Raw genomic sequence first — 55,476 nt, forward strand, 5'->3', positions numbered from 1 at the left:
AGCGTAGGCGTGATGACCGGAAATTTCACTAGGCTGGCGATTGACTAGTTCATCTAGTAATCTTTTGGCGGAGGAAGGTGATCACATGTCGACAGCCACGCAGTACCCCACCCGTCGTGAGCTCCGGTCTCGGCGAATCCTGCCGAACGGTCCTGTCGACGTCGCCCCGCTGTCGGCACGTGCTGCTGTCGGCCGCTCCACCGGGCTCCGCAGCGGCCCGCTCCCCGCATCGCGCACGCCGTTCTGGAAGTCCGCCGGAGTCGTCGGCCTCATCGCGGTCATCGCCGCCGGCACTCTGCCGCTGGCGGCATCCGCCCTCGACATCCCCCTGTGACCCCACGGCGCGGGCGCTCGACCACAGACCACCGCTGATAAGAGAGAGGAGCCCCCATGGGACTCGATGACAAGATCAAGAACACCGCCCAGGACCTCGCCGGCAAGGCGAAGGAGGCCGTCGGCAAGGTGACCGACAACGAGAAGCTCGAGGCGGAGGGCCGCGCCGACCAGGCGAAGGCCGACGTCAAGAAGGCCGGAGAGAACGTGAAGGACGCGTTCAACAACTGACACCGGTGAGCAACGGCGGGGAGGTGGCGCGAGCCACCTCCCCGCCTTCTGTGCGGCCCGACCTGCGATGGTCGTGCGGCGAGAGAGAGTGAGACAGCATGTCCGACCGCCTGAACAATGACACGCCGAACCTGTGGCAGCGCCTGCTGCGACGGCTGCGTCCCGCCGCGGCAGAGCCTCGTCGGCTCACGGTCGAGGACGTCACCGTCGTCGACCGCCCGATGCTCCGCCGCGCGGTCGCCGGCACCGTGGTCGGCAATCTCATGGAGTGGTACGACATCGGCGTCTACGGTTATCTCGCGGTGATCATCGGGCGGGCGTTCCTGCCGGACGCATCCGCCGGGGCGCAGTCGCTCTTCTCGCTCGGCGTCTTCGCGGTGACCTTCGTCGCCCGTCCGCTCGGCGGCATCGTGCTCGGCCAGCTCGGCGATCGACTCGGCCGTCAGCGCGTGCTGGCCTTCACGCTGATCATGATGGCCGCGGCCACATTCCTCATCGGCGTGCTCCCCGACTTCTCGGTCATCGGCGTCTGGGCGCCGATCCTCCTGATCGTGCTCAAGCTCGCGCAGGGCTTCTCGACCGGCGGCGAGTACGCGGGCGCCACGACCTTCATCACCGAGTACGCGCCCGACCGGCGGCGCGGCTTCTATGCCTCCCTGCTCGACCTCGGCTCGTACATGGGCTTCGCGATCGGCGCCGCCTTCGTCTCGATCCTGCAGCTGACGCTGTCGGCCGAGGTCATGCAGGGCTTCGCCTGGCGCATCCCGTTCCTCGTCGCGCTTCCGCTCGGACTGATCGCGATCTACTTCCGGCTGAAGATCGAGGACACCCCGGCATTCCAGGAGGCACAGGACTCGGCGAAGCGCGCGGCCGACGACGCGCAGGCGTCGGCGGATGCGCCCAAGGGCGTGCTCGCACTGATCCGCGCATACTGGCGCGAGCTGCTGACGGCCTTCGTGCTCGTCGCCGCCGCCAACACCGTGGGCTATGCCCTCACCTCCTACATGCCCACGTACCTCACCGGAACCCTGGGCTACGACGAGGTGCACGGCACTCTGCTGACCCTTCCCGTGCTCGTGGCGATGGCGCTCTGCATCCCGCTGACCGGAAAGCTCTCCGACCGCATCGGACGCCGCAAGGTGCTGTTCATCGGGTCGATCTCGGCGATCGTGCTGGCCGTGCCGTCGTTCCTGTTCATGATGCACGGGGAGATCTGGTCGACGCTTCTCGGCCTGGTGCTGCTCGCCTTCCCCGTGACCTTCTATGTGGCCAACCTCGCCTCGTCTCTGCCCGCGCTCTTCCCGACGTCGTCGCGCTACGGCGGCATGGGCATCTCGTACAACCTCGCCGTCGCCCTGTTCGCGGGCACGGCTCCGGTCGTGATGGAGGCGCTCGTGCAGATGACCGGATCGTCGCTGGCCCCGGCGTTCTACGTGATCGGCACCTCGATCGCCGGCTTCATCGCCGTGGTGGTGCTCAAGGAGTCGGCGCGCAGGCCGCTGCCGGGTGCGATGCCGAGCGTGCAGACGATCGAGGAGGCCGTGGAACTGGTCGAGACGCAGGAGGAGAACCCCGACCTCGACCTCGACGAGCTGTTCCCCGAACGCCTCGAGAACGCCGCGGACGACGACGGAGAACCCGGCGCTCGGGTCGAGGATCAGGTCGAGAAGGCCTGACCCGCGGCGGAGGGATCACTCGCCGGAGGGCTCGGATTCCTCGTGCGAGCGGATGACGTCGCGCAGTTCCTGATCGAGATCCGACGCCTCTTCGATGGCCGAGGTCATGCCGGCGAGGAATCGCGTCACGATGCCACGCTCGCGGTCGCTCATCTCGTCGACGAGCGACAGCATCCGCCGGTGCATCGCGCCGAGGGTCTCGCGCACCTCGTCGTCGCTGCTGACGGTGGGCACGACGACCCCGGCGCGGCGATCGGTCGGGTGCGGCTCGCGCTTCGCGTGCCCGCCCTTCTCGAGGCGGTCGATGAGGGTCGTCGTCGACGCCGTGGAGATGTCGAGCATGCGGGCGATGTCGATCGGGCGCACGATGCGGCCGGCCCGCTGCTCGCGCAGCAGGAATCGCAGCGCGACCAGGTCGGTCTCGTTCATGCCCATCGACGCCCTGGTGCGGGCTCGCATGGCGGTCTCGGCCGAGCGGTAGCGGCGGAGCATGTTGAGCACGTCGACCGTGCTCGCGCTGTCGGAGTCGGGGTACCAGTACCCTGATCGGCCGAATTCTTCAGAGCGCTCCATCACGCCACCTCGCCGTCATCGCTCAGGGATCCCTCGTTCTCTCCATGCTCGCGCGCGAGCATCTCGATCGCGCCGGCTTCGACCTCGGCAGGGACGATCCGCAGCAGTCCGCCCGTGATGGCGTCGTGCTCGGCGGCCACGATCTGGTCGAGCCGCCAGGCGGGAACCGACGGGAACCGCGCTCGCAGGCGATCGAGCATGTCGGCGTACATGATGTACCCCGCATCCCCGAGTGTGAATCGCTCGACCATGACGTCCCTTTCCTGCCCGTGTTCTATCTTCGCACCCGATCAGAGTCCCTGGTGGCATTGGAATTCGCTAGGCCACCTCGTTACCTGTCTTTCGAGTAGCATGGAGCGGTCAGGGGGTGACACATGGCCAGCAGGACCGACATCAGAACGACGTCGACCGATCTCGTCGCTCGGGTCGACGAACTCCGTCGCGCCGAGGCGCAGCTGGGCCGTCGTCTCGCCGCGCTGCGCGCGCCCAATGACACCGATCGTGAGGCCATGAGGTACATCACGGAGGCGCCGGCGGATGCTCCCGCGACCCCGGGAGGACTCGCTGCGCACCTGAACGTGAGCACGGCCGCGATCACGAGCCTGCTGCGCCGTTTGCAGGAGCGCGGCCAGATCGTCGTCGCCCCGCATCCGGCCGACGCGCGATCGAAGGTTCTGCGACCCTCTCTGCGCGATCTCCACTCGCCCGGCGACGAGCTCACGCAGCGCATCGCCGCCCTCGCCGACGAGTTCACGCCCGAGCAGACCGATGCGATCTCACGGTTCCTGCACCGCTTGACGGAAGAGATCGGCGACCTTCCCTGACGTCCGACTGGGATTTAGCTAGGTAACCTAGTAATCTATTTCTCAAGCCAGTCTGAGCGTGAGGGAGAGAACATGGGTTACCTGACCTACGGAAGCACCGCCGCACCGATCGAGATCGACGACGAGCTGCTGACCCACCTGCGGCTGGTGATCGTGACCAAGCTGCGGCGCAACGAGTCCTTCCCCCTGACCCTCTCGATCGGCGACGGCGCCGTCGAGACGCTCTGGGTGCACGCCTCCATCCCCCTCCGGTTCGCCATGGACGAGGAGCCGAGCATCGACCGCTCGCTGGTGGTCTCGATGATGAACGCGGCGAACTCGGCCGGCGGGCTCGACCTCACCCGAGGTGACTTCGCTCCGGCGCTCACGGGGTCGCGTGTGCTGCACGCGATGACTGCGTGAGCCATGTCCGCACGCATCAGGAATGCCGCCAAGGCGGCGACGAGCGCGCGGGTGCGAGGCGCCTCGCGCACGCGAGGGCTGTGGGTCGAGGTCGATCCCGGCTTCCACGTCGGCAATGACCGGCGCCAGTTCCTCGGATCGATCACGGGGACGCCGCGTGAGGGCTTTCGGGCTTTCGGAGCGCAGTCCGACTTCATCGGCCAGTTCGACGACCTGGATGCCGCCAAGGCATCGGTCGCTGCGGCATCCGTGATCGCCGAAGAGATCGCACAGGGCGAACCGCAGCTCCACTGAGGTCGATCGCGATCGCCGCACGGGTGGCATACGCGATGCGGAAGGCGATTTTCGACGGCGTCCCTCGACGTGTACGGTCATTGCTATGACTTCGATCGAATCGATTCGACGGCCGGCTGTCGACCAGGCGTCGCGCCGAGCGCGCATCGCGGTCTCGGCGCTGTTCCTCACGAACGGCGCACTGTTCGCCAACATCCTGCCCCGCTACCCCGAGATCAAGGCTGCTCTGGGGCTCGACAACGCCGGGTACGGCCTCGCGATCGCGGCCTTCCCTGCCGGCGCGATCGCCGCGGGCCTTCTCGCCGCCGTGCTGATCCGTCGATTCGGCTCGGCGCGGATCGCCGTGTTCGGCACGATCGCCACGGGACTCGGCCTGCTCGCGGCCGCACTGGCGCCCTCCGGCATCCTCTTCGCCGTCGCCCTTCTGCTCGGCGGAGCATCCGACGCGATCACGGACGTCGCCCAGAACGCGCACGGTCTGCGCGTGCAGCGGCGATACGGCCGCTCGATCATCAACTCGTTCCACGCCATCTGGTCGATCGGCGCGGTTCTCGGCGGAGGCATGGCCGCGGCCGCGATCGCCTTGCAGCTGCCCCTCGGCGTGCATCTCGGCATCTCGACCGCGGTGTTCGCGGCCGTCGCCTTCACCGCGCTCTGGTTCTGCCTGCCCGGACGCGATGAGGAGGCGGATGCCGAGGCGACGGCCGAGCCGGTCGAGCTGGGCGGCACCGTGCGCCGCGGGGTCAGCCCTCGCACCGTGATGATCATCATCGCGCTCACGCTCATCGCGATGGCCGGTGCGGTGGCCGAAGACGCCGGCAACTCGTGGGCGACTCTCTATCTGAGTGAATCGCTCGGCGCCGCGGCCGCCATCGCGCCGCTCGGATTCATCGCGCTCGTCGGCGCACAGTTCATCGGTCGGATGCTGGGCGACGGCATGACCGACCGGTTCGGGCAGCGCGCGGTGGCCCGCGTCGGAGGACTGATCGCCGCAGCGGGCATGACACTCGCGCTCATCTTCCCGAGCGTGCCGGGAACCATCGCCGGATTCGCCGCCGTCGGCTTCGGCATCGCGACGCTCATCCCGGCCGCCATGCATGCGGCGGACGAACTGCCCGGCCTGCGACCGGGAGTGGGGCTCACGGTCGTGTCGTGGCTGCTGCGGCTCGGCTTCCTGCTGTCACCGCCGATCGTCGGGTTCATCGCCGACACCGAGAGCCTGCGGGCCGGGTTGATCGTGGCCCCGGCTGCGGCTCTGGTCGCGGTGCTTCTCGCCGGCGTGCTCGAGAAGCGCAGGGTTCGGGAGTAGCAGTTCGGGTCGGCCACGGAGGGCCGTGAGAGTGATGCGGAAGGGTGTTCGTCCTCCCGTATCGCGGGATTTCGCAGTATACGTATTCAATCCTGAAAGTTTCCGGGAACATAGGCTTCCCTAAGTCGATTGCATACGTATACCATCAGCGTCATGGGACACATCAAGCATCGAGCACTGCCGGTACTCGCCCTCGCAGCAGTGGGCATGATCGCCCTCTCCAGCTGCGGCGCCGGGACCCGAACCGACAATGAGAACGCGACAACGGTGTCGTGCGACTACACGGCTCCCGAGGGCAAGACCACGGTCAACGTCCTCGCCTACAATTCCTCCGCCATCGACCCCTTCACCGACACCATGGTCAAGAGCTGTTCGACCGATGACGTGACGCTGAAGCACGATCCGATCGACTTCGGCGGGCAGGTGACCAAGACCACGGCCACCCTGGCCGGCGACACGGGCACCTACGACATCATCGAGACCTACGGATTCGTCATCCCCGGCTTCGGCGAAGAGGAGAAGCTCGTTCCGCTGAACGACCTCTGGGACAAGTATGGCGAGGACTACGGGCTCGGCGAGATCAGCGAGTCGATGGTCGAGGGCATGTCCTACGACGGCGACATCTTCGCCATCCCGATGCAGGCGCAGATGTTCGTCATGGCCTACCGCACCGACATCTTCGAAGACCTCGGCCTCGACGTGCCGACCACCTTCGACGAGATGATCGCCGCGGCCGAGGCGATCAAGGCCGAGGGCCTCATGGACTACCCGATCGCGCTGCCCTGGCTCGCCACGGCCGACGTGACGACCGGCTTCGAAGGGGCGATGAACTCCCTCGGCGCCGACTTCGTCACCGCAGACGGCGAGGTCACCCTCGACGGACCCGAGGCGAAGCAGGCCGTCGAGGCGATGCTCGCACTCAAGCCCTACATGGACCCGCAGGTCACGACCTTCGACCAGCCCAAGGTGCAGCAGCAGATGTTCAACGGCACGGCGGCCATGTCGATCATGTTCTCCGGTCGCATGTTCGACCTGACCCTGCCCGCGAACTCCAAGCTGTCCGACTCCTTCGGATTCGCCGGTGCGCCCAAGGTCTCCGACGACGCCGAGTACTCCTACAACCGCCTCTCGATCGACGGCTGGTCGATCCCCTTCAACACCAAGCTCGACCACGACATGCTCTTCCAGATGATGGCGTCCGCCGTCAGCGAGGACGCGTCCACGGCATCCGTCCCCGCCGCCTACCCGGCCCGCGAGGGCATGGTGACGGAGGAGAACTCCCCGTACGGTGCCGCCGCCAACGACTCGATCGCGAGCGCCATGCCGCCGATCGTGTCGCCGGTCATCGCCGACATCACCAACGAGATCCGGCCGATCCTGGTCTCGATCCTCAACGGCCAGGTGTCCGTCGACGACGGGCTCGCCCAGATGCAGGCCGCCGGCGAGAAGATCGCCGGCTGACCCCGATCCGACCGTCCATGACTGTGGCCTGAGCGCGAGTTCAGGCCACAGTCCGTCCAAGGGAGGACGCACATGAAGGCACGCGAATTCTGGCTGCTCTTCGCTCCGAGCCTGCTGGTGATGGGTGCACTGCTCGTGCTGCCGCTGGTGCGCACGGTGCAGTGGAGCTTCGAGCAGGTCCGCTACGGCACACCAGGCACCTTCATCGGGTTGGAGAACTTCACCGACGCGCTGACGGATCCCCGTTTCCACAAGGCGGTGATGTTCACGGTCGCCGTCACGATCGTCACCACGGCGATCCTGCTCGTCTTCGGGTACATCATCGCCACCGGCATCAACCGCATCACCACGTCGCGTCCGCTCGTGCTCGGCATCATGCTCGTCTCGTACGTGCTGCCGAACCTCGTCGGCGCCGTCGCCTTCTCGTGGCTCTTCGACGACAACTTCGGCGGCGTGGTGAACCGCCTGATCGGCTTCTTCGGCGGGTCGCAGGTGCTCTGGTTCACCGACCAGGTGCCCAACGCGATCCTCGTGATCGCCAACACCGTCTGGCACATGCTCCCGTTCGCGATGCTGATCATCCTGGCCGGACTCCAGGGCGTGCCGAACGAGCTGAAGGAGGCGGCGAAGATCGATGGCGCCAACGGCTTCCAGACGCACCTCAACGTGATCATCCCGACCATCCGCGGAGTGCTCGGGTTCGTGACACTGATCACGATCATGGATGTGCTGCGCATGTTCGACAACCTGATCCCGCTGTCGCCGCAGGCGCAGAACATCGGCAACGAATCGATCATGCTCTACGTCTACTCCGTGGCATTCGCCGATGGCGCCGAGAACCTCGGTCTCGGCAGCGCGATCAACGTGCTCACCATCCTCCTGATCCTCATCATGCTGATCCCGTTCATCCGGGGCATCTTCAAGGAAGCGAAGGCCGAACGATGAGTCTCACCTCCGCAGAACTCTCGACGAGGGCCATCGTCACGAAGGGCGTGCCGAAGCGCCGTCGCCGCGGCCCCAACCGCCCGCCGGTGATCACGGGGCTGCTGCTCGGCATCCTCTGCATCGTGATGCTGAGCCCCTTCATCTGGATGACGCTGTCGGTGACCAAGCCCACCGACGTCGCCTTCGCCAACCCGCCGGTGCTCTGGGACTACCAGCCGACCCTGCAGGCGTTCGTCGATCTGTGGCAGACCACGTACTTCGCCGACTACCTCGTGAACACCGTGGTCGTGGCGGTCGTGTCCACCGTGATCGCGCTGGCGATCGGCATCCCGGCGGCCTATGCGCTGTCACGGTTCCCCAGCTACGTCTCGGCGCTGCTGCTCGTGCTCGCACTGATCTTCCGTGCGCTGCCCCGCTTCGCGGTGGTGCTGCCGATGTACGACATCAGCCGCGCGCTCGGCATCTACGACACCACGTTCGCGCTCGCGATCGCCCTCGTCGCGATCAACCAGCCGTTCACGATCTGGCTGCTGCGCAACTTCTTCGCCGAGATTCCGAAGGAGCTCGACGAGGCGGCCATGATCGACGGCTGCACCAGGATCGGGATGCTGCGCAGGGTCATGATCCCGCTGATGGGGCCGGGGATCCTGACCGCCGGCATCTTCGTGTTCCTGTTCGCCTTCCAGGAGTACCTCACCGCGCTCGTGCTCACCGACACCTCGTCGAAGACGGTGCCCGTGTTCATCGCCACGCAGCTCGGGCAGACCCTGCCGATGCTGCAGCAGGCGGGAGCGGCGTCGATGCTGTTGACGATCCCGGTGTTCGTGATCGCCTTCATCGCGCAGAAGTATCTCGTCGCGGGTCTCAGCGACGGTGCCGTGAAGGGCTGAGGTGGCTGCCGCGGTGCCGCCGCTCGTGCTCCTCGCGGGCATGAACTGCACAGCCGACCTGTGGACGGATGCGCGGTTCGAGGGGGCGGTCCGGCCGGTGCTGGCTCGTCCCTCGATCGGCGAGCAGGTGGCGGCACTGCTCCGGGATCTGCCCGAGACCTTCGTGCTCGTCGGCCACTCGCTCGGGGGCATCGTCGGCATGGCTCTCGCCCTCGCCGCGCCTCAGAGGGTGGCCGGCCTCTGCCTCGTGTCGACCAATGCCAAGGCGCCGACCGACGCGCAGCGTTCCGGATGGGGCGGGTGGCTCACGGCACTCGACGAGGGCGTCGAGCCGCGCGCGCTGCAGGACGGCATCCTCATTCCTCTGCTCGGGGAGGCGCTCGTGCGAGAGCGGCCCGAACTCGTGGAGCGGACTCTGCGCATGGGGGAGGAGACCGGTGCCGACCGGCTACGCGCTCAGCTGCGGATGCAGCTCACACGCACCGACCTGCTCTCGCGGATCACCGGATTGACGATGCCGACCCTCGTCGTCTCGGGGCTCGACGACGCCATCTGTCCGCCGCACTTCCACACCGAGATCGTGTCGGCGATGCCTGACGCCCGTCTCGTCACCCTGGATGCCGGCCACCTGCTGCCACTCGAGCGGCCGCGTGAGTTCGGGCGTCTCGTCCGGTCGTGGATGTCGCAGCAGCGACTGGCCGGCATCGTCGTCTGACCTCGGGTTCGCTGCGCCTCGGCTTGTGGTGCTGCGGCAGTTGGGAGGAGATCCGCGATTCGGAGGGTGGAGGCGGGGGAGGTGACCTCCGTATCGCAGATCTCCTCCGGATCGACGGTGGGTGGCGGGGCGCGGGGGGCGCGGGCGGCGCGGGATGCGGCGAGCGCTCAGCGCTCGGGCGCCGCGAGGCCGCGCAGATGCGCCATGAGAGAGGACGCGAGGTTGTAGACGACGAGGTCGGCTCCGTCGGCGAAGGCCGCGCTCGCCGCATCCCTCGTGCCGACGATGTCCATGCGCAGTGAACCGACCCTGGCCAGCGCCGAATGCACCACAGCGATCGCCTCGGGCACCGGTCGATCATCCGGTCCACTCGACGCCGCGAGGTCGGCGGGGCCGACCATGATGCCGTCGAGCCGTGGCACCGCGGCGATGCCCTCGACGTCTGCGACCCCGCCGGGCGATTCGATCATCCCGAGCACGAGAGTGTTCTCGAGCCACCAGTCGCGGTGCTCTGAGGGGTCGACGAGACCGAAGCGTCCGGCCCGGCTGTAGGTCGCGAATCCGCGCAACCCGACCGGCGGGTACATCGCCGCAGAGACCAGCGCCTCGGCATCCGCTGTCGTGTCGAGGTGAGGGGCGAGGATGCCCTGGGCTCCCTGGTCGAGCACCCGCAGGATCTGGCCGCGGTCGCCCTCGCCGACGCGCACGATCACCGGCACGCCGTGCACCTGGGCCAGCGCGATGTGCTGCCGCAGCGCGACGACGTCGGCTGGGCCGTGCTCGCAGTCGATCAGCACGAAGTCGAACTCGGCGACGGCGAGCATCTCGACCAGCTCTTCCGACGGCATCCGGAGCAGTGCCCCGATCAGCTTCTCGCCGGAGAGCGCTCGGGCTCGCAGCGACCGCATCATGCGACCATTCCTGCTGAGAGATCGATGTCGGCACCGCACATGCCCGGCATCCCGAGCATCGCGATGACCGCTGCGCCCACCTCTTCTTCGGTGACCATGCGTCCGAGCGCCGCGCGCGAGACGAACGCCTGCTCGGCGTCGTCGATGCTCGTGCCCGATCTCGCGGCCTCGAGGCGGAAGTTGCGCTCCATGCGCGGTCCCTGCACCGGGCCCGGCGACAGCGAGTTCACCCGCACACCTGCCGGTCCGACCTCGAACGCGAGCGTCGAGGTGAGCCCGATCACGGCCATCTTCGACGCGCAGTACGGCGTGCGGTGCGCGAGCGGACGCTTGCCCGAGACGGAGGCCACGTTGATGACGTCGCCGTCGCCGCGTTCGACCATGCCGGGCAGGAATGCCTTGCAGAGCAGGAACGTGCCGCGCACGTTCACGGCGAAGACCTCGTCCCAGTCGTCGACCTCGATGTCGGTGAGCGCTGCGACCGGACCCGGGATGCCGGCGTTGTTCACCAGGATCGACACCTCGGTGTCCGCCAGCTGCTCCCGCAGCCTGTCGACGGATGCCGGATCCGACACGTCGCAGGTCATTCCGCGTGTCCGTGAACCGAGGTCGGCGACGACGCGGTCGAGCTTCTCGGCGTCCCTCCCGACCACGACCACGTGCGCACCGGCGGCGTGCAGGGACCGGGCGATGGCCGCCCCGAGTCCGCTGCCGCCGCCGGTGACCACGGCCGTGCGACCGGCGAGGTCGGTCATCGCGACTCCGCGCCGACCGCCGCGTGACTCTCGTCGATCCAGGCGAACTCCGTGCCGGCGTGCCTCCAGGCGCGGGCATCGCCCGAGCGGGCATGACCTTCGAAGAGCTCGACTCGTGCAGCGCGGCCGCACACGGCTCCGAGCTCGGCCGACGACTCGCTGTTCTGGATCTCCTGATAGGTCACCGTGCGCAGGTACTTGCCCACCCAGAGTCCGCCGGTGTACCTCGCGGCGCCGAGCGTCGGCAGCACGTGGTTGGTGCCGATCACCTTGTCGCCGTAGGAGACGCAGGTGTTCTCGCCGAGGAACAGCGCGCCGTAGTCGTGCATCCGCGTCAGTGCCTCGCGCGGGTTCTGCGTGAAGATCTGCACGTGCTCGAAGGCGAAGTCGTCGGCGATCCGATAGGCCTCGTCGAGGTCGTCCGCGACGATCACCTGTCCCCAGTCGCGCCAGGCCGGGCCGGCGTAGTCGCGAGTGGGCATGCCGGGCAGGATCTTCTCGATCCAGTCCATGACCTCCTCCGCCAGCGCCTGCGAGGTCGTGACGAGCACGGCGGGGGAGTCGGGGCCGTGCTCTGCCTGGGAGAGCAGGTCGACGGCGGTGAAGAAGGGATCGGCGTGCTCGTCGGCGACGATGAGGATCTCGGTCGGGCCGGCGAAGAGGTCGATGCCGACCTCGCCGAACAGCTGGCGCTTGGCCTCGGCGACGTAGGCGTTGCCGGGGCCGGCGATCATGTTGACCGGTTCGATCGAGTCGGTGCCCACGGCCATCGCCGCCACCGCCTGCACTCCGCCGAGGATGTAGATCTCGTCGGCGCCGGCCATCTTCATCGCGGCCACGGTCGCGGCGGGGATCTCGCCTCGGATGGGCGGAGTGCACGCGACGACGCGGGGCACGCCGGCGACCTTGGCGGTGATGATCGTCATGTGAGCGGATGCCGTCAGCGGGTACTTCCCTCCCGGGATGTACGCACCGGCCGCCTGAACCGGAACATGCTTCTGTCCGAGGAACACCCCGGGCAGCGTCTCCACCTCGATGTCGACCAGCGAGTCGCGCTGGGCCTGAGCGAAGCGGCGCACCTGGCTCTGCACGAACTCGATGTCGGTGATCACCTGGGCGTCGAGCGTGCCGATGATCTCGGTGATCTCGTCATCGGAGAGCCGATACGAGTCGCGACTCCAGTTGTCGAATTGCTCGGCGTACCGCCGCACGGCGACGTCGCCGTTCTCGCGGATGTCGCCGATGATTCCCCTCACCCGCTCGGCGACGTCCTGCTGAGCGGTGTCCGCGAACGTCTTCGTCGGCGCGGTCTTGAGATGCAGGGGCATGGCCCTTCCTTCCGTTGCATACGTATGTGCTGATTATGACCGCGTATGCATTCGGGCGTCAAGGGCGGTAGAATCCTGAGATCGAGGGGGAGGCGCCAGATGGTCGTCACGAGTCGTGATGTGGCCCGCTTGGCGGGAGTCTCGCAGCCGACGGTGTCTCGGGCACTGCGCGACGACGCGCGGGTGTCCGAGGCGACGAAGCTCCGGGTGCGCGAGGCGGCCCAGCTGCTGGGCTACGTGCCGAGCGAGGCGGGGCGTGCTCTGTCGTCCGGGCGCACGCGGCGCATCGGCCTGCTGCTGACCGATCTCGACAACCAGTTCTATTCGCACATCATCGCCCCGGTGCACCGAGAGCTCGAGACGCTCGGGTATCAGCTGATGCTGCACACCGAGTCGGCCGACAACGACACCATCGTCGAGCGACTGCTGGCCAACGGCCTCGACGGCGTGATCCTCGCGACCACCACCGTGGACTCCGTCGCGCCGCTGCGCCTCAAGGATCGCGGGCTGCCCTTCGTGTACTTCAACCGCACCGGCTCGTTCGTCGAGGCGGACGCCACGGTCGTCGACCCGGCTCCCGGTTATCGCGAGGCGGTTCAGCGTGCTGTCGCACTCGGGCACACCAGGGTCGGCGCGGTGCTCGGACCGAGCAACACGAGCACGGCGCAGAGCCGCGAGGCCGCTCTGCGGGAGGCGCTCGTCGCCGAGGGTGTGACGCTGCCCGAGAGTCACGTGCGCCGGGTGCCCTACGGAGCTGCCGAGGGCGAGGCTGCGGCATCCGAGCTCCTCGAAGGGTCGGATCGCCCGACCCTGCTGTTCTGCGGCAACGATGTGGTGGCATACGGTGCGCTCAATGCCGCGCACCGCGCCGGTCTGCGGGTGCCTGACGACCTCTCGATCCTCGGTTTCGACGACCTTCCCGAAGCGGCCTGGCCGATCATCGACCTCGCCACGATCGGCTACGACATCGCCGGCATGGCGCGCACGGCCGCCGACCTCATCGTGCGCCGCATCGAGGATCCGAGCGCCGAGCTCGAGAAGACGCGCTTCGAGTCCGTCTTCGTGCCGAGGCGCACTCTCGCGGCCGCACGCGCCGACTGACCCGCCTCTCGGCGATGATCACCGTGTGCGCAGGATCGTCTCTTGCGTTGCTTTGTGCATACGCATACACTGACGAGGAAGAAGCCAGCGATCACCGATGAACCGCAGCTTCGCATCTCGAAGGAGTGAAACGCGTGTCTCTCGACCCGGTTGCCTATCTGCCCTACCAAGACCCCGACGACTTCATCCGTGAGGTCACCGATCTGATCTGGGTCGATCGGTCGATCAGCTTCATCCGCGACAACTACGAGCCCGACTCGATCGTGCACGGCGCCTACGGCACCTCGACGACGCGACAGGAGGTCATCGAAGGAACGCTCATGCGCATCTCGGCGACACCCGATCGCACCGGCCAGGCCGAAGACGTGATCTGGGAGGCTCGCGGCGACGATGCGTTCCTCAGCTCGCACCTCGTGCTGTCGGGGCACCTGCAGACCTCCTCGCACAGCCGCACCATCGCCAACTGCCTGTACCGCAAGGGCCGCATGGTCGAGGAGTGGGTCGTGCGCGATTCGCTCGCCGGCGCACTCGAACGCGGCGACGACCTCGACGAGCTCGCCCGCGCCCAGGCTTTCCGCGGCTACACGGGGTCGTGGACCGAGCCGGCGCCCGCCGATCCGATCGCGAAGGGCGATTCGGGCGTGCGTCCCGACGACCACCGCTCCGAGGTCGAGACCGTCATCGACATGATCCAGACGGTGTGGAACGACCGCGACCTGCAGAAGGTCGAGAAGTTCTTCCACCGCGACCTCGTGCTGCTCACGGTCGGCAACCGCGTCGTCATCCGGCCTGAGGGCTACCGCCGCGCACTGCTGCGATTCCTCGAGTCGTTCCCCGCCGGGCAGTTCGAGATCCGTGACATCCAGACCAACTACGAAGTCCGCTATGCGGGACTGCGCGTCGCGGTCACCTGGAAGTTCGTCGGCGACTACAACGGAGCCCCGAACTACGGCAGCCTCACCGGCAAGCCCGTCGATGTGCTCGGCATCTCGCAGTTCACCTTCCACCAGGGAGCCCTCGTCAAGGAGGTGCGCCTGTGGGACGACATCGCTCTGCGCGCCCAGATCGCGGGTACCCGCGGCGACGAGCCGGCAGCCTTCAGCAACATCTACTGATCATCGACTGATCGACAAGGAGAAGAAGAAATGAGCAACGCCATCGTCGACCAGGTCGACGTCATCGTCCCCGCGGACGAGATCGCACGCCGCACCATCCGCCGCACCGACTGGGTGCCGTGCAACTCCGCTTTCATCGACTGCCGCACTCCGGGATCCGACCGCAAGGAGAACTACTCCTTCATCGGCGCCGGCGTCTCGCAGAACGCGAGCCAGTACGTGAACCTCGAGGTGAATCACGGCTTCAACACCGGAGCCGCGGGGATGCCGAACGGCATCTCGAACAACCTGCATCTGCACTTCACTGCGGAGGTCTTCATCAACCTCGGCGGCGAGTTCCGCCTCCGCTGGGGTGTCGACGGCAAGCAGGGCGAATACATCAGTCACGACGGAGACATCGTGACGATCCCCACGTGGATCTTCCGCGGATTCACGAACGAGGGGCCGGATGACGGCATCCTCTACACGGTGCTCGGCCGCGACGACAACGGCGGCATCATCTGGGGTCCGTCGGTGCTGCGTGAGGCGGAGTCCTACGGCCTTCACCTCACGGCCGACAACAAGCTCATCGACACGGTCGCCGGTGACGTGCTGCCCGACGACGTGCCGCTGATCACCCCGATGAAGCAGCACTACATCGACGAGCTCACGACCTACACGGTCGAGGACATGCGCTCGCGGGTCATCCAGCCCGGCGACCGCAAGTACTCGTCGGCGGCGCTGCTGTGCGCGGCGGTCGACGGCGGGCACGTCGAGCTCGCCACCGCCATCGGATACGGCATGAGCGAGAACCGTCGCCAGGTGCCGAACGTCACGGAACCCCACTCGTTCAACCTCGCGTGGGTACGGGCCGAAGCGGGTCAGGGCGTGCTGCGCCACCGTCACGACAAGACGCAGGCGCTGCTGTTCAAGACCGGCCGCTGGGAGGTCACCCTCAACGGCGACCCGTCGACGGCCGTCACGCTGGGCGCCGGAGACACCTTCTCGGTTCCGGAGGGCAGCTGGCGCTCGTACGTCTGCGTCGAGGGCGACGAGTCCGGCACCGGCACGGTGCTCGTGATCAACGGTGGCGACGACCGCGTCTACCTCGAGTGGGCTCCGGAGGTCGTCGAAGCGGCGGCCGCCGCCGACTGGACCATCGATCCCAACGGCTACCTGGCCCCGCTGGGAGTGATGGTCACCGCCACGGAAGATGACTGAGAACGACGGGGCGCGAGGGGGTACTGTCCTCTCGCGCCCCGGCGCGTCCGTGACGGGGTCGGATGCCGCTGAGCTGCGCGTCGCGGCGCTGTCGCCCGAGATCGTGCTCGGCGACGTCGACGGCAATCTCGAACGCATCCGCTCGGCGATCTCTGCCGCTGCTCGTCGGCAGGCGCAGCTGATCGTACTGCCGGAACTCGCGACCAGCGGCTACGTGTTCGCGGATCGCGAGGAGGCGCACAGCGCCGCTCTCACCGCCGACGACCCGCGGTGGTCGACGCTGCAGGAGGCGATCCCCGCGGATGCCGTCGTCGTGGTCGGGTACGCCGAAGCAGACGGGGAGCGGCTCTTCAACACCGCCGCCGTGCTCACTCGCGACGCGCGCCTGGCCGACTACCGCAAGTCGCATCTGTGGGGTGCCGAGAAGCTCGTCTTCGACAGCGGGTCCGAGGCCGGACTCGTCGTGGACGCCTCGTTCGGTCGTCTCGGCGTGGCGCTCTGCTACGACAACGAGTTCCCTGAGGTGCCGCGCCGTCTCGCGCTCGCGGGCGCGGATGTGCTCGCGCTGCCGGTCAACTGGCCGCTCGTGCCCCGGCCGGACGGCGAACATGCACCCGAGCTGATCCAGGCGATGGCGTCGGCGCGGTCGTCGCGACTGCCCGTCGTGATCGCCGATCGATGGGGGTCCGAGCGCGGCGTCGACTGGACCGACGGCACGGCGATCATCGACGAGCAGGGCTGGATCGTCGCGTTCCGCGCAGTGATGGGGGCGACGGCCGTGCTGTCGCTCGACGCCGCCCGCGGCAAGGCGCTGCCGCCGCACAACGACCTGTTCGCCGATCGGCGCGCCGACCTGTACTGAGTGGGTGGGTGACGTCCGGCTCCGTGCCGGATGCAGGACCTGAGCACGGATGCGGGGCGGGATCGCCGATCTGGTCCTGCATCCGTGCTCTCGTCCTGCAAACGGCGCGCGGTGGGGTGGCGAGGTGGCGCCGCCCGCCCACCCGGAGTCGGCCTCAGCTCAGTGCCGTGCGACCCTGATGCTCCGGCAGGCGTTCGCGCAGCATCCGCTCGGCGAGCTCGGCGAGCTTCTGCGTCGCGGGTGAGAGCAGCACGCCCGCTCGCTGCACCAGGGCGATCGTGTCGTGCATCGGCTCGGCGAAGGGGAACGTGCGGATGCCGGAGGGGAAGGCGTCGGACTCGGCGATCGAACGTGACACGATCGTGTCGGCCGTGCCTGCGGCGACCAGGCTGAGGGCCGTCTCGACGTGCTCGACCTCGACCGCCGGCTCGATGGTCAGGCCCCGCAGCCGTGCGCGTTCGAGCAGCTGGCGTCGGGTCGGGTCGTCCCACCCGGCGAAGGCGTCGTAGAGCACGAGCTTGGCGTCGGCGGCCTCCTCGATCGTGACCGGGCCGGCTTCCGGCGCCCGCGTGGCGGAGGCGTAGAGCACCTCGTCGCGGAAGAGCGGGCGCACTTCGAGGCCGTCTTCATCGACCGGCAGCACGAGCAGTCCGGCCTCGAGTTCGCCCGCCGCGATCGACCGGGCGACGTGCGCCGAGTTGATGCCGACCAGGCGCAACCGCACATTGGGATGCCGGTGATGGAATGTCTCGGCCAGATCGGCGAGCGCGTAATAGGCCGCGTTGCGCAGCACGCCGAAGGTGCATGTGCCCCGCTCGAGCGAGGCCAGCGCCTGGATCGTGTCGATGCCGTTCTGCACCGCGCTGACCGCCTGCGCGGCGTGCGGCCGCAGTTCGAGCGCCGCGGCCGTCGGGACGAGGCGTCTGCTGCCTCGGGCGAACAGCGTGATGCCGAGTTCCCGTTCGAGGCGCGCGACCAGCTCCGAGACCGAGGCCTGCGTCATCCCGAGGGTCTTCGCCGCCGCCGTGAAGGATCCGTCGTCGAGTGCGGCGAGGAAGGCGGTGAGCTGGGTGATGGTCACACCCAATGGTAAACCCGATGGATCGTGCAGGATCATCAGGCTTGTCTCGTGGTTGCGAGCGGATCTAGCCTTCCTGCATGCGTTACTCCTCTGCAGTGCTCGCCCGCTTCGACGGCGACTTCCACCACCTCAAGACCCCGCTCATCGACGCACCCGCCGCGCAGCGCGACCCCGCCGTGATCGAGACGGTCACGGCCATGCTCGCCGACATCCGCGAGCGCGGCCTTGACGCCGTGCTCGACTACGCGCGAAAGCTCGACAACTACCAGGGGACCGACATCGAGCTCACCCCCGAGCAGATCGCGAGCAGCGGAGAACGCCTCGCCCCCGACCTGCGGGCGGCCATCGAGCTCGGCGCCGAGCGGACGCAGGCGTTCGCCCGCGCCTCCCGCGAGCACCTGACCGACTTCGAGACCGAGTTCGTTCCGGGCGTCGTGACCGGCGCGAAGTACATCCCCGTGTCGCGTGTCGGCGCATACCTGCCAGCCGGACGCTTCCCGCTCACGGCCAGCGCGTTCATGACCGTGGGCGTGGCCAAGGCGGCCGGCGTGCCGACCGTCATCGCGTGCACGCCCCCGCAGCCCGACGGCGGAGCGAACGACGCCGTCGTCTACGCCGCGCACCTGTCGGGTGTCGACCGGGTGTTCGTGATCGGCGGGGTGCAGGCGCTCGCAGCCATGGCGTTCGGACTGCTCGGCGACCTGCCCGTCGACATGCTCGTCGGCGCGGGCAACGCCTACGTCGCCGAGGCCAAGCGCCAGCTGTTCGGCACGGTCGCGATCGATCTGCTCGCAGGCCCGAGCGAGGTCGCCGTGATCTCGGATGAGACGGCCGACCCCGTGCTCGTCGCCGCTGACCTGCTCGGGCAGGCCGAGCACGGGCCGAACTCGCCTGCGGCGCTCATCACGACCTCCGACGAGCATGGTCATGCCGTGATCGCCGAGATCGAACGACAGCTCGAGACGCTGGCGACGGTCGACATCGCCGGCGCCGCCTGGCGTGACTACGGCGTCGTCACCGTCGTGAAAGACCGCGACACGGCGGTCGCTCTGATGGACGACCTAGCCCCCGAGCATCTCGAACTGCTCACGGCCGACGACGACTGGTACCACGAGAATCTGCGCAACTACGGCTCGATCTTCCTCGGGCCCTGGAGCACGGTCGCATACTCCGACAAGGGCATGGCGGGCACGAACCACGTGCTGCCCACGGCCGGCGGGGCCAAGCACAGCGCCGGGCTCTCGGTGTCGCGCTTCCTCAAGCCGCTCACGTATCAGCGCATCAGCCGTGCGGCCACGCCCGAGCTCGCGCACGCCGTGCAGGTGATCTCGGACTCCGAGGGCATGGCCGCGCACAGCGCCACGGCGACCCTGCGGTTGGACCGTCTCGGGTGACGGAGGGGCGTCGGGTGGCCTGATCCGGTGCCGACGGGTAGGTCGGTGCCGGATGCAGGACAGAAGCGCGGATGCAGGGCGAGATGGTCGATCTCGCCCTGCATCCGTGTTTTCGTCCTGCAAACGGCGCGGCGCGGACAGCGGCGCGTGGCGACCGAGCCTCAGGGGGCGGTGTAGCCGCCGTCGACGAGGTGGTAGCTGCCGGTGATGAAGCTGGCGGCGTCGCTGGCGAGGAAGGCGATGAGGTTCGCGACCTCGTCGGGCTGGCCGAGGCGACCGATCGGGTGCTTGCTCACGAGGAACGCCTTGGCCTCGTCGCCCATGGTGGCGAGCAGGGGGGTGTCGATGAAGCCGGGGCCGACCGAGTTCACGCGCACGCCCTGGGCGGAGTACTCGAGGGCAGCCGACTTGGTCATGCCCACGACGGCGTGCTTGGCGGCGACGTAGGCGGGGGAGTTCGCGAAGCCGACGCTGCCGAGGATCGACGCGATGTTGACGACGGAGCCGCCGCCGTTCGCGAGGATCGAGGGGATCTGCGCCTTCATGTTGCGGAACACGGCGTTGAGGTTGATCGAGATGACCTTGTCCCACGCGGCGTCGTCGTACTCGGCGGTAGGAGCGGATGCGCCGCCGATGCCGGCGTTGTTCACGCCGATGCGCAGCGGGGCGAGCGTGTTCGCGAGCTCGACCGAGCTGGCGATCCAGTCGGTGTCCGTCGCGTCTCCGACGGATGCCTCGGCGATGCCGCCGGCGGCGCGGATCTCCTCGACGACCGCGTTCGCGTTGTCCGCGTTCAGGTCGTTGACCACGACGGAGGCGCCGTTCTGGGCGAGCAGCAGAGCGGTCGAGCGTCCGATTCCGCTGCCTGCTCCCGTCACGATCGCCGAGCGGTTCGAGACGTCGTACTGAGCCACGAGTGACTCCTCTTCCGGACGGTCACGGTGCCGGGAGATCTTCTCGGACGGTCCGTCCTAGGTCTCCAGCCTACGCCTGTCTCAGGGAGATGGATGCACGTGAATGGATCCGTGCCGTCGCATGCGCTGTCTACCGCGAAGCGCTGCCGAAGGTGAGATCGAGAGCGGCGGAGAGGTCGGCGAGGAGGTCGTCGGCATCTTCGAGGCCGACGGACAGACGCAGGTGTCCGAACTCTCGGAAGGGTGCCGGATAGGTGGCGACACGGCCGCCCTCGGTGCCCGTGTGCACGATGAGCGAGTCGTCGTGGCCGAGTGAGAACCCGGAGGTGATGAGTCGCAGGTTCGCGACGAAGCGGTTCTGCACGTCGGGGGAGCCCGTGACGGCGAAGGCCATCATGCCTCCGAAGCCGCGTCCGCCGAACTGCCGCACGGCGAGGGCGTGGTCCGGATGCGATTCGAGACCCGGGTAGTAGATGTACTCGACCCGCGTGTCGGCTTCGAGCATCTGCGCGATCTGCAGCGCCGACGAGAAGTGCTGGCGCAGGCGCAGCGGCAGGGTGACGGTGCCGCGCTGGATCTGCCACGCGTTGAAGGGCGAGATGATGCCGCCGACGTCGACCATGGCGTCGGCTTTGATCGCCTGGATGAGATCGCGCCGGCCGGAGACCGAGCCCCCCATGGCGTCGCCGTGGCCGTTGAGGTACTTGGTGAGGGAGTGCACCACCAGGTCGGCGCCGTCGTGGATCGGTCGGTAGAACGGCGGCGGCGAGAACGTCGAGTCGACCATGAGGATGGCGCCGGCGGAGTGGGCGATCTCGGCGACCGCGCTCACATCGGCGACCTTGGTGGTCGGATTCGCGATGGCCTCGATGCACACGAGACGCGTCTCGGGGCGCATGGCCGCCCGCACCGCGTCGAGGTCGCTGATGTCGACGAAGCTGGCGTCGAGCCCGTAGCGCTGGGGCAGCAGCTCTGTCCACAGGCGCCACGTGGCCTCATAGACCACGTCGCTCACGACGACGTGGTCGCCGGCGCGCACATGAGTGAAGAACACCGCGTGCAGGGCGGCGACTCCGGAAGCGAGGGCGACCGCGTCCTCGGCTCCATCGAGCGCGGCGAGCTTCTGCTCGAGTGCGGCCTGATTGACTCCGGTGTTGCGGGTGTAGAGCCCCGGCGCAGTCGCCGACCAGCTGATCTCGCTCGGGTCGTCGGGCAGCTGGTACGAGTTGGCCATCACGAGGGGCGTGCGCAGCGCCAGGGTCGAATCGAGCTGATTGCCCCCGTGCACGGCCAAGCTCAGGTCGGACAGCGTGTGCAGATCCTTGCGGTCGGGTCGAGCGCTCATCGTGACTCCTTCGTTCTGCACCGTCTTCCAGTGCCATCTTCCACCCTAAGGTGCATAATAGACACACGCAATTGCCAATACTGCACAGTTTGCGGACTGAACCAGGAGGTCCCGATGGAGCGGCTTCATCTCGATCAGATCGATCGCCAGATTCTCACGGCGCTCACCGACGACGCCCGCATCCCCTTGGTCACTCTCGCCTCTCGGGTGCATCTGTCGCGCAACGCGGTCAAGCAGCGCATCGAGCGGATGGAGCGGCAGGGCGTGATCGGCGGCTACAGCGTCGTCCCCGGACGCGCCGGCGCTTCGCCGGTCTCGGCCATCGTGCTCGTCTACCGCAGTGATCGAATGCGCGGCGGCGGTGTCGTCTCGCAGATCGCGCAGATTCCCGAAGTGCGTCGGTGTGATGTGCTCTCGGGCGACTTCGACCTGCTGGTGACGCTGGAGGCGGAGTCGATGGATCGCATCGGCGAGATCTGGGAGATCCTCGCCGCGCTGCCCGGAGTCGCGAACACCGTGACGGCGGTGTCGTTGACCCGGGTGGTCGATCGGTCATGACCTCGCAGAGGGGCAGGGCATCCCCCGCGGACCCCTCCCCCTCTGCGAGGAGATCTCAGGTGGTGATGCAGGTGACCTTCGGCTGGGTCATCTCCTCGTACGCGAAGCGCACGCCTTCGCGCCCCATGCTCCCGTACTTCGATCCACCGAACGGCATGCTGTCGACGCGGTAGTCGGAGGAGTCGTTGATCATCACGCCGCCGGCGTCGAGCGCTTCGGCGACTCGCAGCGCGCGGGTGATGTCGGAGGTGAATGCCGCGGCATGCAGCGCGTAGTCGATGCTGTTCGCCGCCGCCACCGCCTCGTCTTCGGTGTCGAACGGCGTCAAGACCACGATGGGGGCGAAGGCCTCCTCGCTCCACGCTTCGCAATGGGCAGAGACGTTCTCGAGAGCGGTCGGCCAGTACACCGAGCCCTCCCGGCGGTGTCCGGCGAGCACGCGTGCCCCCGACCGCACGGCGTCGTCGACCACACGCTCCGCGTTCGTCGCCGCGGCCACCGAGATCATCGGGCCGACATCTGTCGACTGGTTCACCGGGTCGCCTGCGCGCAACGTCGAAGTGCGGGCCGCGAATCGGTCACGGAACTCGGCATACACGGAGCGCTCGATGAGAATGCGCTGGGCGCCGACGCAGTTCTGCCCCGCCGCCCAGAACGCGCCGGATACGCAGGCCTCGACGGCGGCCGAGATGTCGGCATCCGCGAACACCAGCACGGGGGCGTTGCCGCCGAGTTCCATCGCCAGCTTCTTGAGGCCCGCGGCGCGGGCGATCGCCTCGCCCGTCGCGAATCCCCCGGTGAACGACACCATCCGGATGTCGCGCACGGCGACGAGCGCCTGCGCCACATGACGGTCTCCGTGCACGACGGTGAGGATCTCATCGGGGAGTCCTGCCTCCAGCAGCACCTCGACGAGGAACCGCGCGGTCAGCGGGGTGAACTGCGACGGCTTGAGGATCACGGCGTTGCCACCGGCGATCGCCGGTCCGATCTTGTGCGCGACGAGGTTGAGGGCGTCGTTGTACGGCGTGATCGCGAGGATCACCCCGAGCGGCTCCCGCGTGTACCAGCCACGACGATTCGCGGAGCCCTCGTAGGCATCGAAGGGGATGACCTCGCCGTCGAAGGCGCGGGAGGTCTCCGCCGAGAGCGAGATCGTGGTCACCGCGCGCTGCACCTCTTTGCGCGCCTGAGTGATCGTCTTGCCTGCCTCGCGCACGATGAGCGTGGCAGCCTCTTCGGCGCGGCCTTCGAGGATCCGCGCGGCACGGTCCAGGATCCGATGCCGCGCGAACCTCGACAGATCGCGCGAGAGCGTGGCACCGAGCCGCGCCCGCGACATGATCTCGTCGACGTCGTCGACCGAGTGCTGGGCGAGTCGGGCGATCACCTCTCCGTTGTAGGGATCGAGCACTTCGAGAAGTGACGCGTGCGCCACGGGAGCTTCGACGGAGGGCGCGCTCATCACGCCGCTCCTACGAGCGACGCCTGCTGCGCATCGATCGCGATGATGTCCGACAGCAGAGCGTAGGCCGTCTCGAGGCGTCCGGCACCGGGGCCCGACATCGTGACGGTGCCGAGCAGATCGGTCGTGAACGCGATCGCGTTGGTCGCTCCCGAGATGCCCGCGAGAGGGTGGTCGGCGGCCAGCGAGAGGGGCTGGACGGATGCCGTCACGGCGCCGGACTCGTCGCGCGAGATCGTTCCGAGGAGCTTCCAGTGCTCGCCGGCCGCCGCTGCCGCGACGACATCGGTCGCGGTGATCCCGCTGATGCCGACGCGCGAGACATCGGCCGTCGTGATCTCGGCGCCGAGCAGCTCATTGGCGAGGATCACGACCTTCAGCTGGACGTCCGACCCTTCGATGTCGGCGGTGGGGTCGGCCTCGGCGTAACCGAGCGCCTGAGCCTCCGCCACGGCATCGTCGAGCGACTTGCCCGACTCCATCTGCCCGAGCACGAAGTTGCTCGTGCCGTTGAGGATCCCCTGGATGCGGCTGATGCGGAGCCCCTTGAGCGTCTGCTGCGCCAGCCGCAGCACGGGCGTGCCGCTCATCACCGAGCCCTCGTACTCGAATCGGGCCCCGTTCTGCTCGGCGAGCCGGTTGAGCTCGGCACTTGCGAGCGCGACGGGTCCCTTGTTGGTGGTCGTGACGCTCTTGCCGCTCTCAAGGGCAGCACGGACATGCGAGATCGCGGGTTCGCCGTCGATCGGGTTCGTGTAGGTCGCCTCGACGATGATGCCCGCTGTCGTGGTGCGGATGACGTGGTCGTTGCGAGGGTCGACGTCGCCGCCGGGCATACCGGCGAACGAGTCATCCCCTGTCATCGCGAGCACCGCAGCGAGGTCGATGCCGTCGCTCTGCATGAGGGAGCCGAACCGCAGATCCGTGATCGCGACGACCCGCAGGGTGAAGCCGAGGTCGGACGCGAGCTCCGTACCGCGGTCGCGGATGATCTCGGCGAGGGCGCGGTTGACGCCTCCGAAGCCGATGAGGGCGAGGTCGTGGTGAGTCACGGGAGTTCTCCTTCTCTACGTGGGCTGTCGCCGGCGTCGCCGTGCTGACATGGCTCCATCCTCAGCGCCGGTGGTGTCCGTACGCGCCTGTCAGAACGGCAGCGTGAGGTGACGGATCGGCAGCTTCCCGCGCGGAATGTCGGCGGTGGCGACTGCAGGCGGCAATCCATGGTCGTGCTCTTGCGCACCCGATGACGCAGCGGATAGTGTCCCCGCAGATCATCAACAAGATGCGTCATTGGCACATAGATGTGAATATGATGCACATACAACCCGATTGAGAGTTCCGATGACGCCTCTTCCCGGCGAGAAGCCCCTCCCCAACGTCCTGCCGAACACGACGGCCACTCAGGTGCCGCTGCGTCGGCTGCAGCGCACCATGGATGCCCGGCACCTGATCATGATCGCGCTCGGCGGTGTGATCGGTTCCGGGCTGTTCCTCAGCTCCGGCTACACCATCTCGCAGGCGGGCCCCCTCGGCGCGATCATCGCGTACCTGATCGGGGCGTTCGTCGTCTACCTCGTCATGGCGTGCCTGGGCGAGCTCGCAGTCGCCTATCCGGTCTCGGGTGCCTTCCACATCTATGCCTCCCGGTCGATCGGCCCAGCGACCGGCTTCACCACGGCCTGGCTCTACTGGCTGTGCTGGGTCGTCGCGCTCGGGTCCGAGTTCACGGCATCCGGCATCCTCATGCAGCGCTGGTTCCCCGGGGTGCCGGTGTGGGTGTGGTGCCTGATCTTCGCCGCAGTGCTGTTCCTGCTCAACGCGATCTCGGCACGTGTGTTCGGCGAGGCGGAGTTCTGGTTCTCGCTGGTCAAGGTCGTGGCGATCGTCGGCCTGATCGTGCTCGGCGGGGCGGCGATCTTCGGGTTCACGCCCCTCTCGCCCGAGCACCCGCCCGCACTCCTCTTCAGCAACTTCGAGACTCCCGGCGGCCTGTTCCCGAACGGGTTCAGTGGCGTGATCGTCACCGCCCTCGCCGTCTTCTACGCGTTCAGCGGCTCGGAGCTCATCGGTGTCGCCGCGGGCGAGACCAAGGATCCGGCGAAGAACATCCCTCGTGCCCTGCGCTCGACGGTGCTGCGACTCGTTGTGCTCTTCGTCGGGGCGATCGCGGTCATCGCCGCGATCCTGCCGTACGACCAGGCCAGCGTCACCAGCAGCCCGTTCGTCGACGTCTTCCAGTACGTCGGAGTCCCGTACGCCGCAGACATCATGAACTTCGTCATCATCACCGCGCTCCTCTCCGCCGGCAACAGCGGACTCTTCTCGTGCGCACGGATGCTGTTCTCGCTCGCCGAGGAGGGCCACGCGCCGAAGGCGTTCACCCGCCTCACCCGGCGTGGTGTGCCGCTCATCGCGCTGAGCGTCAGCATTCTGATCGGCCTCGTCTCACTGCTCACGAGCGTGGTCGCGGCGGGCACGGTGTACCTGGTGCTGGTGTCGATCGCCGGATTCGCCGTGGTCGCGGTGTGGATGTCGATCGTCGCCTCGCAGTTCTTCCACCGGCGCAGGTTCCTCCGCGAGGGGGGACGCGTGCAGGATCTCGCCTACCGCACGCCGCTCTACCCGGCGCTGCCCATCGTCGCCTTCTCGCTGCTGCTCATCTCGATCATCGCGATCGCATTCGACCCGAATCAGGTCGCCGCGCTCTACTTCGGCATCCCGTTCGTCGGGGCGTGCTACCTGTACTTCTGGTGGCGTCACGGTCGCAAGGGCGCGCGAGATGTCGTGCAGGATCACGAGGCTGAATCCGTCGAGGCGTGACGACCCCCGTGTCCGCGGCCGGGTGGGTGGAGATCGATGAGAGCGCCATCGCCCACAACGTCCGCACGATCCGCGCAGAACTCGGCGAGAACGTCGAGTTCTGCGCGGTCGTGAAGGCCGACGCCTACGGACACGGGATCGACATCGTCGCGCCGGTGCTCGCCGCGCAGGGGGTCACGATCATCGGCGTCGCGTCCAACGACGACGCGGCCGCCGTGCGGCGGGCGGGCTTCACGGGGCGACTGATGCGAGTGCGCCCCGGCGGACGCGACGAGATCGGCGACGGCATCCGCTTCGGCGTGGAGGAGTGGATCGGCGGTGCCGCGCACGCGGGAATCGTGGGAGCCGTCGCGGCAGCGCAGGGGGTCAGGATGCGCGTCCATCTCTCGCTGAACTCGACCGGGCTCGGTCGCGACGGCATCGACCTCGGCGAGGCCACGGCGATGGATGCCGTGACCGGCGTTCTCGCAGACCCGAACCTGGACGTCGTCGGCCTGTGCTCCCACTTTCCCTGCGAAGACATCACCGACGTGGTCGAGGGTGCATCCCGCTTCGACGCGGAGACGCGCGCGGTGTGCGTGCGGGCGGGTGCGGGTGATCGGATCGTGCGTCACTGCGCGACCACGTTCGCGGCGCTCAGGGTGCCCGCATCCCGGTTCGATCTCGTGCGCATCGGAGCCGGGTTGTACGGGGACACCGATGCCGTGGGCGGCGTGTTGCGACCGGCCATGCGGGTCGCGTCCCGGATCGCAGCGATCAACCCCTACCGTCGCGGAAGCACCGTCGGGTACGAACGCTGGCACCGTCTCGACCACGATGCGCGTCTGGCCGTGATCCCCCTGGGGTATGCCGACGGAATCCATCGCAGCCTCAGCGGCACCGGCGAGGTGCTCGTGCGGGGGAGACGTGCACCGATCGTCGATCGGATCGCCATGAACAGCTTTCTCGTCGACGTCACCCGAATAGACGACGCAGTGGCCGGCGACGAGGCCGTGCTGTTCGGCCGTCAGGGTGACCAGACGATCGCTTCGGCTGATGTCGAGGGCGCCCACGGTCACATCGCCGCCGACCTCTACGTCGCGTGGGGACGCCTTCTCCCTCGTCGTCGCGTGGTCGGCGACGGGTAGGATTGCGGTGATCTCGACCCGCAGCGAAGGAGGACCGGTGGTGGCTTCCTCGTCTCTGGTGCAGGGACTGAAGCTCCTCGACGCCGCCGTCTCGCAGGAGCGCCGCGCGCGGCCGGGTCTCAACGCGTCGCGTCTTGCGGAGCACACCGGGATCGAGCGCAGTCGTGTGTCGAGGCTCACACAGGAGCTGCGTGCGCGACAGTTCCTCAGTCGAGACGACGATGCGCTGTTCTCGGCGGGGCCCGAGTTCTTCGGCACCGCCGCCGTGCTCAACACGACGTGGCTGCGGGCCTCGCGAGCCGCTCTGCGGGCGCTCGCCTCGCAGCGCGGTGTCAACGCCCTGATCACGATCGCCGACGGCGCGCGCGGTGTGCTGCTGCGCTGCGAGAGGTCGGCCGACGGGTTCGATCGCTCCATCCGTGAGGGGCTCGTCACGCCGATCTGGTGCACCGGCGCGGGTCGAGCGCTGCTCTGGGATCACACGCTCGAGCAGCTCGAGGCGCTGCTCGAGGACGTCCAGTTCGTCGGGGTCGGTGGACCGACGGCCGCTCGTTCGACGCGCGACGTGTGGGCGCTGCTCGAGCGGGACCGCGCGGACTCGCTCATCGCGGCGGCGGAGGAATACGACGAGGGCATCGACGAGTTCGCTCTCCCCATCCGCAGCAGGGGTGAGGTCATCGCCTCCCTGGCTGTGCGCGGCAGGCATCGGCCGAAGGGGATCACGCGGGATACGCGGGCCCTGCTCATGCAGTTCGCCGGCGAGCTCAGCGCCGCAGCGGGCGCGGATCAGCCCTCACGCGAGAACGGCTGAAGGGGCACCGAGTTCTCGGGAGAGCTCGGCGGCAGCGCGGGCGCACGCCTCGCCGCACGTCGCCGTGCGCTCCGCCATCACGTCGCGCGTGCCGATCACCTGGACCGCGGCGACGACCTCGCCGCGGTGGTCCCACACAGGAGCGGCGACGGAGTAGAGACCAGGCTCGGCCTCCTGGTCGACGATCGCGAACCCTCGGCGCCGATCGTCGTCGAGCCGTGCGAGGAAGTCGTCGATCGAGGTGGGGGTGTTCGGCCCCTGAGGTGAGAACTCGGTGGCGCGGAACACCGCGCGGATCTCGTCGGCCGGCGCGTCCCACAATGTGGCACGGCCTGCGTCGCTGCAATAGGCGGGGTAGGCGCGTCCGATCCACGACCCGATCATGCGTGAGTCCGCGGGAAGGCTCTCGAGCATGGTGAGCGTCGTGTCGCCCTGCAGCACACTGAGGAAGGCGGCTTCGCCGAGGTGCGACGACAGGTCCTCGAGCACCACCAGGCCGTGCGTGCGCAGCCGCTGTGCACTCAGCTCCTGGGCGGCGGCGTACCATCCCCACGCGAGGGCGAATGAACGGTCCGCCGCTCTGGTCACGAGGCCCGAGCGTTCCAGGCTCGCCAGCGTGCGCGACACCTGCGAGCGCTCGCGACCGAGAGAATCCGCGATGACGCTGACCGTGGCCGGTCGGAGGTCGCGGGTGAGAGTCGCGACGGAGGAGAGCACATCGAGTCCTCGGCCCATGCTGCTCGACGAGGGGACACTCGACGTCGCGGGGGGCATGGAACGAGGTTACCGCTGTGCGTCAGCTCACACGGCGGATCGACGCCCGCTCGATGACCGGCATGGGGATCAGCACGGCGTCGAGCGGCCGCTCGCCGAGCAGCATCTCGACCGCTGTGCGACCCATCACGTCGTACGGGAGCCGGGCGGTCGTGAGCCCCGGCCGCTGGAAGCTGGCGAGCTCCTCGTCGTCGAAGGAGGCGACCGAGATGTCGTCCGGCACCCTCAGCCCTCGCTCGGCGATCGCCTGGTACGTGCCGAACGCCACGCCGTCGTTGCCCGCCAGGATCGCCGTGAGGTCAGGGTGCGCGTCGAGCATCTGCAGGGTCCGCGTGTATCCGATGTCGGGGTTCCACTCGGGGACGTCGATGATGAGCGGATCGACGCCCGCCTCGGCGAACGCGGCGCGGATGCCGTCGAATCGCGAGCCGATGGTCACCGAGTACACGGGGGACGAGACCGCACGGGGATTGTTGCCGATCACGCCGACACGGCGATGCCCGGCATCGGTGAGCAGGCGCGCCATCGCGTGGCCCGCCACGCGCTCGTCGGGCAGGACCGAGGGGTGACCCGTCGTCGACGTGCCGTTGACGATCACGACGGGGACGTCTGCGGGCGTCTCGGGCACCTCGATCATGCGGGCGCCGAGGAGGCCGATCAGGATGCCGTCGACCCGGCGGTCGATCATCGCCTGGATCTCGTCGGCGATGGTCGCGTCGTCGCCCTCGGTCTCGGCGATGAGGACGGTGTGGCCGTGCTCCTTCGCCGCCGACAGCAGGCCGCGGATCATCTCGGAGGCGTAGCGGGTGACGGTGATCTGGTCGGAGATGAAACCCAGCGTCTTCGTCTTGCCCAGGCGCAGGCTCTGAGCCGCGGGATTCGGGCGATAGCCCAGCTCCTCGGCGGCGGCCTTGACCCGTCGCGCCGCGTCGACGGAGAGTCGCGACCCCGGTCGATCGTTGAGGATCATGCTCACCGAGGCCTTCGACATGCCCGAGAGCGCCGCGACGTCGGCGAGCGTCGGTCTGCGATCCACTCTCTTCGGCATCGGCGTCCTCCAGTCGCTGCGATCCAGCATAGGCAGTGGATGCCGAGCCCCGAAACCACCCGTGTTGAATTGATTTAGCAAAATCGTTGCGACCGCGATTCGACGATGCTACTCTCGGCGATGCTGAATCAATTTAGCATCGCAGCCCGGGACTCTCGATCCGTGCCGCGAAGTCATCACACAGGAGAGAACATCGTGGTTGATCTCACTCGCAGGGCTCTGTTCGGCGCGATCGGACTGGGCATCGTCGGCACCGTCGTCTCGTGGCCGAGGCTCACCGGATCGGACATCCCCGGGCGCGGCAAGGACACTCTGACGGTCGCCCTCTTCGGCACCGCGCAGGATGCGCTGGCTCGTCAGTCGCTGATCGACGGCTTCCAGCGCAAGCACCCCGGCGTCGAGGTGCGCATCGTCGCCATCCAGGGTCAGGACTGGAGCGAGTACTTCGCGAAGATCCTCACGATGATCGCCGCGGGCACGCCACCCGATGTCGTCACCGTCGCGACCGAGGGGGCGCAGCTCTTCGCCTCGCGCCTCGCGCACCCGCTCGACGACTTCGTGCGTCGTGACGCGTCCGAGATGCAGGAGTACTTCGATGACGTGAACCCCACCCTCATCGAGGCGTTCATGTATCAGGGCAGCCTCTTCCAGATGCCCGACAACTTCAACGCCGCCAACGTGTTCTACAGCACGACGGCCATGGAGCGCGCGGGGCTGGAGCGTCCCGCGGACAACTGGACGCTGGAGGACTTCCTCGGCACCGCCCGCGCGATGAAGAAGAGCGCCTCGGGGCAGTTCCTGCCGTACTTCTGGAACAACCGGCTGTGGGGCGGAGTGGTGCCCTGGCTGTATGTGAACAACACCAGCTTCCTGCATGAGGAGAAGGCGACCGGCGGCGACTGGCTCTGGGACCGCTTCTATCCGGATCAGCCGGCCCGCAGCGGAGGCTACGTGTGGAAGCAGGCCGACGCGCTCAACGAGCATGCGGTCGAGAGCTTCTCGGTGCTCGAGCGCATGGTCTCGGAAGGGCTCGCGGCGAACCCGGCGCAGGGCGGCGGCAACGAGCTGGTCTCCCTGTTCTCCACCGGCTCCGTCGGGATGACCCCGGCCGGCGGCTTCTGGGTGCGCGGCCTCGAGGAGGCCGGCGTCGCGAACGACGCCTACGACGTCACCTACTTCCCGAGGATGGCGGGGCAGCGGCACCAGTTCGGCGCGGGCGGCTACGCGATCATGGAGACCTCGCCGCGCAAGGACGAGGCGTGGGAGTGGCTCAAGTACTGCGTCTCGGTCGAGGGCATGACGATCGCGCACTCGAAACCCGACTCGTCGCTCCCCCGTCGCTCACTCAACGCCAAGCTCTACGGCGCGGGAGTCGGGCCGGCGCACTGGGACGTCTTCTACGACACGCTCGACAAGTTCCCCGACACGGGTCCGATGCCGGCACCGCCCCAGCAGGCGGCCGTCGAATCCGCCCTGCTGAAGAACGTGGTGTCGACCATCACGAACGGTCCGTCCGGCGTCCGCCGAGGACTCGAGACCATGCAGCGAGATCTCGAGCTCGCATTGGGGGGCAACTGATGTCCGAGAGCAGCACCCGCACCGTCACGGTGCCCACGAAGCTGCGTCGCGAGACCGGCACGGTCGCCCGATCGGGGCGCGTCTTCACCTGGGTCTTCCTCGCGCCGACGCTGATCGGGCTCGGCCTGTTCAACTTCGTGCCGATCATCGGATCGTTCGTCCTGGCGTTCTTCCGCTGGGACATCATCTCCGACCCGGTGTTCGTCGGGTTCGACAACTTCGTCGACCTCGCCGCGAACCCGACCGTGAGCGTCTCGTTCCTGAACACCATCGGCTTCGTCGTCATCGCTGTCATCCTGCAGCTGTCGGTGGCTCTGGTGCTGGCGGTGCTGGTCCAGTCCAGGATGCCGAACTGGCTGCGCACGTTCTTCCGGTCGGCGCTGTTCTTCCCGCTGATCCTGTCGGCGGCATCCGTCTCGCTGATCATGGCGTACCTGTTCAATCAGGAGTTCGGGCTCGTCAATCAGACGCTCAACCTGATCGGCATCGCGGACGTCGGCTGGTTGACGACCGGCCTCGGTGCCAAGGTCGTGGTGCTGCTGGTCTACGTGTGGCAGAACTTCGGGTTCACGTTCCTGCTCTTCATCGGAGGTCTCGCGGCGATCCCGAGTGAGGTCTACGAGGCGTCCTCCCTCGACGGCGCGGCCGGGTGGACCCAGTTCCGCATGATCACGCTGCCCTTGGTGAGCCCGACCCTGCTCGTCGCATCCGTGATGGCGATCATCAACGCGCTGCAGATCTTCGACCAGCCGTGGGTGCTGACCCGAGGGGGTCCCGGCGACGAGACCCGCACCGCGGTGATGGTGATCTACGAGTCCGCGTTCCGACAGCTCGACTTCGGCGGCGCATCGGCCATCGGCATCGTGCTGACCCTTCTCATCATGCTCGTCACGGCCATCCAGTTCCGGCTGAGCCGCCGATTCGTCTTCTACGGGTGAGGCCCATCATGACCACGACAGTGTCTTCGAAGCGTTCCTGGCTCTACACCCTCGGCACCGGCGGAAAGTTCGCCCTTCTCGGGCTCGCCGCCCTGCTGACCATCGGTCCCGTCGTCTGGACCCTGATCACGGCGCTCTCGCCGACCGACCCCGTGACCCAGGAGGTCAGCGTCGGGTTCGATGCGTTCGCCGACGTCTTCGCCAAGATCCCGATCTGGCTCTACGCATGGAACAGCGCCCTGGTGGTGGTGCTGGTCGCCGCCGGTCAGATGCTCTCGGCCGCGATGGCCGGGTATGTGTTCGCGAAGTTCGAGTTCCGCAGCAAGAAGCTGCTGTTCGCCCTGATCCTCGCGACGATGATGGTGCCGCTGCAGGTGACGATCGTCCCCGTGTTCATGCTCGTGAGGGGCATGGGCCTCGCCGACACGCTGCTCGCGCTCATCGTCCCCGCGCTCCCGACGGCATTCGGCACTTTCCTGATGCGGCAGTACTTCATGGGCATCCCGACCGAGCTGGGAGAGGCCGCCCAGCTCGACGGAGCGGGCCCCTGGCGCACGTTCTTCGGCGTCTACCTGCCGCTCGCGACCCCGGGTCTCGCGATCGTCGGTATCCTCGCCTTCAACTACCACTGGAACGAGTTCTTCCGTCCGCTGATCATGACGATCAGCGAGCAGAACTTCACGTTGCCGCTCGGTCTGGTCACACTGCAGGGCAACCTCGGCACGGGCAGCGTGTCGACGGTGCTCGCCGGAGTGATCCTCTCGATGATCCCCGCACTCCTGGTGTTCTTCTTCGGGCAGAAGCCGCTGCGCGAAGGACTCACCGCCGGCGTCGGCAAGTGACGCACGCCCCCACCACAGAGAAAGACGACTACCCCGGTGACCCCCACTGACTCTCCTCCGGTCCGCACCACGAGCCCGCGCACGCACTTCGCGCCGCGGAACAACTGGATGAACGATCCGAACGGACTCGTCTTCCACGACGGCATCCACCACCTGTACTTCCAGTGCAACCCGCACGGGATCTCGCACTCGAACGTGAGCTGGGGGCATGCGACGAGCACGGATCTCGCGCGATGGACCGAGCACGAGCCGGCCATCCTCTCGGACGACGCGGCGCAGATCTACTCCGGCTCCGTCGTGGTCGATCACGGCAACACCTCGGGATTCGGCACCGCCGAGGAGCCGGCCCTGGTCGCCCTCTACACGGCGGCCGCTGCAGGGCATCAGGCCCAGGCCCTCGCGTACAGCACCGACGGCGGATACGTCTGGACGAAGTACGAGGGCAACCCGGTGCTCGACCGTGGCACCAGCGACTTCCGCGACCCCAAGGTGTTCCGCTACGACGACGCCGACGGCGGGTACTGGGTCATGGTCGCGGTCGAAGCCCACGACCGGCAGGTGCTGTTCCACCGGTCCGACGATCTCACGACCTGGACGTATCTCTCGTCGTACGGCCCCGCGGGACCCGTCGGCGGGGTCTGGGAGTGCCCCGACATGTTCCGGCTCGCCGTCGACGGCGATGAGACCGACTCGCGGTGGGTGCTGCTCATCAGCCTCAACCCCGGGGGCATCGCGGGGGGATCGGGAACCCACTACGTCGTGGGGGAGTTCGACGGCACGACGTTCCGCGCGAGCGCACCGCATCCGACTCCCTCGCGGCGGCTGATGGTCGACCGCAGTCAATCACGAGACGAGCTCGAGGCGTACGGCTGGATCGACTTCGGCCCGGACTGCTACGCCGGTGTCACCTTCGACGGCCTCGCCGAGAGCGAGCGGACGCTGATCGCGTGGATGGACAACTGGGAGTACGCCGGCCGCATCCCCCAGGACGACTCGTCCGAGTACCGCACCGCGATGACTCTCCCTCGACGGCTCTCGCTCACCCGCGACCGCAGTGGCGTGGTGCGTCTGCGCCAGGCGCCGGCGGTCGACGCCGCACCCGTCGAGTTCACCGAGCTCGGCTCGATGACGGGCCCGACCACGGTGTCCGAGCAGCTGCCGGATGCCGCGCGGATTAGGGTCTCGGCGGCGTTCGGAGACGCGCGAGGAGTCGAACTGCGCCTCGAGGGCGTGGATGCGGGTGGGGTCGTGATCCGTCAGGACCGCGCGAGCGGGCGCATCGACGTCGTCCGCCCCGAGCTGATCCCTCCCGCCGGGGTCGGCGGGTCGATGTCGATGCCCGCCACTCGCCCGGACGAGATCGACTGGGAGATCTGGATCGATCGGCTGAACGACAGGGTGTCGTCTCTCGAGCTCTTCGCGGAGGACGGCGTTCGGGTGCTCACGGCGCTGATCCCTGCCGCTGCGCATCGCTCATGCGTGCTGGAGGCCTCGGGGGGAGCGCTCCTCGACGCCCGTGCCGCCGTCGCCGAGCTGACGTGCTGACGACTGCACGGTGCCTCGTCGTGGGGGAGGCGCTCGTCGACGTCGTCGGCGGTGTGCCCCACCCCGGCGGATCGCCGATGAACGTGGCGGTGGGGCTCTCTCGTCTCGGGCTCGCGACGAGACTGCTCACGCGGATCGGTGACGACCCGCACGGACGGATGCTGGGCGAGCACCTCGCCCGGGAGGGGGTCGCCGTCGTGCCGACGAGCATGAGAGCAGGGGAGCGCACGTCCCGCGCCGTCGCCGTGATCGGGGCCGACGGGGCTGCGGCCTACGACTTCGACATCGAGTGGGATGTGTCAGCGGAGGTCGCGATCGCAGAGGCCGCCGGCGTCGACGTGGTGCATGTCGGCTCGCTCGGCGCGGTGCTCGACCCCGGAGCGGATGTCGTCCGCGCGATGATCGACGCGGTGCCCGACGGCATTCTGCGCACCTACGATCCCAACATCCGGGGCGAGCTTCTCGGGCCGCGCGCGGCCGCGACCGAGCGTGTCGAGGCGATCATGGCGGCGTCGCACATCGTGAAGCTCAGCGATGAGGATGCCGAGTGGCTGTATCCCGGATGCCCGATCGATGACGTGCTCGCGCGGGTGATCGCGCTGGGTGCGCGGCTCGCCGTCGTCACCCGGGGAGGTGACGGGTGCGTCTCGCTCATCGAGGGAGGAGCGGGGCCGGTCGAGAGAGAGGCGCCGCCGGTCCAGGTGGTCGACACGATCGGTGCGGGCGATTCCTTCATGTCCGGCCTCATCCACGGCGTGGTCTCCGACGGTCTGGTGCCGGCGCTCGCCGGCGACGCGTTCCATCCCGACGCTCGCGATCTGACGCAGTTCGAACGCGTGACCGAGGCCGCGCTCGCCGGCGCGGCCGTCACCGTGTCCCGGCGCGGCGCGAACCCGCCGCGCCTGAGTGAGCTGGCGATCTCCTCGCGCTGACGCGCCCGCACTCCCACGCACCGCACGCACCGCACGCACCGCACGCACCGCACGGCCGGTTCGTGCGGTGCGATTTTCGTGCGCCCATCGTGGAATACCCGGAGAGGGTATACGCTTGTGTCTAATACCCCCCTGGGGTACTAGAACGAAGACAAGGAGACATGATGACGAAGAACGAGTTCCAGGTGACGGGCATGACGTGCGGCCACTGCGAGATGTCGGTCCGCGAAGAGGTCTCCGAAGTTCCCGGCGTCGAAGACGTCCAGGTGAGCGCTCAGAACGGCACGCTCGTCGTCACCGGATCCGCCCCGATCGACGAGACGCGGATCCTCGCAGCCGTCGCCGAGGCGGGCTATTCGGCGGTGCGGACGTCATGAACTCCGGCGCACGGCTCGGCCTCTTCGGGGCCGGCCTGGTGGTGGCGTTCGGCGCGGCCTTCGGCCTCGCCGGCGTCATCGTCCCCGCGAGTGCCGTGAGTGACTGGACGAAGGGTGCGGAGATGGACGAACACGACACTCACGATGCGAGTGCCGCCGGTTCCGGCGAGGGCGAGAGTGCTCCGGCGGACGACCTGAAGGGGCTCTCCCTCGGGCTCGACGGCTACACGATGTCGCCGGTCGAGGCCCCGACATCGACGGGAGAACCCGGTGAGCTGGCGTTCCGGATCGACGACGCAGACGGCATCCCGGTGACGGCGTATGCCACCGCGCACGAGAAGCAGCTCCACCTGATCGTCGTGCGCTCCGACGGAAGCCAGTACCGCCACGTGCATCCGGTGCTCGATGAGTCGACCGGCACCTGGTCGCTGCCGTGGGAGTGGACGGATGCCGGCGCATACCGCGTCTTCGCGGACTTCACGCCGGCGGGCGCCGATGCGCCGTCGCTCACTCTCGCGCGCACCGTCGAGGTGGCGGGCGAGTTCGCACCCGTCGCGCCGCAGCCGACGCAGGTCGCCGAGGTCGCCGGCTATACGGTCTCGGTCGACGGGGCTCTCGAGGCCGGGGCGGTGAGCGACCTGACGTTCACCGTGACCCGCGACGGCCGGCCGGTCACCGCTCTGCAGCCGTATCTCGGGGCGTTCGGGCATCTCGTGGCACTCCGGGACGGAGACCTCGCCTACCTGCACGTGCACGCCGCGGGCGCTGAACCCGCACCGGGCGAGACGTCGGGGCCGGAGATCGCGTTCGCCGCCGAGGCTCCGACTGCCGGGCGCTACCTGCTGTACCTGGACTTCCAGGTCGACGGCGCCGTGCACACCGCCGCGTTCGTGCTCGATGCCGCTCCGGCTGACGGCGCGCCCGAATCCGACGGCGACTCGCACGACGACGCGCACTGACCGTCGCTCATCGCCCCCACCGCGGCTGCCCGCTGCGACCCACAACGACATCGCACAGAAGGAACGAACATGACCACGTCAGCACCCCCGACCACGGGGACAGGTCTCGAGCTGGAGATCGGCGGGATGACCTGCGCGTCCTGCGCGATGCGGATCGAGAAGAAGCTGAACAGGCTCGAGGGCGTCGTGGCGACCGTCAACTACGCGACCGAGAAGGCGAAGGTCACCGTTCCCGAGGGGTACGACCCGGCCGCGCTGATCGCCGAGGTCGAGAAGACCGGCTACTCGGCGTCGCTGCCTGCCCCGAAGGGGGTGGTGCGTGACGCCGGAGATCTCGACGCCGAGGACCCGGAGCTTCGCTCGCTGCGCACTCGCCTGATCGGTGCGGTCGTGCTGACCGTGCCGGTGATCGCCATGGCGATGATCCCCGCGCTGCAGTTCACGTACTGGCAGTGGGCGTCGCTCGCACTGGCCGCTCCCGTGATCCTCTGGGCGGCCTGGCCGTTCCACCGGGCGGCCTGGATGAACCTCCGCCACGGCACTGCGACGATGGACACGCTCATCTCCCTGGGCACATCGGCCGCCTTCCTCTGGTCGTTGTACGCGCTGTTCTTCGGCTCGGCCGGCACGCCGGGCATGACCCATCCCTTCGAGTTCGCGCTCGCTCCGTCCGATGGAGCGGCGAACATCTACCTCGAGGTGGGTGCCGGTGTCACGATGTTCATCCTCGCCGGGCGCTATTTCGAGAAGCGGTCGAAGAAGCAGGCCGGCGCGGCGCTGCGTGCGCTGCTCGAGCTCGGCGCGAAGGACGTCGCCGTGCTGCGCGGTGGGGTCGAGGCCAAGATCCCGGTCGAGGACCTGCAGGTGGGAGACGAATTCGTCGTGCGGCCCGGTGAGAAGATCGCGACCGACGGCATCGTGGTGTCGGGCACGTCGGCCGTCGACGCGTCGATGCTCACGGGCGAGGCCGTGCCGGTCGAGGTCGCCGAGGGCGACGCCGTCACGGGCGCCACGGCGAACGTCGGTGGGCGGCTCGTGGTTCGCGCCACCCGGATCGGTTCCGACACGCAATTGGCGCAGATGGCCCAGCTCGTCGAGGACGCCCAGACGGGGAAGGCGGAGGTGCAGCGCCTCGCCGACCGCATCTCGGGTGTCTTCGTGCCGATCGTGATCGTGATCGCCGTCGTCACGCTGGGTGGCTGGCTCGGCGCCGGGTTCCCCATGACGGCGGCGTTCACCGCGGCGGTCGCCGTGCTCGTGATCGCGTGCCCCTGCGCGCTCGGCCTCGCGACGCCCACCGCGCTGCTCGTCGGCACGGGCCGCGGAGCGCAGATGGGAGTGCTCATCAAGGGGCCGGAGGTCCTGGAGTCCACTCGCACGGTCGACACCGTGGTGCTCGACAAGACGGGAACCGTCACCACCGGCAGGATGACGCTCGTCGACGTGTTCGTCGAGCCGGGCACCGACCGTTCGGATCTCCTGCGGCTGGCCGGTGCGCTGGAGGATGCCTCCGAGCACCCGATCGCGCAGGCGATCGCCAAGGGCGCGACCCAGGAGATAGGCGCACTGCCCGCACCAGAGGACTTCGCGAACATCGAGGGCAAGGGCGTGCAGGGCGTCGTCGACGGCCACACCGTCATCGTCGGCCGGGATTCGCTCCTCGCCGAGTGGGCGCAGGCGCTGAGCCCCGAGCTCGCCGCCACGAAGGCCCGCGCCGAGGGCGAGGGCAAGACGGTCGTCGCGGTCGGATGGGACGGCCTGGCTCGCGGCATCCTGGTCGTCGCCGACACCGTGAAGCCGAGCAGTGCCGAGGCGATCGCCCGGTTCAGGGCGATCGGGCTGACGCCCATCCTGCTCACCGGAGACAACGAGGCCGTCGCCCGGCGGATCGCCGCGGAGGTCGGCATCGACGAGGTCGTCGCCGAAGTCCTCCCGGCAGACAAGGTCGCGGTCATCACCCGCCTGCAGGGTGAGGGGAAGACGGTCGCGATGATCGGCGACGGCGTCAACGACGCACCCGCCCTCGCCCAGGCCGACCTCGGCCTGGCCATGGGCACCGGAGCGGATGTCGCGATCGAGGCGTCCGACATCACCCTGGTGCGCGGTGATCTGCGCAGCGCGGTCGACGCGATCCGGCTCTCGCGGGCGACGCTCTCGACCATCAAGACCAACCTGTTCTGGGCCTTCGCCTACAACGTGGCGGCCATCCCGGTCGCGGCGCTGGGAATGCTCAACCCGATGCTGGCCGGTGCGGCGATGGCGCTGTCGAGCGTCTTCGTCGTGGGCAACAGCCTGCGTCTGCGCGGGTTCCGCAGCATCGCGACGCGGTGACCCCTAGGCTCTCGGCGACCGCCGAGACACACTGAGAACGACACCCGGTACGGGAGGACGGGACCCATGACTGCACACGACGCGCACGGAACCCCCGGGGGAGGCCACCAGGTCTCGCACGACGATCACGCTCGGGACGCGGACGCGGCTCACAGCGAGCACGCGGACCACGGCGGGCACGGTGGACATGGTGGGCGCGGCGGGCATGGCGGGCACGGTGACCACGTCGGTCAGTTCCGTCGCCTGTTCTGGGTCAATCTCCTGCTCGCCGTGCCGGTGGTGGCGTTCTCGCCGATGTTCGCGATGATCTTCGGCTACGACGTCGCCGGAGGTGCCCGGTTCATCTCGCCCGTGCTCGGCACCGTCATGTATGTCTGGGGCGGATGGCCGTTCCTCACCGGGGCGATCAGCGAGCTGAAGGCCCGCAAGCCCGGGATGATGCTGCTGATCGCCCTCGCGATCACGGTCGCGTTCTTCGCCTCATGGGGCGCGACGCTCGGCATCCTCCATCACGAGCTCGAGTTCTGGTGGGAGCTCGCACTGCTCATCGTCATCATGCTGCTGGGCCACTGGATCGAGATGAGGTCCCTCGCGCAGACGACGTCGGCGCTCGACTCCCTCGCGGCGCTGTTGCCCGACGAGGCCGAACGGGTCGAGGGCGACGAGATCGTCACGGTCGCACCCGCCGATCTCGTCGTCGGCGACGTGGTCGTCATCCGTCCCGGGGCGAGCATTCCGGCCGATGGTCGCATCATCGACGGCACAGCCGCCATGGACGAGTCCATGGTGACAGGCGAGTCCCGCCCGGTCACCCGTGCGACCGGTGACACGGTGACCGCGGGCACGGTCGCGACCGACTCAGGTCTGCGGGTCGAGATCACCGCCACCGGGGATGACACCGCGCTCGCCGGCATCCAGCGGCTGGTGACCGATGCACAGAACTCCTCGTCGCGGGCGCAGCGCATCGCCGACCGCGCAGCCGCCCTGCTGTTCTGGTTCGCGCTGCTCTCGGCCGCTCTGACCGCGCTGGTGTGGACTCTCGTCGGGGATCCGGATGCCGCGGTCGTGCGCAGCATCACCGTGCTCGTCATCGCCTGCCCGCACGCGCTCGGCCTCGCGATCCCGCTGGTCGTGTCGATCGCGACCGAGCGCGCAGCCCGGGGCGGGGTGCTCGTCAAGGATCGCCTCGCGCTCGAGAGCATGCGCACCGTCGACGCCGTGCTGTTCGACAAGACGGGCACGCTGACGAAGGGCGCGCCGACCGTGACCGCCGTCGAGCCGACCGGTGAGATCGACGCCGATCGTCTGCTGGCGCTCGCCGCCTCGGCTGAGGCCGACAGTGAGCATCCGCTCGCTCGCGCGATCGTGCGCGCGGCGGAGGAGAGAGGGCTGACGCTCTCGAAGGCCTCCGGGTTCACGTCGTCGCCTGCCGTGGGCGTGACCGCCACGGTCGACGGCAGAGAGGTGCGCGTGGGCGGGCCGAAGCTCCTCGACGAGGTGGGCGGCCGAGAGATCTCCGCCGCAGACGGGTGGCGAGACGAGGGTGCCATCATCCTGCACGTGACCGTCGATGGACAGGTGGCCGGCGGTCTGAAGCTCGCCGACGAGGTGCGACCGGAGTCTCAGCAGGCGGTCGACGCGCTCCACCGCCTCGGCGTCGAGGTCGTCATGATCACCGGCGACGCCCAGGCCGTGGCCGATTCCGTCGCAGCCCGGCTCGGCATCGACCGGGTGTTCGCCGGGGTGCGTCCCGAAGACAAGTCAGCCAAGGTGAAGGAGCTGCAGGCAGAGGGCAAGAAGGTCGCGATGGTCGGCGACGGCGTCAACGACGCCCCCGCCCTCGCTCAGGCCGACGTCGGCATCGCGATCGGCGCCGGGACCGATGTCGCCATCGCCTCGGCCGGGGTGATCCTCGCGAGCTCCGACCCGCGGTCGGTGATCTCGGTCATCGAGCTCTCCCGCGCCGCATACCGCAAGATGCGGCAGAACCTGTGGTGGGCGGCCGGATACAACCTGCTGTCGGTGCCGCTCGCCGCCGGCATCCTGGCACCCGTGGGATTCGTCCTGCCGATGTCGGTCGGAGCGGTGCTGATGTCGCTCTCGACGATCGTCGTCGCGCTCAATGCGCAGCTGCTCCGGCGCATCGACCTGTCGCCCGAGGCCAGTGTGCGGGGTGTGCTCGAGCGGGCCTGACGCGGGATCGCCTCGGTGATCCCGCGAACACCGAGATCTCACCGGCGCTTCAGCGCGGTGACGGTGCTCGATCGGCGGTGCAGACAGCAGCGGCCGCCCCGCCTGTGAGACGGAGCGGCCGCTGTGCGAAAGCGCCGTCTACGGGACGATGACTGCGCGGCCGCGGATGCTGTTCGAGGCGAGATCCTCGTACGCCTTCGGGCCGTCGTCGAGCGAGTACGTCTCGGTCTGCACGTGGATCTTTCCCACGCGCGCGAGATCGAGCACCTCGATCAGTTCCGAGCGCGATCCCCAGTAGGGGATTCGCACGGCGGCGTCGTAGGCGATCGCGCCGAAGCCGAGCGACATGGTTCCGCCGCCGATGCCGACGATCGTCACGTCGGAATCGAGTGCGGCGACACTCTGCGCCAGGGCCATCGTCGGGTTCGCGCCCACGAAGTCGAACACGGCGTTGGCGCCCAGACCGCCGGTGATCTCGCGGATCTTGTCGGCGGCGGATGCATCGCTGATCAGGACGTGGTCTGCGCCCACTTCGGTGGCGAGCTCGAGCTTCGTGTCGTTCACGTCGAGGGCGATGACGGTGGCGCCAGAGATCGCCTTCAGGATCTGGATGCCGACATGGCCGAGCCCGCCGGTGCCGATGACGACGGCGAAGGTGCCGGCGCCGAGCTTGGGGAGTGAGCGCTTGATCGCGTGGTACGGGGTGAGGCCGGCGTCGGTCAGCGAGACGTTCTGCACGGGGTCGAGGTCGCCGAGCGGCACGAGGTGGCGGGCATCATCGACGATCATGTACTCGGCCATCGAACCCTGGCTGCCGAGGCCGGGAGGGCGGATGCCCTCAGCCGCGGCGTTGGTGCAGTAGTTCTCCATGCCCTGTGAGCAGTTGTGGCAGCGGCCACAGCCCCACGGACCGTAGACCGCCACGGCGTCGCCGACCTTCAGCGTCGAGTCGACGCCCTCTCCGATCTCGTGCACGATGCCTGCGCCCTCATGGCCGAGCGTCAGGGGCAGCGGATAGCTCTGCTCGAGGTAGTCCTTCTCAGGAAGGCCCATGACGTAGTCGTCGGAATGGCAGACGCCGCCCGCAGTGATCTTGAGCAGAACCTGACCGGGGCCGGGCTGAGGAATCGGGATGTCGACGACGACAGGGGGCTTGCCGATCTCGACGTAACGGAGAGCTTTCATGTGCTTCTTCTTCCTGGCGCCCGAGCGGTCTGCCGCGCGGTGCGGAGGCGTGGGCGCTCGAGGCCGTCTCTTCCAGTATCCGCTCGCGGCGTGAGCGGTGGCTGTTGCGGCAGAACCCTTGACATCCGCTCTCTCTCGGGTCTAACGTACAACCAAATGGTTGCACAAAGAGAACTGAGCGAAGCGGAGGTCGACCGTGTGTTCCACGCATTGGCGACGTCGACCCGACGCGACATCCTGCGTCGGACGATCGAGCGGGAGCAGTCCGTCTCGACCCTCGCCTCCGAATACGAGATGTCGTTCGCCGCGGTGCAGAAGCACGTGGCCGTGCTCGAAGCGGCGAATCTCATCGTCAAGCGCGCCGAGGGACGCGAGCGGCTCGTCCGCGCGAACCCCGAGATGATCGCCCGCGCCCGGGCGCTCCTCGCCCGATACGAAGAGCTGTGGCGTTCGCGCATCGCCCGGCTCGACGAGCTGCTGGCCGAGACGCCGGCATCCCGCACCGATACGACAGACACCACCGATGTTCCACGAACCGAAGAAGGAGACTGACATGCCCGTCACGGATGTCACCACCGATGCCGACAACCTCACCATGACCGTCGTCGCCGATTTCGCGGCGCCGATCGAGCGGGTCTGGGCCGCATACAGCGACCCGCGCCAGCTCGAGCGCTTCTGGGGCCCTCCCGGATGGCCGGCCACCTTCACCGCCTGGGACCACACGGTCGGCGGACGTGCGCAGTACTCGATGAGCGGGCCGCGCGGCGAGAAGTCGTCGGGGTCGTGGGAGTTCCTCTCGATCGATGCCCCGCACAGCTTCGAGGTGCTCGACTCGTTCGTCGACGATGAGGGCAACCCTCTCGACGGCTTCCCCGCGCAGCGGATGTCGTTCGCCTTCGAGTCCACCCCAGGCGGCACCCGCATGGTCACGACCAGTCACTTCGACTCGGTCGAGGCGATCGAGCAGGTCGTCGAGATGGGCCAGATCGAGGGTCTGAAGCTGGCGATGAGCCAGCTCGACGCCGTGCTGCAGGATCTGCGCGACTACGCGCAGGGCAAGGGCACGCAGGTCGAGCTGCTCGACGACACCCACGTGCGCATCACGCGTCTCGTCGAGGGACCGCGCGAACTGGTCTGGCGTGCGCACAACGACCCCGAGCTCATGAAGCAGTGGCTGCTCGGACCCGACGGGTGGGAGATGACCGAGTGCGTGGTTGCCACCGAGGTCGGTCAGACCTATCGCAACTCGTGGGCGCCCGTGGGCGACACCGAGGGGCAGCCGTTCGGATTCGAGGGCGAGGCGCTGCTGATCGACGCACCGCGGCGGTCGGTGCAGACCGAGCGGATGATCGGGATGCCGGTCGAGACGCTGAACGACCTGAACCTCTACGAAGAGGACGGGGCGACGCTCATCACGCTCTACATCGAGTACCCCGACAAGGAGACGCGCGACATGATCCTCGCCACCGGCATGGCCGACGGCATGGAGACCTCGTACGCCCGCCTCGAGCGGGAGCTGCTCGCGGTCTGAGCTCCACGACTCCGGAAGGCCGGTCGCATCCCGCGGGGAACGGCCGGTCTTCCGCCGTTCCGGTGCAGAGCTTCGGAGTTATGGAGCGGCGGGAGCGGAGCCGGCCGCGTCGCGGCGCGGGCGGCGCGTAGACCAGATGGCCAGGGCGATCAGCACGGGCTGGAAGAACAGGCGCACGAATCGCTTCATGTCGGTGTCGAGGCCGAAGCCGTCGCGGTGATGCGTCCACTGCGCGATGTTGCCGGGGAAGACCGCGACGAAGAACAGTGCGGTGATCACGCCGACCAGTCCGCGGTGCTTGCGCGCGACGAGCAGCGCGGTGCCGAGTCCGATCTCGACGACACCGGAGGCGAGCACGGTCACGTCCGGGTCGATGGGCACCCACTCCGGCACCTGCGCCTGGAACTCCTCGCGCGCGAACGTCAGATGCGAGACGCCCGCGAAGACGAGCGAGGAACCCAGGAAGACCCGGCCGATGGTGCGTGCGACATTCTTCGCCATGGTGCGAGTGTACGCGTGGCCCTCAGGGGTGAGGGCCGTCAGATCAGGCGGCGGAGCGCCTCTTCGAGCGTGACGCCCTGTGCCTCGGCGCGATCGCGCAGGCGGGCGTGCTCGTCGCTCGACAGCGCGAGTCGCACCTCGATCGGATCGTCGACGGGGGCATAGAGGCTGTCGAGCAGGTCGGATGGCTCGGCCCACAGGGGTTCGGCGAGAGACGTCGCGACGGCCGGGGATGCCGCAGCATCCTGCTCGCCGCGTGTCGCTGCGGCGGCGATCGGGGCGGATGCTGCGGCAGCGGCCCCGGCATCCGTCGCCATGGTGAACCCGGGCCCGCGGCGCGGCTCCTGCTGTGCCTGGTAGGCCTTCGCCGCGGCGTTCGCGCGCTCGTCGGCCGCCTCGTTCAGGGGGTGGCCGGCGTGGCCCTTGACCCACGAGAACTCGACGTCGCGCCCGCGGATCGCCTCGTCGATGCCCTCGAGCAGGTCGCGGTTGAGCACGGGCCCGCCGTCCGACTTGCGCCAGCCCTTGCGCTTCCATCCCGGCATCCACTTGGTCACCGAATCGATCACGTAGCGGCTGTCGCACTCGATCATCAGCTTCTCGGAGATGCCGGCCGTCGCCTGCAGCAGTTCGAGCACGGCCCGCAGCTCACCCTGGTTGTTCGTGCCGTGCGGGGAGCCGCCCGCGGCCCAGTTGGCGTCGTCGATGTACCAGGCCCAGCCGTTCGGGCCGGGGTTGCCCAGGGCGGAGCCGTCTGCGGCGGCGGTGATCGTCATTCCTCAACCGTAGCCGCGCGCGGCGACACTCCTTGCGCGGCTACGTGCGTTCGCCTCCGCCCGCCGCGGGACATAGTGTGGATCGATGCCTACCGACTTCTCCTGGGATTCCTGGGTCGGCACCGCCGCGTCGATCGCCATCCTCACGGTGATCTCTGCCGCCGCACTCGCGGTGCTGGCGCTCGCCGCCTCGCTGATCAGCCGTCGCGTGCCATGGGTGCGCGATCTCGCCAGACGCGTGCGCAACGCGATGATCGCGACGACCGCTGTGGTCGCGATCTGGATCGCGGGTGCGATCTCAGAGCCGGCGACACAGGAATGGTGGCCGGTGGTGTCCCGGCTGTTCCTGATCGCCACGATCCTCACCGGCTCGTGGTTGCTCGGCGCATCGATCTCATTCGGCTTCGAGCGATTGATGGCCAGAGAGGAGACGCTGCTCGTCGGTCCGGAAGCCCGCCGCCGTCGCACGCAGCTGCTCGTCATCCACCGGCTCGTTCTGGTCACGATCGCCGTGCTGTCTCTGGGGGCCGTGCTCTTCAGCTTCCCCGAGATGAGGGCCGTCGGCACCAGCCTGCTGGCCTCGGCCGGCATCGTCAGCATCATCGCCGGACTCGCTGCGCAGTCGATCCTCGGCAACCTCATCGCAGGGGTGCAGGTCGCTTTCACCGATGCGATCCGAGTCGGCGACGTGGTCGTCGTCGAAGGCGAATGGGGGCGGGTCGGCGAGATCAACCTGTCCTACGTGGTCGTCTACATCTGGGACGAGCGCCGCCTGGTCATTCCGTGCAGCTACTTCACGACGACACCGATCGAGACCTGGACGCGACGTTCCGACAAGATCCTCGGCACGGTCTACCTCGATCTCGACTGGCGAGTGCCGATGGATGAGCTGCGCCAGGAGTTCCAGCGCATCGTCGAGGCGTCACCCGCCTGGGACGGCCGTTCCTACGACTCCGCGGTGACGGAGGCACAGGGCGGTTACGTCACGGTGCGCCTGGTGATGTCGGCCAAGGACTCGGGCGATCAGTGGACACTGCGCTGCGAGGTACGGGAGAAGATGATCGGCTGGCTGCAGCGTGAGCATCCCGAGGCACTTCCCCGGACGCGAGTCGACCTGGGTGCCCCGCAGCTCGCGGACTGAGAAGGCGGGTCAGCCTTCGGGCTCGCGGTCTTCGGGCTCGCGATCTTCGATCGAGAACGCCGCGGGAGCGGGCGGGGCGACGGGGAAGGCGACGGAGCTGATCGATGCGCCGGCACCGAGACCGAGTCCGATGGCCAGCGGGTCGACCGCCGGCGCGGCGTCGAGCACCTCGGTCTCCGACCGCTCGAGCGGCTCGGAGGGCAGAGTCCACTGATTCTCTTCGTCATCGGCGCGCTGCTGGAAAAGTCCCATGGGTCCCATTCTCGACCCGCCTCGCGAAGGGGCGGTCGGATTCACACCGGATTGATCGGGTCAGGCCTCAGCCGGCTGGCGGCGGCGGAAAGTGAAGTACCCCTCGACAGCGCCGTGATTGACGACGCCGGTGCCGGTGCTGAGCATGCGCGCCGAGGTGGTCGCCCCGGACTCGACGAACGTGTACCCCGTGTGATCGAGCCGCCAGCCCACGCGTTCGACCTCGCTCAGGAAATAGCCGATGCTGTCATCGCTCATGAATCCGTTCTGCGCAGATCCCCAGGTCGAGGCCTCGCCGGTGAGTCGGCTGACCTCGACGTTGAGGTGCAGCAGCGCGTCACCGCGGTCGTAGGCGTCTCGGGCCAGCTGCAGCAGTCGGGCGGCCTCTTCGGTCGTCACGGGGTTGTGCCTCTCGTCGTCTGTGGATCGTTCGGTCAGGCCGCGGCCTCGCGCACCGCATCGACGAGTTCTCGCCACGGCCCGTCGAGTGCGGAGTCGGGGAGCTCGCGTTCGCGTTCCTCCGACGGTGTGCGCACGCGGATCAGCCACACGAAGCGGTCTGCGCCAGGATCGGCATCGCTGTCGGCATCCCACGGGCAGCTGTCGATCATCGCGATCCAGTGGTGCGTCTCGGTCGGGTCTGGTTCCACCCGCCACTTGCGACGGATGCCGGCGATGCCGCCCGTCCGCACCACCGCGATGACGACCGGCGCGTCACTCGACTCTGGGGACTCGCTCATCCTCATAGACTCCCACGGTCGCCCACGCACGTCGAGCGGCTGCGGCGGTCGCGTCGTCGATGGCGGATGCCGCGGCGAGGGTCGCGTCGGCGAACTCCGTGAAACTCGCGGTGCTCGACAGGCCGCCGGTGAGCGCGCGGTACCAGACCGTTCCGGCGGTCTCCCAGGCGTTGCCGCCGAGGTCGATCGCGAAGAGGGCGAAGGCCCGGTTGGGGATGCCCGAGTTGATGTGCACGCCGCCGTTGTCTTCTGTCGTGCGTACGAATCCGCTCATGTGATCGGGCTGCGGGTCTTTGCCGAGCTCGTCGTCGTCGTAGGCCGTGCCCGGGGCGATCATCGACCGCAGTGCACTGCCCTGCACGGCGTCCGTGAAGATCTCCGCCCCGATGAGCCAGGTGGCATCTGCGGCGGTCTGCCCGAGGAGGTACTGCTCGGTGAGCGCGCCGAAGACATCGGCGATCGACTCGTTCAGCGCGCCGGGCTGACCCTGGTACTCGAGGTTCGCGGTGTACTGCACCACACCGTGCGCGAGTTCGTGGCCGATCACCGTGGTCGATGAGGTGAAGCCGACGAACACCTCGCCGTCGCCGTCGCCGAACACCATGCGCTCGCCGTCCCAGAAGGCGTTGTCGTAGTCGATGCCGTAGTGCACGGTGGCGTCGAGAGGGGCGCCGGCGTCGTTGAGCGAGTTGCGCCCGAAGGCGGAGAGCAGCATCTCGAACGTCGCCCCGAGTCCGTCGAACGCCTCGTTGACCGACGGGTCGGCCACCGGCTCGTCGTCTTCGGAGCGGACGATCGCCCCGGGGAGGTTCTGGGTGTTGCCGGCGTCGCTGATCGTGCGGTTCGGCGCGTCCGACAGCTCGGCGACCAGGTCTCCGTTCTCGTCGATCGACAGATCGATGCGCGCACGGAACGGCGGTCTGCCCGCCGTCAGCGTCTGCCGTGCGGCGGCGGCCGCACGGGGATAGCGGCCCGACTCGGCCAGGCGCGCGAGCAGGTAGGACGGGACGACTCCGGGGATCTCGGTGTGGCTGCTCATGTTCAGACCCTACGCCGGGGGTCCGACGTTCGGGCGAGGGCTGGCGGGGCCGTGCGGAGTCGCCGCACGTGCGCCTCGGTCGGCCGGATGCGCCTGCATCGGCCGGATTCCGGGCCTCTGGCCGAGGAAAGCATGTGCCGCCGAGCCGGCGCACACGAACGATGTCGGAACGACACGACGATGACCGGAAATGGGCCCGACTTGATACTGAGAATCGTTATCAATAAAGTGGGCTCCTGTGACCTCCTCTCCCCGCGTCGGCCGCACTCTCCTGTTCGTGTCATTGCTCGCGGCCACCCTGACGGTGACCTCGTGCGCAGCATCCGATGCCCCGGCTCCTGCATCGAGCGCGAGCATTCCGCCGAACGACGGGGTCGACGGCGGGGGAGCGGCCGAGGTCGCATCGCCGGCTCTCGCGCTCGTCGTCGCCGACGCGGACGGCGAGCTGACCCTGCTCGACCTCGAGACCGAAGAACGGTCGACCCTCGTAGAGGGGGGCGCGGATGCGGATGCCGTGCTCGGCGTCGGCCGCTTCGCCCACGTGACCCATGTCGAGGGAGACCGCACGGTCGTCGACGTGATCGACTCCGGCCGCTGGACGGTTCCCCACGGCGACCACTCGCACTCCTTCCTCGGAGAACCCGGGCTGCTCGCCACGGTCGAGGGAAGCGGCGAGGCAGACATCCGAGTCGGTGACAGTGCGACCGCCATCCGCTTCGGCAGCGACGTCGCCCTCATCGACCACGAGAAGCTCGCCGATCTCGACGACGCGCCTCACCTCACACTCCCCGTCGACCCGGCCGGACCCGTCATCCCGTTCTCCGGGCACCTCCTCGCCGCCACCGACGAGACGATCGAGATCCTCGACGCGGAAGGCACCGCGACCGGCATCACCGTGCCCTGCACGAACGCGACCGACGTCGACCTCACCCGTGTCGGCGCCGTCTTCGCGTGCGACGCCGGTGCCGTGCTCGTGACCCGCCAAGTCGGCGGTGCGCTCGTCGCCGAGTCCATCCCCTACCCCGCGGGCGCCGTCGCGGCACCGGTTCTCGCCGGACGCGCGGACCGACCGGATCTCGCAGGCGTCGACGGCGACAGAGGTGCCTGGCTGCTCGACTCCCGGGCCCGCGAATGGATGCTGCTCGCCACGGACACCCCGCTCCTGCGCGCCGCGGCCATCGGCGACGACGACAGCCGCACCGTCGTGATCGCGGCGGACGGCACCGTGCGGGTGCTGGCCGCCGACGGCTCGGAACTCGTGCGCACGAGCGCCCTGCTCGCCGCATCCGTCGCGGACCCTGCCCTGCGCGAACTCGTGCACCTCGTCATCGACGCCGATCACGCGTACGTCTCCGACCCGGCCACAGGCGCGGTGCACGAGATCGACCACGGCGACGGCACCCTCACCCGCACTTTCGACGGCCTCGATCCGCAGTACCTCCAGCTCGTCGGCTGACACCGGACTCATCGGCGGCATCCGTCGTCACGCGCACCCGCGCACCCCCCCAGAAGAAGGAGACACCCATGCATCGACCCGCCCGCAGCCGCCTCGCGGCCGGCGCGATCGCCACGCTCGCCGTGGTCGCGCTCGCCGGATGCGCGACCGCCGCGCCCTCGGCATCCGGAGAGCCCGAGTCGTCGTCGGACCACGAAGGCGACACCAGAGTCGCGATCGCCTATGACGGCGGCATCACCGTGCTCGACGGCGAGACCCTCGAGACCGTCGACTCCGCCGAGCTGGACGGCTTCCTGCGCGTCAACCCGGCCGGCGACCACGACGGACATCTCTTCGTCACCGCGGCCGACGGATTCCACGTGCTCGACACCGGCCTCGCCTCGGACACCGTGGAGTTCACCGGCGAGATCTTCGACGCCGTCACCCCGGGCCACGCCACCCCGCATGCCGGGCGCACCGCTCTGTTCGACGACGGCACCGGAGACGTGACGCTCTTCGACACGGATGCCGTCGGCACCGGCACCCTGCCGGACTCGCGGACGGTCGCATCGGAGGCCGCTCATCACGGAGTCGCGATCGAGCTGTCTGACGGCACGCTGCTGTCGACCATCGGCACGTCGGAGTCGCGCAGCGGCGCCCGCCTGCTCGCGGAGGACGGCGGCGAGCTCGCCCGCAACGAGCAGTGCCCCGGGGTGCACGGCGAAGGCGCGCTCAAGGGCGAGACCATCGTGTTCGGCTGCGAAGACGGCGTGCTGGTGTTCGCCGACGGAGCGTTCACCAAGCTCGAGGCGCCTGACGACTTCGGTCGCTCGGGCAACGCGTACGTGACCGAGACGAGTGCGATCGCCGCCCTGGACTACAAGTCCGACCCCGATCAGGAGGGCTACCTGCTGTCGCAGCTCGCGCTCGTCGACACCGACGCGCAGAGCCTGTCGGTGGTCGACCTCCCGGAGGGCGTCGAGTACACGTGGCGCGGAGTCGGCCGCGACGGGCACGACAACATCATCGTGCTCGCATCCGACGGCACCCTGAACGTGCTCGACGAGACCGGCGCGGTGGTCGACTCGTGGGATGTCATCGAGCCGTGGGAGAGCCCCGACGAATGGCAGCAGCCGCACCCGGGACTCCGCGTGGTCGGCGACGTCGCCTACGTGACCGAGCCGGCAGAGAACCGCATCGTCGCCGTCGATCTGCACACCGGCGAGGTCGCGGCCGAGGCGACGCTCGACGTCGTGCCCGGCGAGTTCGTCGTGGTCGGCGCCGCCGGCCACTGACCGGCGCGAGGTACCGCTCCACAACTCCGGAGATCCACGTGGCTCTCGTTCCCCGTTGTGCGCCGTTCCGGGGAGCGCGACCCCGGTGGTGCGCGCGTCTCCGGAGTTGTGGAGGTCGAGCCCCGGCGCCCCGCCCGCGCTCCCAGGAAGACACCCCGAGAAGTCGCGTAAAATCGGCACAATGACCGATGCACCCGACGCCGCCTCCGACCTGGGTGCCGGTATCGACCCCGAGGATCTCGCCACCACCCTGCGAGTCCTGTCGGAACTGCACCAGATCGACAACGAGCACCCCGACTTCGTGGCCGTGCGTCATGCGACGGCGGCGATGTTCAAGGCGGTCAAGCGCGTGCGTCGCAAGGAGATCCGCGACGCGATCGCCGACGCCGACAAGGCGGTCGTCGCCCGCACGGCGACCGGCGCTCCCGACCGCATCGACGACGAGACCCGCGGGCACGACCTCGCGACCAGCGTCGTCGACGCCCCGATCGCCGGCGAGCTGCTCAAGCCGCGCAACTGCTACATCTGCAAGCAGCCCTACACGGTGGTCGACGCGTTCTATCACCAGCTCTGCCCGGACTGCGCCCGCTTCAGTCACGGCAAGCGAAACGCCCGCACCGATCTGACCGGCAAGCGCGCGCTTCTCACCGGCGGCCGCGCGAAGATCGGCATGCACATCGCCCTGCGACTGCTGCGCGACGGCGCGCACACGACGATCACCACACGATTCCCCCGCGATGCGGTTCGTCGGTTCTCGGCGCTGCCCGACTCGGCCGACTGGCTGCACCGCCTGCGCGTGGTCGGCATCGACCTGCGCGACCCCGCTCAGGTCATCGGGCTCGCCGACTCGGTCGCGGCTCAGGGACCGCTCGACATCCTGATCAACAACGCCGCGCAGACCGTGCGCCGCTCACCGGGGTCATACTCTCTCCTGGCGGATGCCGAGCTGCAGCCGCTTCCCGACGGACCGCTGCCCGAGATGGAGACGTTCGGGCACACCGCCGATCCGCATCCGCAGGCGCTGCAGGCTTCGGTCGATGCGCATCCGCTGCTGTCCGTCGCGGCGCTCGGGGGCACGGTCGCCGAGCAGGGCGGCCAGGCGCTGACGGCCGAAGACCTCGCACGCCTCGCGATGGCCCCCGGTTCGTCGTCGCTCGAGAAGCACGCCGACGGCACCGCCATCGACGCCGGCGGACTCGTGCCCGACGTCAACCGCACGAACAGCTGGGTGCAGTCGATCGACCAGGTCGATCCGCTCGAGATGCTCGAGGTGCAGCTGGCCAACACGACGGCGCCGTTCCTGTTGATCAGTCGCCTGCGCGCCTCGATGGCGGCCTCGTCGGCGAACCGCAAGTACGTGGTCAACGTCTCGGCGATGGAGGGGCAGTTCTCGCGCCGGTACAAGGGTCCCGGTCACCCGCACACGAACATGGCCAAGGCGGCGCTGAACATGCTGACGCGCACGAGCGCCGGCGAGATGCTCGAGACCGACGGCATCCTCATGACCGCCGTCGACACCGGTTGGATCACCGACGAGCGTCCCCACTTCACCAAGGTGCGCCTGGCCGAGGAGGGCTTCCACGCCCCGCTCGACCTCGTCGACGGAGCGGCCCGCGTGTACGACCCGATCGTGCGCGGCGAGGCCGGCGAAGACATCCACGGCGTGTTCCTGAAGGACTACGAGCCCAGCCCCTGGTGAGTCGGCGGCCTCTGAGCTGCGGGCTGCCGTGACTGCACCGCCGGACCTGTGCCGTCTGCAGGGTGAGATCCCGTCTGCAGGAGGGGACGGGGAATCTGGCCCTGCGTCCGGGCTTCGGTCCTGCGAACGGTGTGCTGGTCGCCACCCTGGGCCGCGCGCGACGGTCAGTGCGCGCGGATCTCGAGGTTCTCGGACGCCCAGGTGCCGAGCTGATCGAGGATGGGCAGCAGCCCACGTCCGCTGTCGGTCAGTGAGTACGAGACCGTGACAGGCGGACCGGCGTCGACTGCGCGGGCCACGAGCCCGGCCTCGGCGAGCTCTGCCAGCCGGTCGGAGAGCACGGTGTCGCTGATGCCGGACACCCCGCGGCGCAGCGCGACGAACGTCGAAGGACCGCCGCCGAGCGACGAGACGATCATGCCGTTCCAGCGTTTGCCGAGCACGCTGAAGGCCAGTGTGACGGCGGCGTCGCAGACGTGACGCTCTTCGTCGATCTCGGCCATGCGCCCATCATACCTGTGCTACGTTAACGCGAGTCGCTAAGAAAAACAGAGTGACTACGAAAAACGAAAGGCACTTCTCATGTCCCTGTTCCGCCTGGATGCCAGCATCCTGCCCGCGTCGTCCGCCAGCCGTTCGCTCGCCGACCTCGTCGAAGCCGAGTGGACCGCCTCGCACCCGGACTCCACGGTCACCCGCCGCGACCTCGCCGCCGACCCCGTGCCCGCGACGGCATGGGCGGATGCCGTGACCGGCGGATTCGTCGACGACGCCGAGCGCACCGACGCTCAGCGCGCAGCGCGCGCCCTCGCCACCACCTTCGCCGACGAGCTGATCGGCGCCGACGCGCTGCTCTTCGCCGTGCCGCTCTACAACTACGGCGTCTCGCAGCACTTCAAGACCTGGTTCGACCTGGCCTACACGGACGCCCGCATCGACCCGCAGGGCACCGCATTGCGCGGCAAGCCGGCGACCCTCGTCACCGTGCTCGGCGGCAACTACGCCCCCGGAACGCCCAAGGAGGGCTGGGACCACTCCACCGGATGGCTGCGCCGCGTGCTCGAGGACGTCTGGGGCCTCGACCTGCGCATCGTCGAGCGTCCGTTCACCTTGGTCGGCGTGAACCCCGCTCTCGACGCCTTCGCCGACACCGCCCGCGAGCTCAAGGAGAACGCCGAGGAGTCGGCGCGCACGTACGGACGCGAGCTCGCCGCACTGCGGGGCGACCAGGTCGCCTGACCCGGCATCCTGAGCGGTCCCGCCCCTCCAGGCATCCCGTCTGGTCCCGCCCCTCCAGGCATCCCGTCTGCAGGATCAGGGCACGGATGCGGGGTCAGAACACGGTTTCTGGTCCTGCATCCGTGCCTCGGTCCTGCAGACGGCACAGGAACCGGACCTCCGGGCAGGACCCGGACCTCCAGACGACCGACCGCCGCCTCAGGCGAGGGGCCGGGGGAACGGATGCGGCAGCCACACCGTCACGTTCAGACCCCCGCCGTGCCGGGCGGTGAGCACGAGGGATCCGTCATGCGCCTGGGCGATGCGCTGCACGATGGCGAGGCCCAGGCCGACACCGCCGTGATCCTCGCCGCGCGTGCGGTCGGCACCTCTCTGGAACGGTTCCGCGAGCGTCGCGACGAGATGGGCGGGCAGCACGTCGCCCGTGTTCTCGACCACCAACGCCACAGCCTGCGGCAGAACATGCGTCCGCACGATGACCGTGCCGCCTGCGGGCAGGTTGTGAACGATCGCGTTGTGCACCAGGTTCGTGATCAGCTGCTGGAGCAGGGCGGGGGATCCGAGCACGTTCGCGGTGTCACCGCCGACGTCGATGGACACACCACGTCGCTCGGCCGACGGCAGAAGCGTCTCGGTCGACTCCTCGGCGAGCAGTGACAGGTCGACCGGCTCGCGGGTGAACGCGC

General features: G+C 68.6%; 57 protein-coding genes (1 of these 57 only partly in view). 36 read left to right on the plus strand and 21 right to left on the minus strand.

What is annotated here, in order from left to right:
* Nucleotides 1-85 precede the first annotated feature (85 nt).
* From ASE34_RS02530 to ASE34_RS02535, 3 genes are all read left to right on the plus strand, one after another.
* The gene (locus ASE34_RS02530; RefSeq protein WP_056276194.1) at nt 86-334 is read left to right on the plus strand and encodes a hypothetical protein; all 249 of its coding nucleotides are present in this window, start codon (nt 86-88) and stop codon (nt 332-334) included.
* A 56-nt stretch (nt 335-390) separates the two neighbouring features.
* Complete coding sequence (locus tag ASE34_RS17480; RefSeq protein ID WP_072590528.1) at nt 391-564, plus strand: CsbD family protein; 174 nt, start codon at nt 391-393, stop codon at nt 562-564.
* A 98-nt stretch (nt 565-662) separates the two neighbouring features.
* Nucleotides 663-2,240: an MFS transporter gene (locus ASE34_RS02535; protein WP_082586477.1), complete on the plus strand. Its 1,578-nt coding sequence runs from the start codon at nt 663-665 to the stop codon at nt 2,238-2,240.
* A gap of 15 nt (nt 2,241-2,255) precedes the next feature.
* On the opposite strand, the gene ASE34_RS02540 is transcribed toward ASE34_RS02535, so the two are convergent.
* Complete coding sequence (locus ASE34_RS02540; protein ID WP_053098456.1) at nt 2,256-2,813, minus strand: MarR family winged helix-turn-helix transcriptional regulator; 558 nt, start codon at nt 2,811-2,813, stop codon at nt 2,256-2,258.
* Nucleotides 2,813-3,064, minus strand: a complete 252-nt coding sequence (locus tag ASE34_RS02545) for a hypothetical protein (protein WP_053098457.1) — start codon at nt 3,062-3,064, stop codon at nt 2,813-2,815. Before ASE34_RS02545 ends, ASE34_RS02540 begins: the two co-directional genes overlap by 1 nt.
* A gap of 123 nt (nt 3,065-3,187) precedes the next feature.
* Between ASE34_RS02545 and ASE34_RS02550 the strand changes: the two genes are divergently transcribed.
* The 8 genes from ASE34_RS02550 to ASE34_RS02585 all read left to right on the plus strand — a co-directional run bounded on the left by ASE34_RS02550 (nt 3,188) and on the right by ASE34_RS02585 (nt 9,653).
* Nucleotides 3,188-3,637 carry a MarR family winged helix-turn-helix transcriptional regulator gene (locus tag ASE34_RS02550; protein ID WP_056276197.1) on the plus strand — a complete coding sequence of 150 codons (450 nt, stop codon included), beginning with the start codon at nt 3,188-3,190 and terminating at the stop codon, nt 3,635-3,637.
* Between the two features lie 72 nt (nt 3,638-3,709).
* Nucleotides 3,710-4,039 (plus strand): hypothetical protein, encoded by a 330-nt coding sequence (locus ASE34_RS02555; protein WP_056276200.1) that lies wholly within the window; start codon nt 3,710-3,712, stop codon nt 4,037-4,039.
* Between the two features lie 3 nt (nt 4,040-4,042).
* On the plus strand, nt 4,043-4,333 hold the full coding sequence (locus tag ASE34_RS02560; protein ID WP_056276204.1) for a hypothetical protein: 291 nt from the start codon (nt 4,043-4,045) through the stop codon (nt 4,331-4,333).
* Between the two features lie 85 nt (nt 4,334-4,418).
* A complete protein-coding gene (locus tag ASE34_RS02565; protein WP_056276206.1) occupies nt 4,419-5,642 on the plus strand; it encodes an MFS transporter in 1,224 nt (407 codons plus the stop codon).
* Between the two features lie 153 nt (nt 5,643-5,795).
* Nucleotides 5,796-7,103 (plus strand): ABC transporter substrate-binding protein, encoded by a 1,308-nt coding sequence (locus tag ASE34_RS02570; protein WP_056276209.1) that lies wholly within the window; start codon nt 5,796-5,798, stop codon nt 7,101-7,103.
* A 72-nt stretch (nt 7,104-7,175) separates the two neighbouring features.
* Nucleotides 7,176-8,048 carry a carbohydrate ABC transporter permease gene (locus ASE34_RS02575; protein ID WP_056276212.1) on the plus strand — a complete coding sequence of 291 codons (873 nt, stop codon included), beginning with the start codon at nt 7,176-7,178 and terminating at the stop codon, nt 8,046-8,048.
* Complete coding sequence (locus ASE34_RS02580) at nt 8,045-8,938, plus strand: carbohydrate ABC transporter permease (protein WP_056276215.1); 894 nt, start codon at nt 8,045-8,047, stop codon at nt 8,936-8,938. The genes ASE34_RS02575 and ASE34_RS02580 overlap by 4 nt, the downstream gene beginning before the upstream one ends.
* 1 nt (nt 8,939) lies before the next feature.
* The gene (locus ASE34_RS02585) at nt 8,940-9,653 is read left to right on the plus strand and encodes an alpha/beta fold hydrolase (RefSeq protein ID WP_056276218.1); all 714 of its coding nucleotides are present in this window, start codon (nt 8,940-8,942) and stop codon (nt 9,651-9,653) included.
* A 167-nt stretch (nt 9,654-9,820) separates the two neighbouring features.
* Here the strand turns inward: ASE34_RS02585 and ASE34_RS02590 are convergent, their stop codons facing one another.
* From ASE34_RS02590 to hisD (ASE34_RS02600), 3 genes are read right to left on the minus strand one after another with little or no spacing between them, the layout of a single operon-like run.
* Nucleotides 9,821-10,561 (minus strand): HpcH/HpaI aldolase family protein, encoded by a 741-nt coding sequence (locus ASE34_RS02590; protein ID WP_200955146.1) that lies wholly within the window; start codon nt 10,559-10,561, stop codon nt 9,821-9,823.
* Nucleotides 10,561-11,319 (minus strand): SDR family NAD(P)-dependent oxidoreductase, encoded by a 759-nt coding sequence (locus ASE34_RS02595; protein ID WP_056276223.1) that lies wholly within the window; start codon nt 11,317-11,319, stop codon nt 10,561-10,563. Before ASE34_RS02595 ends, ASE34_RS02590 begins: the two co-directional genes overlap by 1 nt.
* Nucleotides 11,316-12,647, minus strand: coding sequence for a histidinol dehydrogenase (gene hisD / locus ASE34_RS02600; protein ID WP_053098468.1), 1,332 nt, complete (start codon nt 12,645-12,647; stop codon nt 11,316-11,318). The genes ASE34_RS02595 and hisD (ASE34_RS02600) overlap by 4 nt, the downstream gene beginning before the upstream one ends.
* Before the next feature lie 99 nt (nt 12,648-12,746).
* Here hisD (ASE34_RS02600) and ASE34_RS02605 point away from each other — a divergent pair, with 99 nt between their 5' ends.
* The 4 genes from ASE34_RS02605 (at nt 12,747) to ASE34_RS02620 (ending at nt 16,925) form a co-directional block, all read left to right on the plus strand.
* The gene (locus ASE34_RS02605) at nt 12,747-13,748 is read left to right on the plus strand and encodes a LacI family DNA-binding transcriptional regulator (RefSeq protein WP_056276226.1); all 1,002 of its coding nucleotides are present in this window, start codon (nt 12,747-12,749) and stop codon (nt 13,746-13,748) included.
* Nucleotides 13,749-13,882: 134 nt separating this feature from the next.
* Entirely contained in the window at nt 13,883-14,863 is a 981-nt protein-coding gene (locus ASE34_RS02610) for an ester cyclase (RefSeq protein ID WP_056276229.1), read from the plus strand.
* Between the two features lie 30 nt (nt 14,864-14,893).
* Complete coding sequence (locus ASE34_RS02615; protein ID WP_053098471.1) at nt 14,894-16,063, plus strand: cupin domain-containing protein; 1,170 nt, start codon at nt 14,894-14,896, stop codon at nt 16,061-16,063.
* On the plus strand, nt 16,056-16,925 hold the full coding sequence (locus ASE34_RS02620; RefSeq protein WP_082586478.1) for a nitrilase-related carbon-nitrogen hydrolase: 870 nt from the start codon (nt 16,056-16,058) through the stop codon (nt 16,923-16,925). The genes ASE34_RS02615 and ASE34_RS02620 overlap by 8 nt, the downstream gene beginning before the upstream one ends.
* A 154-nt stretch (nt 16,926-17,079) precedes the next feature.
* On the opposite strand, the gene ASE34_RS02625 is transcribed toward ASE34_RS02620, so the two are convergent.
* Nucleotides 17,080-18,006, minus strand: coding sequence for a LysR family transcriptional regulator (locus tag ASE34_RS02625; protein ID WP_056276235.1), 927 nt, complete (start codon nt 18,004-18,006; stop codon nt 17,080-17,082).
* Between the two features lie 77 nt (nt 18,007-18,083).
* Between ASE34_RS02625 and hisD (ASE34_RS02630) the strand changes: the two genes are divergently transcribed.
* Nucleotides 18,084-19,400, plus strand: coding sequence for a histidinol dehydrogenase (gene hisD / locus ASE34_RS02630; RefSeq protein WP_056276239.1), 1,317 nt, complete (start codon nt 18,084-18,086; stop codon nt 19,398-19,400).
* 161 nt (nt 19,401-19,561) lie between these two features.
* Here the strand turns inward: hisD (ASE34_RS02630) and ASE34_RS02635 are convergent, their stop codons facing one another.
* Both ASE34_RS02635 and ASE34_RS02640 read right to left on the minus strand, forming a co-directional pair.
* Nucleotides 19,562-20,314 (minus strand): SDR family NAD(P)-dependent oxidoreductase, encoded by a 753-nt coding sequence (locus tag ASE34_RS02635; protein WP_053098474.1) that lies wholly within the window; start codon nt 20,312-20,314, stop codon nt 19,562-19,564.
* 130 nt (nt 20,315-20,444) lie between these two features.
* Nucleotides 20,445-21,659 (minus strand): trans-sulfuration enzyme family protein, encoded by a 1,215-nt coding sequence (locus ASE34_RS02640; protein ID WP_053099350.1) that lies wholly within the window; start codon nt 21,657-21,659, stop codon nt 20,445-20,447.
* A gap of 114 nt (nt 21,660-21,773) precedes the next feature.
* On the opposite strand from ASE34_RS02640, the gene ASE34_RS02645 reads away from it, so the two are divergent.
* A complete protein-coding gene (locus ASE34_RS02645; protein WP_056276242.1) occupies nt 21,774-22,217 on the plus strand; it encodes an Lrp/AsnC family transcriptional regulator in 444 nt (147 codons plus the stop codon).
* Nucleotides 22,218-22,272: 55 nt separating this feature from the next.
* On the opposite strand, the gene ASE34_RS02650 is transcribed toward ASE34_RS02645, so the two are convergent.
* Nucleotides 22,273-23,682: an aldehyde dehydrogenase family protein gene (locus ASE34_RS02650; protein WP_056276245.1), complete on the minus strand. Its 1,410-nt coding sequence runs from the start codon at nt 23,680-23,682 to the stop codon at nt 22,273-22,275.
* Nucleotides 23,682-24,734 (minus strand): homoserine dehydrogenase, encoded by a 1,053-nt coding sequence (locus ASE34_RS02655; protein ID WP_053098477.1) that lies wholly within the window; start codon nt 24,732-24,734, stop codon nt 23,682-23,684. Before ASE34_RS02655 ends, ASE34_RS02650 begins: the two co-directional genes overlap by 1 nt.
* 289 nt (nt 24,735-25,023) lie before the next feature.
* Here ASE34_RS02655 and ASE34_RS02660 point away from each other — a divergent pair, with 289 nt between their 5' ends.
* Genes ASE34_RS02660 through ASE34_RS02670 form a run of 3 tightly spaced genes read left to right on the plus strand, consistent with a single transcriptional unit; the run spans nt 25,024 to nt 28,440 of the window.
* On the plus strand, nt 25,024-26,502 hold the full coding sequence (locus tag ASE34_RS02660; protein WP_082297953.1) for an amino acid permease: 1,479 nt from the start codon (nt 25,024-25,026) through the stop codon (nt 26,500-26,502).
* The gene (gene alr / locus ASE34_RS02665; RefSeq protein ID WP_056276248.1) at nt 26,499-27,629 is read left to right on the plus strand and encodes an alanine racemase; all 1,131 of its coding nucleotides are present in this window, start codon (nt 26,499-26,501) and stop codon (nt 27,627-27,629) included. The genes ASE34_RS02660 and alr overlap by 4 nt, the downstream gene beginning before the upstream one ends.
* Before the next feature lie 40 nt (nt 27,630-27,669).
* Nucleotides 27,670-28,440, plus strand: coding sequence for an IclR family transcriptional regulator domain-containing protein (locus ASE34_RS02670; protein WP_162253843.1), 771 nt, complete (start codon nt 27,670-27,672; stop codon nt 28,438-28,440).
* Here the strand turns inward: ASE34_RS02670 and ASE34_RS02675 are convergent.
* Together ASE34_RS02675 and ASE34_RS02680 are read right to left on the minus strand one after the other, a co-directional pair.
* The gene (locus ASE34_RS02675) at nt 28,423-29,214 is read right to left on the minus strand and encodes an IclR family transcriptional regulator (RefSeq protein WP_056276251.1); all 792 of its coding nucleotides are present in this window, start codon (nt 29,212-29,214) and stop codon (nt 28,423-28,425) included. The genes ASE34_RS02670 and ASE34_RS02675 overlap by 18 nt on opposite strands.
* Nucleotides 29,215-29,236: 22 nt before the next feature.
* Nucleotides 29,237-30,262 (minus strand): LacI family DNA-binding transcriptional regulator, encoded by a 1,026-nt coding sequence (locus ASE34_RS02680; protein WP_053098481.1) that lies wholly within the window; start codon nt 30,260-30,262, stop codon nt 29,237-29,239.
* A 195-nt stretch (nt 30,263-30,457) separates the two neighbouring features.
* On the opposite strand from ASE34_RS02680, the gene ASE34_RS02685 reads away from it, so the two are divergent.
* From ASE34_RS02685 to ASE34_RS02725, 9 genes are all read left to right on the plus strand, one after another.
* A complete protein-coding gene (locus ASE34_RS02685) occupies nt 30,458-31,840 on the plus strand; it encodes an extracellular solute-binding protein (RefSeq protein ID WP_056276254.1) in 1,383 nt (460 codons plus the stop codon).
* Nucleotides 31,840-32,778 carry a carbohydrate ABC transporter permease gene (locus tag ASE34_RS02690; RefSeq protein WP_200955147.1) on the plus strand — a complete coding sequence of 313 codons (939 nt, stop codon included), beginning with the start codon at nt 31,840-31,842 and terminating at the stop codon, nt 32,776-32,778. Before ASE34_RS02685 ends, ASE34_RS02690 begins: the two co-directional genes overlap by 1 nt.
* Nucleotides 32,779-32,786: 8 nt before the next feature.
* Entirely contained in the window at nt 32,787-33,620 is an 834-nt protein-coding gene (locus ASE34_RS02695) for a carbohydrate ABC transporter permease (RefSeq protein WP_056276257.1), read from the plus strand.
* A 36-nt stretch (nt 33,621-33,656) separates the two neighbouring features.
* On the plus strand, nt 33,657-35,165 hold the full coding sequence (locus ASE34_RS02700; protein WP_230100836.1) for a glycoside hydrolase family 32 protein: 1,509 nt from the start codon (nt 33,657-33,659) through the stop codon (nt 35,163-35,165).
* A complete protein-coding gene (locus ASE34_RS02705) occupies nt 35,159-36,097 on the plus strand; it encodes a carbohydrate kinase family protein (protein ID WP_056276263.1) in 939 nt (312 codons plus the stop codon). The genes ASE34_RS02700 and ASE34_RS02705 overlap by 7 nt, the downstream gene beginning before the upstream one ends.
* Nucleotides 36,098-36,261: 164 nt before the next feature.
* A complete protein-coding gene (locus ASE34_RS02710; RefSeq protein ID WP_056277661.1) occupies nt 36,262-36,474 on the plus strand; it encodes a heavy-metal-associated domain-containing protein in 213 nt (70 codons plus the stop codon).
* The gene (locus tag ASE34_RS02715) at nt 36,471-37,433 is read left to right on the plus strand and encodes a hypothetical protein (RefSeq protein WP_056276266.1); all 963 of its coding nucleotides are present in this window, start codon (nt 36,471-36,473) and stop codon (nt 37,431-37,433) included. Before ASE34_RS02710 ends, ASE34_RS02715 begins: the two co-directional genes overlap by 4 nt.
* A gap of 69 nt (nt 37,434-37,502) precedes the next feature.
* The gene (locus ASE34_RS02720) at nt 37,503-39,764 is read left to right on the plus strand and encodes a heavy metal translocating P-type ATPase (RefSeq protein WP_056276268.1); all 2,262 of its coding nucleotides are present in this window, start codon (nt 37,503-37,505) and stop codon (nt 39,762-39,764) included.
* A 66-nt stretch (nt 39,765-39,830) separates the two neighbouring features.
* Nucleotides 39,831-41,957: a heavy metal translocating P-type ATPase gene (locus tag ASE34_RS02725; RefSeq protein WP_056276270.1), complete on the plus strand. Its 2,127-nt coding sequence runs from the start codon at nt 39,831-39,833 to the stop codon at nt 41,955-41,957.
* Nucleotides 41,958-42,095: 138 nt separating this feature from the next.
* Here the strand turns inward: ASE34_RS02725 and ASE34_RS02730 are convergent, their stop codons facing one another.
* A complete protein-coding gene (locus ASE34_RS02730; RefSeq protein WP_056276273.1) occupies nt 42,096-43,142 on the minus strand; it encodes an NAD(P)-dependent alcohol dehydrogenase in 1,047 nt (348 codons plus the stop codon).
* 156 nt (nt 43,143-43,298) lie between these two features.
* On the opposite strand from ASE34_RS02730, the gene ASE34_RS02735 reads away from it, so the two are divergent.
* Together ASE34_RS02735 and ASE34_RS02740 are read left to right on the plus strand one after the other, a co-directional pair.
* Nucleotides 43,299-43,694, plus strand: a complete 396-nt coding sequence (locus ASE34_RS02735) for an ArsR/SmtB family transcription factor (RefSeq protein ID WP_053098499.1) — start codon at nt 43,299-43,301, stop codon at nt 43,692-43,694.
* A 1-nt stretch (nt 43,695) separates the two neighbouring features.
* The gene (locus ASE34_RS02740) at nt 43,696-44,673 is read left to right on the plus strand and encodes an SRPBCC family protein (RefSeq protein ID WP_056276277.1); all 978 of its coding nucleotides are present in this window, start codon (nt 43,696-43,698) and stop codon (nt 44,671-44,673) included.
* A 78-nt stretch (nt 44,674-44,751) separates the two neighbouring features.
* On the opposite strand, the gene ASE34_RS02745 is transcribed toward ASE34_RS02740, so the two are convergent.
* Together ASE34_RS02745 and ASE34_RS02750 are read right to left on the minus strand one after the other, a co-directional pair.
* Entirely contained in the window at nt 44,752-45,174 is a 423-nt protein-coding gene (locus ASE34_RS02745) for a DoxX family membrane protein (RefSeq protein ID WP_053098501.1), read from the minus strand.
* Nucleotides 45,175-45,212: 38 nt separating this feature from the next.
* Nucleotides 45,213-45,950: a ribonuclease H family protein gene (locus tag ASE34_RS02750; protein WP_053098502.1), complete on the minus strand. Its 738-nt coding sequence runs from the start codon at nt 45,948-45,950 to the stop codon at nt 45,213-45,215.
* A gap of 85 nt (nt 45,951-46,035) precedes the next feature.
* Between ASE34_RS02750 and ASE34_RS02755 the strand changes: the two genes are divergently transcribed.
* Nucleotides 46,036-47,091, plus strand: coding sequence for a mechanosensitive ion channel family protein (locus tag ASE34_RS02755; protein WP_056276280.1), 1,056 nt, complete (start codon nt 46,036-46,038; stop codon nt 47,089-47,091).
* Nucleotides 47,092-47,100: 9 nt separating this feature from the next.
* Here the strand turns inward: ASE34_RS02755 and ASE34_RS02760 are convergent, their stop codons facing one another.
* Genes ASE34_RS02760 through ASE34_RS02775 form a run of 4 tightly spaced genes read right to left on the minus strand, consistent with a single transcriptional unit; the run spans nt 47,101 to nt 49,122 of the window.
* Complete coding sequence (locus tag ASE34_RS02760) at nt 47,101-47,343, minus strand: hypothetical protein (RefSeq protein ID WP_056276283.1); 243 nt, start codon at nt 47,341-47,343, stop codon at nt 47,101-47,103.
* Between the two features lie 60 nt (nt 47,344-47,403).
* The gene (locus ASE34_RS02765; protein ID WP_056276285.1) at nt 47,404-47,742 is read right to left on the minus strand and encodes a hypothetical protein; all 339 of its coding nucleotides are present in this window, start codon (nt 47,740-47,742) and stop codon (nt 47,404-47,406) included.
* Between the two features lie 35 nt (nt 47,743-47,777).
* Nucleotides 47,778-48,083: a protealysin inhibitor emfourin gene (locus ASE34_RS02770; RefSeq protein WP_056276288.1), complete on the minus strand. Its 306-nt coding sequence runs from the start codon at nt 48,081-48,083 to the stop codon at nt 47,778-47,780.
* Nucleotides 48,058-49,122: a M4 family metallopeptidase gene (locus tag ASE34_RS02775; RefSeq protein WP_056276289.1), complete on the minus strand. Its 1,065-nt coding sequence runs from the start codon at nt 49,120-49,122 to the stop codon at nt 48,058-48,060. Before ASE34_RS02775 ends, ASE34_RS02770 begins: the two co-directional genes overlap by 26 nt.
* Before the next feature lie 238 nt (nt 49,123-49,360).
* Between ASE34_RS02775 and ASE34_RS02780 the strand changes: the two genes are divergently transcribed.
* From ASE34_RS02780 to ASE34_RS02790, 3 genes are all read left to right on the plus strand, one after another.
* The gene (locus ASE34_RS02780) at nt 49,361-50,578 is read left to right on the plus strand and encodes a hypothetical protein (protein ID WP_056276293.1); all 1,218 of its coding nucleotides are present in this window, start codon (nt 49,361-49,363) and stop codon (nt 50,576-50,578) included.
* A 68-nt stretch (nt 50,579-50,646) separates the two neighbouring features.
* On the plus strand, nt 50,647-51,852 hold the full coding sequence (locus tag ASE34_RS02785; RefSeq protein WP_056276295.1) for a hypothetical protein: 1,206 nt from the start codon (nt 50,647-50,649) through the stop codon (nt 51,850-51,852).
* Between the two features lie 181 nt (nt 51,853-52,033).
* Nucleotides 52,034-53,551: an SDR family NAD(P)-dependent oxidoreductase gene (locus ASE34_RS02790; protein WP_053098510.1), complete on the plus strand. Its 1,518-nt coding sequence runs from the start codon at nt 52,034-52,036 to the stop codon at nt 53,549-53,551.
* A gap of 164 nt (nt 53,552-53,715) precedes the next feature.
* On the opposite strand, the gene ASE34_RS02795 is transcribed toward ASE34_RS02790, so the two are convergent.
* A complete protein-coding gene (locus tag ASE34_RS02795) occupies nt 53,716-54,054 on the minus strand; it encodes a winged helix-turn-helix transcriptional regulator (protein ID WP_053098511.1) in 339 nt (112 codons plus the stop codon).
* A 79-nt stretch (nt 54,055-54,133) separates the two neighbouring features.
* Between ASE34_RS02795 and ASE34_RS02800 the strand changes: the two genes are divergently transcribed.
* A complete protein-coding gene (locus ASE34_RS02800; protein WP_056276298.1) occupies nt 54,134-54,790 on the plus strand; it encodes an FMN-dependent NADH-azoreductase in 657 nt (218 codons plus the stop codon).
* Between the two features lie 198 nt (nt 54,791-54,988).
* Here ASE34_RS02800 and ASE34_RS02805 read toward each other — a convergent pair whose 3' ends face one another.
* Nucleotides 54,989-55,476, minus strand: the end of a protein-coding gene (locus ASE34_RS02805) for a sensor histidine kinase (protein ID WP_053098513.1). The gene runs 589 nt beyond the window's last position; 488 of the gene's 1,077 nt are visible here — the last part of the coding sequence; its start codon lies beyond the right edge, outside the window; it ends in the stop codon at nt 54,989-54,991.

Source organism: Microbacterium sp. Root280D1 (assembly GCF_001428975.1).
Lineage (GTDB): Bacteria > Actinomycetota > Actinomycetes > Actinomycetales > Microbacteriaceae > Microbacterium.

Excerpts from the sequence above, each read along its gene's own strand:
- ASE34_RS02530 (WP_056276194.1), top strand. The coding sequence starts at position 86 with ATGTCGACAGCCACGCAGTACCCCACCCGTCGTGAGCTCCGGTCTCGG.
- ASE34_RS17480 (WP_072590528.1), top strand. The coding sequence starts at position 391 with ATGGGACTCGATGACAAGATCAAGAACACCGCCCAGGACCTCGCCGGC.
- ASE34_RS02535 (WP_082586477.1), top strand. The coding sequence starts at position 663 with ATGTCCGACCGCCTGAACAATGACACGCCGAACCTGTGGCAGCGCCTG.
- ASE34_RS02540 (WP_053098456.1), bottom strand. The coding sequence starts at position 2,813 with ATGGAGCGCTCTGAAGAATTCGGCCGATCAGGGTACTGGTACCCCGAC.
- ASE34_RS02545 (WP_053098457.1), bottom strand. The coding sequence starts at position 3,064 with ATGGTCGAGCGATTCACACTCGGGGATGCGGGGTACATCATGTACGCC.
- ASE34_RS02550 (WP_056276197.1), top strand. The coding sequence starts at position 3,188 with ATGGCCAGCAGGACCGACATCAGAACGACGTCGACCGATCTCGTCGCT.
- ASE34_RS02555 (WP_056276200.1), top strand. The coding sequence starts at position 3,710 with ATGGGTTACCTGACCTACGGAAGCACCGCCGCACCGATCGAGATCGAC.
- ASE34_RS02560 (WP_056276204.1), top strand. The coding sequence starts at position 4,043 with ATGTCCGCACGCATCAGGAATGCCGCCAAGGCGGCGACGAGCGCGCGG.
- ASE34_RS02565 (WP_056276206.1), top strand. The coding sequence starts at position 4,419 with ATGACTTCGATCGAATCGATTCGACGGCCGGCTGTCGACCAGGCGTCG.
- ASE34_RS02570 (WP_056276209.1), top strand. The coding sequence starts at position 5,796 with ATGGGACACATCAAGCATCGAGCACTGCCGGTACTCGCCCTCGCAGCA.
- ASE34_RS02575 (WP_056276212.1), top strand. The coding sequence starts at position 7,176 with ATGAAGGCACGCGAATTCTGGCTGCTCTTCGCTCCGAGCCTGCTGGTG.
- ASE34_RS02580 (WP_056276215.1), top strand. The coding sequence starts at position 8,045 with ATGAGTCTCACCTCCGCAGAACTCTCGACGAGGGCCATCGTCACGAAG.
- ASE34_RS02590 (WP_200955146.1), bottom strand. The coding sequence starts at position 10,561 with ATGCGGTCGCTGCGAGCCCGAGCGCTCTCCGGCGAGAAGCTGATCGGG.
- ASE34_RS02595 (WP_056276223.1), bottom strand. The coding sequence starts at position 11,319 with ATGACCGACCTCGCCGGTCGCACGGCCGTGGTCACCGGCGGCGGCAGC.
- hisD (WP_053098468.1), bottom strand. The coding sequence starts at position 12,647 with ATGCCCCTGCATCTCAAGACCGCGCCGACGAAGACGTTCGCGGACACC.
- ASE34_RS02605 (WP_056276226.1), top strand. The coding sequence starts at position 12,747 with ATGGTCGTCACGAGTCGTGATGTGGCCCGCTTGGCGGGAGTCTCGCAG.
- ASE34_RS02615 (WP_053098471.1), top strand. The coding sequence starts at position 14,894 with ATGAGCAACGCCATCGTCGACCAGGTCGACGTCATCGTCCCCGCGGAC.
- ASE34_RS02620 (WP_082586478.1), top strand. The coding sequence starts at position 16,056 with ATGACTGAGAACGACGGGGCGCGAGGGGGTACTGTCCTCTCGCGCCCC.
- hisD (WP_056276239.1), top strand. The coding sequence starts at position 18,084 with ATGCGTTACTCCTCTGCAGTGCTCGCCCGCTTCGACGGCGACTTCCAC.
- ASE34_RS02640 (WP_053099350.1), bottom strand. The coding sequence starts at position 21,659 with ATGAGCGCTCGACCCGACCGCAAGGATCTGCACACGCTGTCCGACCTG.
- ASE34_RS02645 (WP_056276242.1), top strand. The coding sequence starts at position 21,774 with ATGGAGCGGCTTCATCTCGATCAGATCGATCGCCAGATTCTCACGGCG.
- ASE34_RS02650 (WP_056276245.1), bottom strand. The coding sequence starts at position 23,682 with ATGAGCGCGCCCTCCGTCGAAGCTCCCGTGGCGCACGCGTCACTTCTC.
- ASE34_RS02660 (WP_082297953.1), top strand. The coding sequence starts at position 25,024 with ATGACGCCTCTTCCCGGCGAGAAGCCCCTCCCCAACGTCCTGCCGAAC.
- ASE34_RS02675 (WP_056276251.1), bottom strand. The coding sequence starts at position 29,214 with ATGCCCCCCGCGACGTCGAGTGTCCCCTCGTCGAGCAGCATGGGCCGA.
- ASE34_RS02680 (WP_053098481.1), bottom strand. The coding sequence starts at position 30,262 with ATGCCGAAGAGAGTGGATCGCAGACCGACGCTCGCCGACGTCGCGGCG.
- ASE34_RS02690 (WP_200955147.1), top strand. The coding sequence starts at position 31,840 with ATGTCCGAGAGCAGCACCCGCACCGTCACGGTGCCCACGAAGCTGCGT.
- ASE34_RS02695 (WP_056276257.1), top strand. The coding sequence starts at position 32,787 with ATGACCACGACAGTGTCTTCGAAGCGTTCCTGGCTCTACACCCTCGGC.
- ASE34_RS02710 (WP_056277661.1), top strand. The coding sequence starts at position 36,262 with ATGACGAAGAACGAGTTCCAGGTGACGGGCATGACGTGCGGCCACTGC.
- ASE34_RS02715 (WP_056276266.1), top strand. The coding sequence starts at position 36,471 with ATGAACTCCGGCGCACGGCTCGGCCTCTTCGGGGCCGGCCTGGTGGTG.
- ASE34_RS02720 (WP_056276268.1), top strand. The coding sequence starts at position 37,503 with ATGACCACGTCAGCACCCCCGACCACGGGGACAGGTCTCGAGCTGGAG.
- ASE34_RS02725 (WP_056276270.1), top strand. The coding sequence starts at position 39,831 with ATGACTGCACACGACGCGCACGGAACCCCCGGGGGAGGCCACCAGGTC.
- ASE34_RS02730 (WP_056276273.1), bottom strand. The coding sequence starts at position 43,142 with ATGAAAGCTCTCCGTTACGTCGAGATCGGCAAGCCCCCTGTCGTCGTC.
- ASE34_RS02735 (WP_053098499.1), top strand. The coding sequence starts at position 43,299 with ATGGTTGCACAAAGAGAACTGAGCGAAGCGGAGGTCGACCGTGTGTTC.
- ASE34_RS02740 (WP_056276277.1), top strand. The coding sequence starts at position 43,696 with ATGCCCGTCACGGATGTCACCACCGATGCCGACAACCTCACCATGACC.
- ASE34_RS02745 (WP_053098501.1), bottom strand. The coding sequence starts at position 45,174 with ATGGCGAAGAATGTCGCACGCACCATCGGCCGGGTCTTCCTGGGTTCC.
- ASE34_RS02750 (WP_053098502.1), bottom strand. The coding sequence starts at position 45,950 with ATGACGATCACCGCCGCCGCAGACGGCTCCGCCCTGGGCAACCCCGGC.
- ASE34_RS02755 (WP_056276280.1), top strand. The coding sequence starts at position 46,036 with ATGCCTACCGACTTCTCCTGGGATTCCTGGGTCGGCACCGCCGCGTCG.
- ASE34_RS02760 (WP_056276283.1), bottom strand. The coding sequence starts at position 47,343 with ATGGGACTTTTCCAGCAGCGCGCCGATGACGAAGAGAATCAGTGGACT.
- ASE34_RS02770 (WP_056276288.1), bottom strand. The coding sequence starts at position 48,083 with ATGAGCGAGTCCCCAGAGTCGAGTGACGCGCCGGTCGTCATCGCGGTG.
- ASE34_RS02775 (WP_056276289.1), bottom strand. The coding sequence starts at position 49,122 with ATGAGCAGCCACACCGAGATCCCCGGAGTCGTCCCGTCCTACCTGCTC.
- ASE34_RS02785 (WP_056276295.1), top strand. The coding sequence starts at position 50,647 with ATGCATCGACCCGCCCGCAGCCGCCTCGCGGCCGGCGCGATCGCCACG.
- ASE34_RS02790 (WP_053098510.1), top strand. The coding sequence starts at position 52,034 with ATGACCGATGCACCCGACGCCGCCTCCGACCTGGGTGCCGGTATCGAC.
- ASE34_RS02795 (WP_053098511.1), bottom strand. The coding sequence starts at position 54,054 with ATGGCCGAGATCGACGAAGAGCGTCACGTCTGCGACGCCGCCGTCACA.
- ASE34_RS02800 (WP_056276298.1), top strand. The coding sequence starts at position 54,134 with ATGTCCCTGTTCCGCCTGGATGCCAGCATCCTGCCCGCGTCGTCCGCC.